The organism is Methylobacterium gossipiicola, assembly GCF_900113485.1.
GTDB lineage: Bacteria > Pseudomonadota > Alphaproteobacteria > Rhizobiales > Beijerinckiaceae > Methylobacterium > Methylobacterium gossipiicola.
This window is the reverse complement of the sequence record NZ_FOPM01000001.1, coordinates 286,106-340,730: the sequence shown is the minus strand read 5'-3', so window position 1 is coordinate 340,730 and position 54,625 is coordinate 286,106. Positions and strand designations below refer to the sequence as shown.

Annotated in this window: 57 protein-coding genes and 3 tRNA genes (2 of these 60 cut by a window edge); 23 read left to right on the top strand and 37 right to left on the bottom strand. The window is 67.8% G+C overall.

Features of this window, described 5'->3' with window-relative positions; genetic code table 11:
• A protein-coding gene (gene clpB / locus BM249_RS01495; RefSeq protein WP_091968235.1) for an ATP-dependent chaperone ClpB crosses the window boundary here: on the bottom strand, positions 1–1,076 show its beginning. Its footprint begins 1,552 nt before the window's first position; the window shows 1,076 of its 2,628 coding nt (coding positions 1–1,076); its start codon is at positions 1,074–1,076; its stop codon lies off the left edge, out of view.
• Positions 1,077–1,328: 252 nt separating this feature from the next.
• Between clpB and BM249_RS01490 the strand changes: the two genes are divergently transcribed.
• Complete coding sequence (locus BM249_RS01490) at positions 1,329–2,111, top strand: MOSC domain-containing protein (RefSeq protein WP_091968298.1); 783 nt, start codon at positions 1,329–1,331, stop codon at positions 2,109–2,111.
• 52 nt (positions 2,112–2,163) lie between these two features.
• On the opposite strand, the gene BM249_RS01485 is transcribed toward BM249_RS01490, so the two are convergent.
• Complete coding sequence (locus tag BM249_RS01485; RefSeq protein WP_091968232.1) at positions 2,164–2,439, bottom strand: hypothetical protein; 276 nt, start codon at positions 2,437–2,439, stop codon at positions 2,164–2,166.
• Between the two features lie 184 nt (positions 2,440–2,623).
• The gene (locus BM249_RS01480; protein WP_091968230.1) at positions 2,624–2,833 is read right to left on the bottom strand and encodes a hypothetical protein; all 210 of its coding nucleotides are present in this window, start codon (positions 2,831–2,833) and stop codon (positions 2,624–2,626) included.
• A 239-nt stretch (positions 2,834–3,072) separates the two neighbouring features.
• On the opposite strand from BM249_RS01480, the gene BM249_RS01475 reads away from it, so the two are divergent.
• From BM249_RS01475 to BM249_RS01460, 4 genes are all read left to right on the top strand, one after another.
• Positions 3,073–3,642 (top strand): Clp protease/crotonase-like domain-containing protein, encoded by a 570-nt coding sequence (locus tag BM249_RS01475; RefSeq protein WP_091968296.1) that lies wholly within the window; start codon positions 3,073–3,075, stop codon positions 3,640–3,642.
• A 145-nt stretch (positions 3,643–3,787) separates the two neighbouring features.
• Complete coding sequence (argB, locus tag BM249_RS01470) at positions 3,788–4,684, top strand: acetylglutamate kinase (protein ID WP_091968227.1); 897 nt, start codon at positions 3,788–3,790, stop codon at positions 4,682–4,684.
• A gap of 138 nt (positions 4,685–4,822) precedes the next feature.
• Positions 4,823–5,542 (top strand): pyrimidine 5'-nucleotidase, encoded by a 720-nt coding sequence (locus BM249_RS01465; RefSeq protein WP_091968225.1) that lies wholly within the window; start codon positions 4,823–4,825, stop codon positions 5,540–5,542.
• Positions 5,539–5,949 (top strand): metallopeptidase family protein, encoded by a 411-nt coding sequence (locus BM249_RS01460; protein ID WP_091968222.1) that lies wholly within the window; start codon positions 5,539–5,541, stop codon positions 5,947–5,949. The genes BM249_RS01465 and BM249_RS01460 overlap by 4 nt, the downstream gene beginning before the upstream one ends.
• A 16-nt stretch (positions 5,950–5,965) precedes the next feature.
• Here the strand turns inward: BM249_RS01460 and BM249_RS01455 are convergent, their stop codons facing one another.
• Positions 5,966–7,195, bottom strand: a complete 1,230-nt coding sequence (locus BM249_RS01455) for a peptide ABC transporter permease (protein WP_091968218.1) — start codon at positions 7,193–7,195, stop codon at positions 5,966–5,968.
• A 253-nt stretch (positions 7,196–7,448) separates the two neighbouring features.
• Here BM249_RS01455 and BM249_RS01450 point away from each other — a divergent pair.
• From BM249_RS01450 to BM249_RS01435, 4 genes are all read left to right on the top strand, one after another.
• Positions 7,449–7,525 (top strand) — tRNA-Asp (locus tag BM249_RS01450).
• 75 nt (positions 7,526–7,600) lie between these two features.
• Positions 7,601–7,677 (top strand) — tRNA-Asp (locus tag BM249_RS01445).
• 178 nt (positions 7,678–7,855) lie between these two features.
• On the top strand, positions 7,856–8,071 hold the full coding sequence (locus BM249_RS01440) for a hypothetical protein (RefSeq protein WP_091968215.1): 216 nt from the start codon (positions 7,856–7,858) through the stop codon (positions 8,069–8,071).
• Between the two features lie 119 nt (positions 8,072–8,190).
• The gene (locus BM249_RS01435) at positions 8,191–8,691 is read left to right on the top strand and encodes a CAP domain-containing protein (RefSeq protein WP_091968211.1); all 501 of its coding nucleotides are present in this window, start codon (positions 8,191–8,193) and stop codon (positions 8,689–8,691) included.
• A 109-nt stretch (positions 8,692–8,800) separates the two neighbouring features.
• Here BM249_RS01435 and BM249_RS01430 read toward each other — a convergent pair whose 3' ends face one another.
• The 7 genes from BM249_RS01430 to BM249_RS01400 all read right to left on the bottom strand — a co-directional run bounded on the left by BM249_RS01430 (position 8,801) and on the right by BM249_RS01400 (position 15,597).
• Positions 8,801–9,058, bottom strand: coding sequence for a hypothetical protein (locus tag BM249_RS01430; protein WP_091968207.1), 258 nt, complete (start codon positions 9,056–9,058; stop codon positions 8,801–8,803).
• A gap of 92 nt (positions 9,059–9,150) precedes the next feature.
• Complete coding sequence (locus BM249_RS01425) at positions 9,151–10,512, bottom strand: LLM class flavin-dependent oxidoreductase (RefSeq protein WP_091968204.1); 1,362 nt, start codon at positions 10,510–10,512, stop codon at positions 9,151–9,153.
• Between the two features lie 17 nt (positions 10,513–10,529).
• The gene (locus tag BM249_RS01420) at positions 10,530–11,768 is read right to left on the bottom strand and encodes an SfnB family sulfur acquisition oxidoreductase (protein WP_091968200.1); all 1,239 of its coding nucleotides are present in this window, start codon (positions 11,766–11,768) and stop codon (positions 10,530–10,532) included.
• A gap of 2 nt (positions 11,769–11,770) precedes the next feature.
• Entirely contained in the window at positions 11,771–13,003 is a 1,233-nt protein-coding gene (locus BM249_RS01415; RefSeq protein ID WP_091968197.1) for an SfnB family sulfur acquisition oxidoreductase, read from the bottom strand.
• 32 nt (positions 13,004–13,035) lie between these two features.
• Complete coding sequence (locus tag BM249_RS01410; protein ID WP_091968194.1) at positions 13,036–13,689, bottom strand: methionine ABC transporter permease; 654 nt, start codon at positions 13,687–13,689, stop codon at positions 13,036–13,038.
• On the bottom strand, positions 13,670–14,809 hold the full coding sequence (locus BM249_RS01405) for a methionine ABC transporter ATP-binding protein (RefSeq protein ID WP_091968191.1): 1,140 nt from the start codon (positions 14,807–14,809) through the stop codon (positions 13,670–13,672). The genes BM249_RS01410 and BM249_RS01405 overlap by 20 nt, the downstream gene beginning before the upstream one ends.
• On the bottom strand, positions 14,797–15,597 hold the full coding sequence (locus tag BM249_RS01400) for a MetQ/NlpA family ABC transporter substrate-binding protein (RefSeq protein ID WP_091968188.1): 801 nt from the start codon (positions 15,595–15,597) through the stop codon (positions 14,797–14,799). The genes BM249_RS01405 and BM249_RS01400 overlap by 13 nt, the downstream gene beginning before the upstream one ends.
• A gap of 365 nt (positions 15,598–15,962) precedes the next feature.
• On the opposite strand from BM249_RS01400, the gene BM249_RS01395 reads away from it, so the two are divergent.
• Positions 15,963–16,637 carry an HAD family hydrolase gene (locus BM249_RS01395; protein ID WP_091968186.1) on the top strand — a complete coding sequence of 225 codons (675 nt, stop codon included), beginning with the start codon at positions 15,963–15,965 and terminating at the stop codon, positions 16,635–16,637.
• Positions 16,638–16,841: 204 nt separating this feature from the next.
• Here BM249_RS01395 and BM249_RS01390 read toward each other — a convergent pair whose 3' ends face one another.
• The 5 genes from BM249_RS01390 to BM249_RS01375 form a co-directional block, all read right to left on the bottom strand.
• Positions 16,842–18,287, bottom strand: a complete 1,446-nt coding sequence (locus tag BM249_RS01390; protein ID WP_091968183.1) for a TadE/TadG family type IV pilus assembly protein — start codon at positions 18,285–18,287, stop codon at positions 16,842–16,844.
• Between the two features lie 12 nt (positions 18,288–18,299).
• Positions 18,300–18,989 (bottom strand): TadE/TadG family type IV pilus assembly protein, encoded by a 690-nt coding sequence (locus BM249_RS01385; RefSeq protein WP_091968180.1) that lies wholly within the window; start codon positions 18,987–18,989, stop codon positions 18,300–18,302.
• Between the two features lie 2 nt (positions 18,990–18,991).
• The gene (locus tag BM249_RS21885) at positions 18,992–19,288 is read right to left on the bottom strand and encodes a hypothetical protein (RefSeq protein WP_244528523.1); all 297 of its coding nucleotides are present in this window, start codon (positions 19,286–19,288) and stop codon (positions 18,992–18,994) included.
• A complete protein-coding gene (locus BM249_RS21880) occupies positions 19,285–19,536 on the bottom strand; it encodes a TadE/TadG family type IV pilus assembly protein (protein ID WP_244528522.1) in 252 nt (83 codons plus the stop codon). The genes BM249_RS21885 and BM249_RS21880 overlap by 4 nt, the downstream gene beginning before the upstream one ends.
• A gap of 272 nt (positions 19,537–19,808) precedes the next feature.
• On the bottom strand, positions 19,809–20,876 hold the full coding sequence (locus BM249_RS01375) for a DUF808 domain-containing protein (RefSeq protein ID WP_091968177.1): 1,068 nt from the start codon (positions 20,874–20,876) through the stop codon (positions 19,809–19,811).
• Between the two features lie 223 nt (positions 20,877–21,099).
• Here BM249_RS01375 and BM249_RS01370 point away from each other — a divergent pair, with 223 nt between their 5' ends.
• The 3 genes from BM249_RS01370 to moxG all read left to right on the top strand — a co-directional run bounded on the left by BM249_RS01370 (position 21,100) and on the right by moxG (position 23,494).
• Positions 21,100–21,528: a hypothetical protein gene (locus BM249_RS01370; RefSeq protein ID WP_091968174.1), complete on the top strand. Its 429-nt coding sequence runs from the start codon at positions 21,100–21,102 to the stop codon at positions 21,526–21,528.
• Positions 21,529–21,718: 190 nt separating this feature from the next.
• Positions 21,719–22,753: a cysteine synthase A gene (locus BM249_RS01365; protein ID WP_091968171.1), complete on the top strand. Its 1,035-nt coding sequence runs from the start codon at positions 21,719–21,721 to the stop codon at positions 22,751–22,753.
• Between the two features lie 150 nt (positions 22,754–22,903).
• Positions 22,904–23,494, top strand: coding sequence for a cytochrome c(L), periplasmic (gene moxG, locus BM249_RS01360; protein WP_091968168.1), 591 nt, complete (start codon positions 22,904–22,906; stop codon positions 23,492–23,494).
• 18 nt (positions 23,495–23,512) lie between these two features.
• Here the strand turns inward: moxG and BM249_RS01355 are convergent, their stop codons facing one another.
• The 7 genes from BM249_RS01355 to BM249_RS01325 form a co-directional block, all read right to left on the bottom strand.
• Complete coding sequence (locus BM249_RS01355) at positions 23,513–23,938, bottom strand: EamA family transporter (RefSeq protein WP_091968165.1); 426 nt, start codon at positions 23,936–23,938, stop codon at positions 23,513–23,515.
• A 256-nt stretch (positions 23,939–24,194) separates the two neighbouring features.
• Positions 24,195–27,284 carry an efflux RND transporter permease subunit gene (locus BM249_RS01350; protein WP_091968164.1) on the bottom strand — a complete coding sequence of 1,030 codons (3,090 nt, stop codon included), beginning with the start codon at positions 27,282–27,284 and terminating at the stop codon, positions 24,195–24,197.
• 152 nt (positions 27,285–27,436) lie between these two features.
• Positions 27,437–28,633: an efflux RND transporter periplasmic adaptor subunit gene (locus BM249_RS01345; RefSeq protein ID WP_091968162.1), complete on the bottom strand. Its 1,197-nt coding sequence runs from the start codon at positions 28,631–28,633 to the stop codon at positions 27,437–27,439.
• Complete coding sequence (locus BM249_RS01340; RefSeq protein WP_091968159.1) at positions 28,630–29,268, bottom strand: TetR/AcrR family transcriptional regulator; 639 nt, start codon at positions 29,266–29,268, stop codon at positions 28,630–28,632. Before BM249_RS01340 ends, BM249_RS01345 begins: the two co-directional genes overlap by 4 nt.
• Positions 29,265–29,528: a hypothetical protein gene (locus BM249_RS01335; RefSeq protein WP_244528521.1), complete on the bottom strand. Its 264-nt coding sequence runs from the start codon at positions 29,526–29,528 to the stop codon at positions 29,265–29,267. Before BM249_RS01335 ends, BM249_RS01340 begins: the two co-directional genes overlap by 4 nt.
• Positions 29,529–29,653: 125 nt before the next feature.
• Entirely contained in the window at positions 29,654–30,217 is a 564-nt protein-coding gene (locus BM249_RS01330) for a DUF2380 domain-containing protein (RefSeq protein WP_091968156.1), read from the bottom strand.
• Between the two features lie 13 nt (positions 30,218–30,230).
• A complete protein-coding gene (locus BM249_RS01325) occupies positions 30,231–30,674 on the bottom strand; it encodes a cupin domain-containing protein (protein ID WP_091968153.1) in 444 nt (147 codons plus the stop codon).
• A 161-nt stretch (positions 30,675–30,835) separates the two neighbouring features.
• Here BM249_RS01325 and BM249_RS01320 point away from each other — a divergent pair, with 161 nt between their 5' ends.
• Complete coding sequence (locus BM249_RS01320) at positions 30,836–31,858, top strand: AraC family transcriptional regulator (RefSeq protein WP_244528520.1); 1,023 nt, start codon at positions 30,836–30,838, stop codon at positions 31,856–31,858.
• A gap of 62 nt (positions 31,859–31,920) precedes the next feature.
• Here the strand turns inward: BM249_RS01320 and BM249_RS01315 are convergent, their stop codons facing one another.
• Positions 31,921–32,268, bottom strand: coding sequence for a DUF3140 domain-containing protein (locus tag BM249_RS01315; protein ID WP_244528519.1), 348 nt, complete (start codon positions 32,266–32,268; stop codon positions 31,921–31,923).
• 209 nt (positions 32,269–32,477) lie between these two features.
• Here BM249_RS01315 and BM249_RS01310 point away from each other — a divergent pair, with 209 nt between their 5' ends.
• The 3 genes from BM249_RS01310 (at position 32,478) to BM249_RS01300 (ending at position 35,620) form a co-directional block, all read left to right on the top strand.
• Positions 32,478–33,758 carry an O-acetylhomoserine aminocarboxypropyltransferase gene (locus tag BM249_RS01310; RefSeq protein WP_091968146.1) on the top strand — a complete coding sequence of 427 codons (1,281 nt, stop codon included), beginning with the start codon at positions 32,478–32,480 and terminating at the stop codon, positions 33,756–33,758.
• 162 nt (positions 33,759–33,920) lie between these two features.
• Complete coding sequence (locus BM249_RS01305; RefSeq protein WP_091968144.1) at positions 33,921–34,304, top strand: response regulator; 384 nt, start codon at positions 33,921–33,923, stop codon at positions 34,302–34,304.
• Between the two features lie 20 nt (positions 34,305–34,324).
• Positions 34,325–35,620, top strand: coding sequence for an O-acetylhomoserine aminocarboxypropyltransferase/cysteine synthase family protein (locus BM249_RS01300; protein WP_091968142.1), 1,296 nt, complete (start codon positions 34,325–34,327; stop codon positions 35,618–35,620).
• A 140-nt stretch (positions 35,621–35,760) separates the two neighbouring features.
• Here BM249_RS01300 and BM249_RS01295 read toward each other — a convergent pair whose 3' ends face one another.
• The 3 genes from BM249_RS01295 to BM249_RS01285 are packed head-to-tail and all read right to left on the bottom strand — an operon-like array spanning position 35,761 to position 39,408.
• Positions 35,761–38,076 carry a putative bifunctional diguanylate cyclase/phosphodiesterase gene (locus tag BM249_RS01295; protein WP_091968140.1) on the bottom strand — a complete coding sequence of 772 codons (2,316 nt, stop codon included), beginning with the start codon at positions 38,074–38,076 and terminating at the stop codon, positions 35,761–35,763.
• Positions 38,077–38,113: 37 nt separating this feature from the next.
• Positions 38,114–38,854: an RNA methyltransferase gene (locus BM249_RS01290; RefSeq protein WP_091968138.1), complete on the bottom strand. Its 741-nt coding sequence runs from the start codon at positions 38,852–38,854 to the stop codon at positions 38,114–38,116.
• A 5-nt stretch (positions 38,855–38,859) separates the two neighbouring features.
• A complete protein-coding gene (locus BM249_RS01285) occupies positions 38,860–39,408 on the bottom strand; it encodes a formaldehyde-activating enzyme (protein WP_091968136.1) in 549 nt (182 codons plus the stop codon).
• 221 nt (positions 39,409–39,629) lie between these two features.
• Between BM249_RS01285 and BM249_RS01280 the strand changes: the two genes are divergently transcribed.
• Complete coding sequence (locus BM249_RS01280; RefSeq protein WP_091968133.1) at positions 39,630–40,841, top strand: NADP-dependent isocitrate dehydrogenase; 1,212 nt, start codon at positions 39,630–39,632, stop codon at positions 40,839–40,841.
• 31 nt (positions 40,842–40,872) lie between these two features.
• Here BM249_RS01280 and BM249_RS01275 read toward each other — a convergent pair whose 3' ends face one another.
• Together BM249_RS01275 and glgX are read right to left on the bottom strand one after the other, a co-directional pair.
• Positions 40,873–41,184 carry a plasmid stabilization protein gene (locus tag BM249_RS01275; RefSeq protein WP_091968131.1) on the bottom strand — a complete coding sequence of 104 codons (312 nt, stop codon included), beginning with the start codon at positions 41,182–41,184 and terminating at the stop codon, positions 40,873–40,875.
• Between the two features lie 135 nt (positions 41,185–41,319).
• Positions 41,320–43,599 (bottom strand): glycogen debranching protein GlgX, encoded by a 2,280-nt coding sequence (gene glgX / locus BM249_RS01270; RefSeq protein ID WP_091968127.1) that lies wholly within the window; start codon positions 43,597–43,599, stop codon positions 41,320–41,322.
• A gap of 209 nt (positions 43,600–43,808) precedes the next feature.
• On the opposite strand from glgX, the gene BM249_RS01265 reads away from it, so the two are divergent.
• From BM249_RS01265 to BM249_RS01255, 3 genes are all read left to right on the top strand, one after another.
• Entirely contained in the window at positions 43,809–44,552 is a 744-nt protein-coding gene (locus tag BM249_RS01265) for an SHOCT domain-containing protein (protein ID WP_091968124.1), read from the top strand.
• 75 nt (positions 44,553–44,627) lie between these two features.
• Entirely contained in the window at positions 44,628–45,695 is a 1,068-nt protein-coding gene (locus BM249_RS01260; protein WP_091968121.1) for a spore photoproduct lyase family protein, read from the top strand.
• Between the two features lie 20 nt (positions 45,696–45,715).
• On the top strand, positions 45,716–46,180 hold the full coding sequence (locus BM249_RS01255; RefSeq protein WP_244528518.1) for a nucleoside deaminase: 465 nt from the start codon (positions 45,716–45,718) through the stop codon (positions 46,178–46,180).
• A gap of 165 nt (positions 46,181–46,345) precedes the next feature.
• On the opposite strand, the gene BM249_RS01250 is transcribed toward BM249_RS01255, so the two are convergent.
• From BM249_RS01250 to BM249_RS01235, 4 genes are all read right to left on the bottom strand, one after another.
• Entirely contained in the window at positions 46,346–46,657 is a 312-nt protein-coding gene (locus tag BM249_RS01250; RefSeq protein ID WP_091968116.1) for an ETC complex I subunit, read from the bottom strand.
• A gap of 39 nt (positions 46,658–46,696) precedes the next feature.
• Positions 46,697–46,773 (bottom strand) — tRNA-Pro (locus tag BM249_RS01245).
• Between the two features lie 97 nt (positions 46,774–46,870).
• The gene (locus BM249_RS01240; protein ID WP_091968113.1) at positions 46,871–50,026 is read right to left on the bottom strand and encodes an efflux RND transporter permease subunit; all 3,156 of its coding nucleotides are present in this window, start codon (positions 50,024–50,026) and stop codon (positions 46,871–46,873) included.
• Between the two features lie 2 nt (positions 50,027–50,028).
• A complete protein-coding gene (locus tag BM249_RS01235; protein WP_091968109.1) occupies positions 50,029–51,162 on the bottom strand; it encodes an efflux RND transporter periplasmic adaptor subunit in 1,134 nt (377 codons plus the stop codon).
• Positions 51,163–51,393: 231 nt separating this feature from the next.
• On the opposite strand from BM249_RS01235, the gene BM249_RS01230 reads away from it, so the two are divergent.
• Positions 51,394–51,624, top strand: coding sequence for a hypothetical protein (locus tag BM249_RS01230; RefSeq protein WP_091968106.1), 231 nt, complete (start codon positions 51,394–51,396; stop codon positions 51,622–51,624).
• Between the two features lie 200 nt (positions 51,625–51,824).
• On the opposite strand, the gene BM249_RS21095 is transcribed toward BM249_RS01230, so the two are convergent.
• The 4 genes from BM249_RS21095 to BM249_RS01220 all read right to left on the bottom strand — a co-directional run bounded on the left by BM249_RS21095 (position 51,825) and on the right by BM249_RS01220 (position 53,282).
• Entirely contained in the window at positions 51,825–52,124 is a 300-nt protein-coding gene (locus tag BM249_RS21095) for a PilZ domain-containing protein (protein WP_143103661.1), read from the bottom strand.
• 152 nt (positions 52,125–52,276) lie between these two features.
• Complete coding sequence (locus BM249_RS22080; protein WP_280142634.1) at positions 52,277–52,405, bottom strand: hypothetical protein; 129 nt, start codon at positions 52,403–52,405, stop codon at positions 52,277–52,279.
• The gene (locus tag BM249_RS01225; protein WP_091968103.1) at positions 52,399–52,656 is read right to left on the bottom strand and encodes a hypothetical protein; all 258 of its coding nucleotides are present in this window, start codon (positions 52,654–52,656) and stop codon (positions 52,399–52,401) included. The genes BM249_RS22080 and BM249_RS01225 overlap by 7 nt, the downstream gene beginning before the upstream one ends.
• 290 nt (positions 52,657–52,946) lie before the next feature.
• Positions 52,947–53,282, bottom strand: coding sequence for a phasin family protein (locus tag BM249_RS01220; RefSeq protein WP_244528517.1), 336 nt, complete (start codon positions 53,280–53,282; stop codon positions 52,947–52,949).
• 339 nt (positions 53,283–53,621) lie between these two features.
• Between BM249_RS01220 and BM249_RS01215 the strand changes: the two genes are divergently transcribed.
• Positions 53,622–54,625 carry the 5' portion of a D-alanyl-D-alanine carboxypeptidase gene (locus tag BM249_RS01215; RefSeq protein WP_091968294.1) on the top strand. It continues 433 nt past the right edge of the window, so the window shows 1,004 of its 1,437 coding nt (coding positions 1–1,004); the start codon lies at positions 53,622–53,624; the stop codon falls past the right edge of the window.

Genomic DNA, 54,625 nt, shown 5'->3' with positions numbered 1-54,625 from the left:
TCGTACTTCTCCTTGATGCCGCGCAGGATCGACACCGTGTCCTCGACGGTGGGCTCCGACACGAAGACCGGCTGGAAGCGACGGGCCAGGGCCGCGTCCTTCTCGACGTGCTTGCGGTACTCGTCCAGCGTGGTCGCGCCGACGCAGTGCAGCTCGCCGCGCGCGAGGGCGGGCTTCAGGAGGTTGGAGGCATCCATGGCCCCATCCGCCTTGCCCGCACCCACGAGGGTGTGCATCTCGTCGATGAACAGGATGATGCCGCCCTCGGCCGCCGTGACCTCGGAGAGCACGCCCTTCAGGCGCTCCTCGAATTCACCGCGGTATTTCGCGCCCGCGATGAGGGCGCCCATGTCGAGGGCGAGGAGCGACTTCTCCTTCAGGCTTTCCGGCACGTCGCCGTCGACGATGCGCAGGGCCAGCCCCTCGATGATCGCGGTCTTGCCCACACCCGGTTCGCCGATGAGGACGGGATTGTTCTTGGTCCGCCGCGACAGAACCTGGATCGTGCGCCGAATCTCTTCGTCGCGGCCGATCACCGGATCGAGCTTGCCCTCGCGGGCCGCCTCCGTCAGGTCGCGGGCGTATTTCTTCAGGGCGTCATAGGCGTTCTCCGCCGTGGCGTTGTCGGCGGTGCGGCCCTTGCGGAGGGCATTGATGGCCGCGTTGAGGGAAGCCGGAGTCACACCGGCGGCGGCGAGCGCCTTTCCGGCCTCCGTGTCCTTCTCCACGGCGAGGGCCAGCAGCAGGCGCTCCACGGTGACGTAGGAATCGCCCGCCTTCTCGGCGGCCTTCTCGGCGGTGTCGAACAAGCGCACGAGTTCGCGCGTCGCCTGAGGCTGAGAAGAATTGCCCGACACCTTCGGCTGCTTGCCGAGCCAGGTTTCGACCTGCGCCAACGCTACGCGCGATTGCCCGCCGGCCCGGTCGATGAGACCGGCGCACAGGCCCTCGGGGTCGTCGAGCAGCACCTTGAGGAGGTGTCCGGGCTGCAATTGCGGGTGGCCTTCGCGCATGGCCAGGGTCTGGGCCGACTGGACGAAGCCACGGGCGCGTTCGGTATAGATCTCGAAATTCATCGTTGTCCCACCTTTCCGGTCCGGCGCGGTCCCGCCCGCACAATGCAGCACGGCCTCGCCGAAACGTCGTTCCCCGGTTCAAGTTTCTCGAACTCCGCCGCGGGAACCCCGGCACCACGATGGTCGCCGGTGAACCGGATGTGGTGTTGCAATTTCGCACCACAAGGCCCCGGAGGGATGTGATCGCGGATGTTTGGGGAGGGGTGAAGGGATGTCTTGCACGGCGCCCGGTCCGGGGGTCATGCTGTCGTGATGACGACCGCTCTGCACCTCGCCGCCCTGCATCGTTATCCCGTAAAAGGGCTTTCTCCGGAACGGCTCGACGACGCGATCCTTGAGACCGGCGGGTATTTTCCGGGCGATCGCCTGTTCGCCGTCGAGAACGGCCCATCGGGCTTCGACCCGGCGGCGCCCGTGCATCAGCCCAAGATCAAGTTTCTCATGCTCATGCGCCACGAGGCCCTCGCCCGCCTCGACGTGCGCTACACGCCCGACGACCACACCCTCACGATCCGGCACGAGGGGCAGGTCGCGGCGCGGGGCGATCTGCGTACGCCGGATGGGCGGGCCGCCATCGAAACGTTCCTCGCCGGCTATCTGCCCGAGGCCCTGCGCGGGCCGCCCAAGGTTCTGGCCGCCCCGGACGGCTTTCGTTTCACCGACTCGCCGCGTGGCTACGTCTCGCTCCTCAATCTCGCGAGCGTCTCGGCCCTCGAGACCATGACGGGGGCCGCCGTCGATCCCTTGCGGTTTCGCGCCAACCTGCACGTGACGGGCCTCGCGCCCTGGGCCGAACTCGATCTCGTCGGACGAACCCTGACGACGCCGGACGGTGTGACCCTGCGGGTCCTCAAGCGCACGGAGCGCTGCGCCGCGACCAACGTGGACCCCGTCACGGGCCAGCGCGACCTCGCGATTCCCCGCACCCTGTCCCACCACCTCGGCCACACGGATTGCGGCGTCTATGCCGAGGTGATGCGCGGCGGCGTTCTCCGGGTCGGCGAATCCGTGAGCTTCGAAGAAACATCCCCTTGAGAGGGAGGCATCCCGGCAAGGACGGTTCGGCGATCGCAGGGGCCGTGGACCGTCAGATCGCGTCGCGCGGCACGAGCACCACGGCCGCCGCGTAACCCGCCCGCCGCAACCGGCGCAGGTCGGCATGGCGGCGCTCGCAGGTGATCTTGAGATAACGGCTGTCCCCCTCCAGCAGGTTGGTAGAGGCGGCGACCACCTGGCCCCGGACCAGGCACTCCATCGGCGTGCGGACGGGTGAGACGATGACGTCGAGGGCGGTCGTTCGCGTGCAATCCTGGGCGGACAGCAGGGACGCGCAGACGAGGGAAACGGACAGCAAATCGGACATGACGGACCCCTTGTTCGAAATGGCGAAGAAGGTCCGCGGCGTGGCTCGGGCGTACGAGCGACCGCGTGATTGTTGTCTCGAGCGTTCCCCGAAGGACGATTTCTTGAAAAGTCTTTTGGACTTCGATGACCCGCACGCATACGGCGTGCCAGGTTGCTTGCCCGATGGGCGATCCGCCCCGGGTTCAGTCGCGGCTCGGCCGCCAGGCCGGATCGGGTTCGGCCCGTGGCAGCAGGGCCGCCACGGCGTCGAGGTCGACGATGTAGTTCTCGGTCAACTGCTGCCAAAGATCCGCCGTGGACGAGGCTTCGGCTCCGAAACGGTAGAGTGCGACGAGAAGCGGGCCGGGACTGGTGAGAGTCGGGCGCGTAACGGTGAGATCGGCGTCAAACATCGGCCTAAACCCCTGGGGGACAAGACTTAGGATTACAGATGACGGTAAACGATTCCGTAAACACGTAACCCGACACCTGACATTTCGAATCTTTCCAATGGTCGGCGGTGACCGAAGCCGGGCGATTTCGCGCTGTCGCGAGATGATCTCGCGTTCGCGGCCTGATGTGGAACCCGGACGCCGGCCGAACGTCTCTTGGCCGGGGCCCGTCGCTGGGGCCGAACCTCACCGGGATGACGATGCACCCTCAACCCCTGCCCGCTTCGGCCTTCACCGCGCCCGCCATCCTGCTCTCCGGCCCCGTCGACCAGGGCATGTACAAGGATTTCCGCCGGCAGTTCGACGCGGCGGCGGGCGAGGATTTCGTCGTGGTCGAGGTCTCGACGTTGGGCGGCGATCCGGAGGTGGCCCGGATGATGGGCGAGGACATCCGTTTCGCCGGTGCCGTCGCACCCCATCGCCGGTTCGTCTTCCTCGGCAAGGCGGTGATCTACTCGGCGGGCACCACCTTCATGAGTTTCTTCGCGCGGGCCAACCGATACCTCACGCCCGGCACGCGCCTGATGATCCACGAGCGCAAGATCTCGAAGACCCTGACCCTCGAGGGGCCGTTGACCACCTGCATCGCCACCGCGACGGCCGCGCTGCACGAGTTGGAATGCTCCATCGAGATCCAGAACGAGGGCTTCGCCAATCTCATCGCCGGGTCCAGCGTGGCCCTGGACGAGGTGATCGCCCGGGCACCGTCGAACTGGTACATCGAGGCCGAGGAGGCGCGCCGCCTCGGGTTGATCGAAGCCGTGATCTGACGGTCCCGGCCGGGAGCGGGCGTGGCGGTTAAAAATCGTCGCGCGCTGCTTCGCAGAGTCACATGCCTGCGCTAGAAGCCCGGCTGCCCGACAAGCCAGGCGCCGCGCGAGACCGCCCGGCACGCATCGAGGAACGAGCCCCACGATGAAAGACCCGTTGCCGAACGTTCACGTACGCGCCGAGGTTCTGGTTCAGGCGCTGCCGCACATGCAGCGCTACGACCAGGAAATCGTCGTCATCAAGTATGGCGGACACGCCATGGGCGACCGGGCGGCGGCGGAGGATTTCGCCGAGGACATCGTGCTCCTGGAGCAATCGGGCCTCAAGCCCATCGTGGTTCATGGCGGCGGACCGCAGATCGGCCGGATGCTCGGGCGACTCGGGATCGAATCCGAGTTCAAGGGCGGTCTGCGCGTCACAGACGAAGCCACCGTCGAGGTGGTCGAGATGGTGCTGGCCGGCTCCATCAACAAGCAGATCGTCGGCTGGATCTCCGCCGAGGGCGGCCGGGCCATCGGCCTGTGCGGCAAGGACGGCAACATGGTGCGGGCCAAGAAGGCCCTGCGCACCGTCGTCGATCCCGACAGCAAGGCCGAGACGGAGGTCGATCTCGGCCTCGTGGGCGAGCCCGACCATGTCGAGCGCGGCGTCCTCGACGCGGTGCTGAAGGCCGAGCTGATTCCCGTCCTCGCCCCCGTGGCCTTCGGCGCCGACGGCCAGACCTACAACGTCAACGCCGACACCTTCGCGGGGGCCATCGCGGGGGCGCTGCGGGCCAAGCGCCTGCTGCTCCTCACCGACGTGCCGGGCGTCCTCGACAAGGACAAGAAGCTCATTCCAGAGCTCACCCTCGACGATTGCCGCCGCCTCATCGCCGACGGCACCATCACGGGCGGCATGATCCCGAAGGTCGAGACCTGCATCTACGCCCTGGAGCAGGGCGTGGAAGCGGTGGTCATCCTCGACGGCAAGGTCAGCCACGCCGTGCTGCTCGAATTGTTCACCGATTACGGCGCCGGCACCCTGATCCGCCGAAGCTGAGAATCCGGGTCCGGCTCGCCATCGGGTGGAGCCGGACCTCCAGCCCTCGGACGAACGGTGGCGCTTCCCTTTTCGGGTCGAGGCCCCATCTTAGCCGTCCCGGCCGGCTCATCCGGCCCGCACGCATATCGGATCGCCTTGTTCCTTCCCGGCGAAAGCCACTTCACCTCCGCCGCGTCCCGAGGCTTCGACCAGGTCGATACCTGGGTATTCGACCTCGACAACACGCTCTACCCGAGCGACGCCCGGGTGTGGCCGCAGGTGGACGAGCGCATCACCCTCTACGTGATGCGCCTTTACGGGCTCGACGGCCTCTCCGCCCGCGCCCTGCAGAAATACTTTTACCATCGCTACGGCACCACCCTGAAGGCGCTGATGACCGAGGCGGGCGTCGACCCGCACGACTTCCTCGACTTCGCCCACGACATCGACCACTCGACCATCGCGCTCGATCCGACCCTCGGCTCGGCCATCGCGGCGCTTCCCGGGCGCAAGCTGATCCTCACCAACGGATCGCGGCGGCACGCGGAGAGCGTGGCGCGCAAGCTCGGCATCCTCGACCATTTCGAGGACGTGTTCGACATCGCCGACGCGGATTTCGTGCCCAAGCCCGAGCGTTCCACCTATGAACGCTTCCTCCTGCGCCACGGCGTCGATCCCCGCCGGGCCGCCCTGTTCGAGGACATCGCCCGCAACCTCGTGGTCCCGCACGAGATCGGCATGGCCACCGTGCTGGTGGTGCCCCGGACGCTCGACCCGTTCCGGGAAGCCTTCGAGCAGGAAGCGGTTCGGGAGGCGCATATCGACCACATCACCAGCGATCTCGCGGGCTTCCTCGCCGAGCGGGTGCTGCCTTGAGCACGGACTGGGCGAAGCGGCAGGCCCCCTCCCTCGCGGAGATCGAGGCCCTGGCCCATGCGGCCTTCGCGGATTTGCCCCGGGAGTTCCGGACCCTGTGCCCGGGGGTGATCGTCCACGTCGAGGATTTTCCCGACGACGAGACCCTCACGGAGATGGATTGCGCCAGTGAATTCGACCTCCTCGGCCTGTTCCGGGGCATCGGGTTGGCCCAGGCCGGCGAGGTCTCAACGGGGCAGATGCCGAATCAGATCTGGCTCTATCGACGGCCGCTGCTCGATTATTGGGCCGAACACGAGGAAACCCTCGGCCACCTCGTGACGCATGTGCTCGTCCACGAGATCGGGCACCATTTCGGCCTGTCGGATCGCGACATGGCGGGCATCGAGGCGCGCGCCGACGATTGACCGGGGCCGAACGCCGTCAGGGCGCTTCGTGCTGAACGAGCTGGCTCGCCTTGGGGCGCCGCGTGCGGAACTGGCCGCGCGCCACCGCCACGAAGGTCAGGATCGCCACCGTCAGGGTGGTCAGCCACCACATCACCGTGAGCCCCACGCCGATGCACGCGATGGCGAAGGCCGCCGCGAAGGCCGCCATGGTGCCGGGCACGAGCACCGGGGTGCCGCGCCCGCCCCGCCGGATCGCGGCATGGAGGGCGAACGCCGCGGCGAAAGCCCCGACGATGCCGAGTTCGTACCACAACTCGAACAGCAGGGTGGTGGGTGCGTTGGCGGGCAGGAGATGGAAGATGCGTCCGCGCAGCGCCGTCTCGAAGCCGTGCCCGGTGACGAGACGCAGGGGCTCGGAGGTGACGACCTTCTGCCAGACCTTGAGCGACAGGGCGCCGGGCGAAAGCGGGCCGAACAGGGCCGACGCCACGGGGCGCGCGAGGAAGGGCAGCAACGGCGCCGCCACGAGGAGCCCCATCGCGCCGAGGCTCACGAGGGAGACGCCGAGGGCCGGCCGCAGGGTCGTGAGGGCGAATGCGACGGCCCCCACCGCGAGGGCGGCGAGGGGCGGTGCGTTCGGAGAGACGACGAGGGCCGCCGCCACCAGCAGCGCGAGGCCGAGGGCTTCGATGTCACGGCCACGCGAGCGCAACCAGGCCACAGCCGGCCAGATCAGGAGGGCGAGGAGCGTCATTCCCCGGTCGAGGGTGCCGTCGGCCTCTCCGGGCACCCCGAGGAGGCGATGCTCGAACAGGCCGAGGAGGATCGCCACGATCGCCGCCGCCGCCGTCCCGACGGGCACGAGGTAGAGGTTGGCCGAGCGCATCCGCTCCGGCAGGGCGAGGTAGCCCGCGAAGGTGAGCAGGATGGTGGCGATGAGATTGAGCAGGCGCTCCGTCGCCAACTCCGGGAACGGCGTCCAGACCAGGGAGAGGGCCGCCCACAGGACGAGGAGAAGACCGGCGAGCCAGGCGGGCCGGCGCAGGAGGCGCAGGGCGACGCTCCGCCAGGGACCGGACTTGCCGTCGATGATGCTGGCGAGGACGAGGAGCACCACGGCGATGGGCGCCAGGATCACGGCCGCGCGGCGCCCCATCTGCGCCGTCACCGGCACAATGACGAACAGACCGAAGAACCCGACACGCCGCAGGAGGGCGGCGGCGTCGAGGGCCGGATCGACGGGAGGATTGGACGTACGCGCCATGATTGCGACTGTCAGCCGTGAACCGGCGCCACGAATTCGCCCGGCGCTACGCCGCCATTCGTAGTGCAGCCGCATCCGCCGGGCTGTAGAGCCCGCGCAACACCTGTACCCCAACGGACACGCACGCGGCGGCGGCGGCACGGGATCGCGTCCCCCCGGGAGAACCGGAGGAATGCCATCGAAGCCGGCTTGACAGTCCCGGCGGTCGAACCTAAACCCCCGACACCGCAGCGGAGACGCAGCGGGACGCCACGCGGGCGTAGCTCAGTTGGTTAGAGTGCCGGCCTGTCACGCCGGAGGTCGCGGGTTCGAGCCCCGTCGCCCGCGCCACTACACACAATCGTTTCGAAGATCCGGTTCCTCGTTTTGGAATCGCCCGTCCTGAGCGGACGATCTTCACGCCACGCGGGCGTAGCTCAGTTGGTTAGAGTGCCGGCCTGTCACGCCGGAGGTCGCGGGTTCGAGCCCCGTCGCCCGCGCCATTTTTCTCCATTTTGAATCTTCGTATCGTCTCATGGGCTTGCGGCCCATTCGAACCTGTGTTCGAGCGATGGTGACATTGCGCCGGCTCGCTTTCGCCCGCCCGAATCCTAGAACTCCACCGGCGCATCCGGCCGAAGGACGCTCGTGTCCAACGCTCGCGGTTGCGGAGGGTGGACGATGCCGGGTTTCTTCTTCCTCTATTTCACCGCTTGCATGACCCATGCGCCCGATACCTGCGAAGCGCGACGCCTCGCCCTGGATGTCGCCGACGCACGGGCCTGCCAACACGTGGCCCAACCGCAACTGGCGCAATGGATCGGATCGCATCCGACCTATCGCATCACCGGCTGGCGCTGCGGCGCGCCCCTGCGCGACCCCTGCACCCGCATCTGACCGGCGTTCCCCAAACAGCACAGGGTGAACCCCAAAGGGTCGGCCGGCGGCGGGTGCCGCGTTTTCGCCGCACGGAGCGAGGAAGGGCGGAGGCCCCCCGCCCATGCCCCATCGAGCCGATGTCCCCGATCCCGTTCCGCTTCGCCGCCCTGGGTTGTACCGCCCTCCTCATGCTGGCCCTCGCCGGCTGTGGCGCGCCGACCCTGCTCACACCCGACGGCCCCGTGAGCGTCGTGATCCTCGACGAACAAGCGGCGGCGACGGCGATCTCGCGCTACCGGGCGCAGCACGGCCTCGGCGCGGTGGTGATCGACCCGAGCCTGATCCGGGCGGCATCGTATCAGGCGGCTTCGAACGCCAAGATCGGACGGCTGAGCCACGAGAGCGGCGGAACGTTCGAGGCCCGCATGGCGCAAGCCGGATTCGGGCGCGCCTACGCGGCGGAAAACCTCAGCGCGGGCGCGAACACCTTCGATGAGGTGCTGGCCCGCTGGAAGGCGTCGCCGGAGCACAACAAGAACATGCTGATCCCGCAGTTGAAGCGCGTCGGCATCGCCCGCGTCGATGCGCCGGGGACACGCTACAAGCGGTTCTGGGCCCTGGTCCTCGCCGGCGGCTAGTGCTGTGACGCAATCACTTCGTTCATGCGCCAGAGCACAAGGCTTTTGTTTTTGCATCAAGTTTCCCAGACACGGCTGAAGCCTCCGTCTGGATCGATGCACGAGGCACTCACGCGTCCGACGCGTCGGCCTCGGCCAAGCCGTCCTGCAGGGTGCGGATGATGGTCCGCATTTCGGGAATCATCGCCACCGCCTTGGCGATGCGCTGGGCCTCGTCGCGGGTCATCAGGCCCGTGGCCGCCCGAGCTTTCGCGTCGTCCGAGAAGTAGGTCCAGGCGACGGCGGCGCCCGACGCATCCTCGATACAGAAGCTCTCCGCCTTCTCGACGACGAGCCACGGGGTGGGAAAGCCGCGCGGCTCGGTCATATCGCTGATCCCGTCTCACGCCGCGGGGGGCGGCGCCCGGACAGACCGGTACCCTCAAGGAGGGGCGGGCCGCAACCATCGGAGATTCGTCCTCAGGCCGCTCCGCGAAAGCGAAACGCGTGGGCGGCGTGCCAGTCCGGCAGGCGGTCACCTTCGGCGAAGAGCTTGCGACGCAGCGAGCCCTCCGCATAGGCGGTCTTGTAAAGCCCGCGATCCTGCAACTCCGGGATCACGAGATCGACGAAATCCGCAAAGCTGTCCGGAACCACGATGCGGCTGAGATTGAAGCCATCGACCTCGCCCTCTTCGACCCAGGCCTGGAGTTCGTCGGCGACCGTGACGGCATCACCCGTGAGGACGGCGTAACGGCCACCGAGTCCGAGTTCGGCGAGGAGATCGCGTTTCGTCAAGCCGCGCCGGGCGGCGGCGGCGTTCGCCGACTGGATGGCGTTGCCCCGGCCATAGACAATCGGATCGTCGAGGCCGTAGGAGGCAAAGTCGATGCCCGTGGAGGCGGAGAAATGGGCGAGTCCGGCCTCGGGGCTGGCGAAGCGCAGATACTCGGCCCGCTTCTCCTCGGCCTCGGCCTTCGTGCGGCCCGGGATGACCGCGAGGCCGACGAAGATCTTCACGTCATCGGGCCGGCGACCGGCGGCGACCACCTCCGCCCGGATCGCCCGCACGGCCTCGCGGGCGCTCGGCCGGTCGCGGGCCGAGATGAACACGCATTCGGCATGGCGCCCGGCAAAGGCCCGGCCCCGCCCCGAGGCGCCTGCCTGATACAGGACGGGCGTGCGCTGGGGAGACGGTTCCGACAGGTGATAGCCCGAGACATCGAAGAATTCGCCCCGATGCGACACCGAACGGATCCGCGCCGGATCGGCGAAGACCCGGCCCGCCCGGTCGCGCCGGGCCGCCGCGTCGTCCCAGCTGCCTTCCCAGAGCTTGTAGAGCACGTCCATGTACTCGTCGGCGTAATCGTAGCGCCGGTCGTGCGCCGGCAGGGCGCCGCTGCCCTGGCCGCGATGGGCGCTGTCGAGGTAGCCGGTGACGATATTCCAGCCGATCCGCCCCCCCGTGAGGTGGTCGAGGGTCGAGAGGCGCCGGGCGAAGGTGTAGGGCGCCTCGTTGTGGACGTTGACCGTGACGCCGAAGCCGAGATGGCGCGTCACCGCCGCCATGGCCGAGACGAGCACCGTCGGCTCGTTGACGGGCAGTTGCACGGCCTCCCGGGCGGTGACGTCGATGCCGCCGCCATAGATGTCGTAGACTCCGATGATGTCGGCGATGAACAGGCCATCGAACAGCCCGCGCTCCAAGAGCTTCGCCTGCTCGGTCCAGTAGCTCAGCGTGTTGTAGTCGGCGGAGCGGTCGTTGGGGTGGGTCCAGAGGCCGTGATTGATGTGGCCGACGCAGTTCATGTTGAACGCGTTGAGGAGGATCTGCTTCGTCATGGAACCTTGAGCCGCCGTCACAGGGCGCCGTATCGGGGCGGATGCCGGCCGTTGAGGTGATAGGCGCCGATCCAGTGGTGCTTCCAGCGCACGGGATCGTGCAGCGTATGGGTGCGGACGTTGCGCCAGTAGCGATCGAGGGCCTCGGCACGGTCGGTGGCCGAGGTGCCGCCGAGTTCGAGGAGTTTGTTGGCGGCGAGAAGCCCCGCCCGATGGCTGGCCGAGCGGGCTTCGGCCACGGCGACTGAGGCCGCCGCGACGGTCTCGGCGTCAGGGGCTTCCCGGGCCCGGTCGACGAAGCGCCCCGCCCATTCGAGCAGGGCGTCGGCTGCGTTGAGACGCACCCTGACCTCGCCGATGGCCTGGAGCGTCAGGGGATCGTCGCCGGCCCGGGCGACGCCGGCATCGATCCAGGGCCGGGCGCGGTCGCGCACGAAGGGCAGGGTTTCGGCGAACGCCCCCCGGCCAATGCCGAGGTCGATGGCTGCGTGCAAGATCTGCGCGAAGGGGCCGATGGCGGTGGGGCGCTCCATGGAGGCGCTGTAGGGCACGACCCAGTCGGGCTCGACGGGCACGCGGTCGAACACGACGGAGCCCGAACCCGTGAGGCGCTGGCCGAAGCCGTCCCAATCGTCCACCAGGGTCACGCCCGGCGCGTCGCGGGGCACGAAGACCAGATGGGTGACCGCGCGCCCCTCCTCCTCGGCCTCCACCAGGGTCGGGATACGGTGGGCGAACAGGGAGCCGGTGCAGTAATACTTGCGGCCCTCCACGAACCAGCCGTCGCCGTCGCGCGCGAGGCGGGTGCGGCGGACGTGGTCGCGTTGGCCGATCTCGGCAAGCGCGTTGCCGAAGCGCTCGCCGGCCAGCACGCGGGCGTAGAGCGCGCGTTTCTGCCCTTCGCTGCCGCCGTTGCGCAGCACTTCGAGGGCATGAAAGTGGTTCTGCGGAATTTGACCCAGCGAGCCGTCCGCCGCCGACACGATGGCGATGACCTGCGCCACCGTGGCACTGCTCACGCCGGTGCCGCCATACGCCTTCGGCACCGTGATGGCCCAGAGGCCGGATCGCGTGAAGCGTTCGACCTCTTCGAACGGAAGCTCCCGGTCGAGGTCGCGCGCGGCGGCGGACGCGATGAAGGTCTCCGCCAGGGTGCGGGCGACGGCGAGCGCGCTCGCGTCGTCGGGGATCACCGGCACCGGGCGGGGCGGAGGCGGTGCGCGCGTGAAGGCGGTCTCGTGGGGCTGAAGCGGCATGGTCAATTCCACTGATGCCGGGCCGGCAGCGCGCCGTTGAGGGTGTAGTTGCCGACGAGATGGTATTTCCAGCGCACGGGATCGTGCAGGGTGTGCACCCGCGCGTCGCGCCAGAAGCGCCCGAGATTCGGCCCCGCCCGCGTCGCCGAGGTGCCGGCGAGTTCGAGAAGGCGCTCCGAGGCGTCGAGGGCGAGTTCGGTGGTGAGGATCTTGGCCTCCGCGACGGCGACGGAGGCTTGCGCCGCGCCCTGCGCCGTTATGGCGGCGGCGGCGACGCCGTCGAGGGTCCGGGCGGCGCGGGCGAGCACCTCCTCGGCGGCGTGGAGGTCGATTGCCAAGCGGCCGATCTCGCCGAGGATGTAGGGGTCTTCCCGGGCGTCCTCCACGGTGAAGGGGCCGGCCCGCGTCTTCGTCCGGACGAAATCGAGGGCCGCCGCCACGGAACCCCGACCGATGCCCGCATCGATGGCGGCATGGATGAGTTGCGACGTGGCGCCGAACAAGCCCGGACGGTCGGCCAGATCCGTAAGATCCAGGGTGAGGCGGTCCTCCACGGGGGCCTCGGTGAACACGACCGTTCCGCTCGCGGTGGTGCGCTGGCCGAAGCCCTGCCAATCGTCCACGACCCGCACGCCCGGGGCATCCCGCCGAACCCAGACCAGAAGCGAACGCCCGGCCTCGTCCACGGCACGGGCGGGAATCCAGTGGGCGAACAGGGCGCCCGTCGAATAGAATCGTTCGCCCGAAAGACGGGCGCCCTCGGGGCCGGCGATCAGGCGGGTTCCGACCTGCGTGATGGCGCGACCGTCGCGGGCGGGACCGGCATTGCCGATCCGGTACCCCGCCAGGACATCGGAGAAGATGTGCTCGGCCTGTGCCGGGCTGGCGGCGGCCCGCACCAGGGCGAGCACGCCGAAATGGTTCTGCTGGATCTGGGCGGCCGAGGCATCGCCGGCGGCCAGGATCGCGAACATCTCCGCGAGGGTGGCATAAGAGACGTCCGCCCCGCCCTGGGCGCGGGGAACCGTGATGCCGCCGAGGCCGCTCGCCGTGAAGGCCTCCACCGCGTTCCAGGGCAGGCGCCGGTCGCGGTCACGCTCCGCCGCGCCCTCGGCGAACACCCGGGCGACGGCGTGCGCGGCCTCAAGGGCTTCGGCGTCGGACCGAATGCGATGCGGGCGTGTGGGGGGCGACGGATGACGATCCACGGCGTCCGGGTCGAGGCGTGCTGTCATGCTTGATAGATCCGGTAGCCTTGGCAAATTCGTCAGCGGGCCGTGAGCCGGCGCACGACGGTATCGCCGACGAGCTGGACGAGGCACACGATGGCGACGAGGATCGCGATCACGGCGGCCATCACCGTGGTGTCGAAGCGCTGGTAGCCGTAGCGGATCGCCACATCGCCGAGGCCGCCGGCCCCGACGGCTCCCGCCATGGCGGAAGCACCGATCATCGACACCACCGTGATGGTGAAGCCGCCGACGATGCCCGGCAGGGCCTCGGGCAGCAGCACATGGATGAGGATGTGTCGCCTGCGGCAGCCGATGGACTGAGCCGCCTCGACGAGGCCGGCATCGACCTCGCGCAACGACACCTCGGCGATCCGGGCGAAGAACGGCGTGGCGCTGACGGCCAGCGGCACGATGGCCGCCCACACGCCGATGGTGGTGCCGGTCACCAGACGGGTGAACGGGATCAGGGCGACGAGCAGCACGATGAAGGGTACGGCGCGAAAGCCGTTGACGAGGGTGCCCACCATCCGGTTCGTACGCGGCGCGGGAAAGATGCCGCCGGGGCCGGAGGTGACGAGGAACAGGGCCAGGGGGAGCCCGCCCAGAACCGCGATCCCGGCGGAGGCCCCGACCATCACAAGGGTGTCGAGGCCGGCCTGCCAGAGGCGGTCAATCATCTGCGGCGACATAGCCGATCCTCTCGATCTCAGCGCCCAGCGCCCGTAGACGCGCTTCGACCTCGGGATCCGGGTCCGCGACGGCGACGATCATCCGGCCCACGGCACGGCCCTGGAGGCGGTCGAGGCCGGCTTGGATCAGGCGCACGGATGGGGCCGCCGCCCCCAGGGCCGCGAGATCGGGCGCTTCGCCCGCGCAGGTGATCCGCAGCACCAGGGCGGCGCCGGGCGTGCGATGCGGTTGCAGGCGGGCGGCGAGATCCTCCGGCAGGGCACGGGTGAGGGGTTCGAGGAGGGCGCGCGTCGCGGAATGCGTCGGCCGTCCGAACACGCGCCAGACCGGCCCTGTCTCGGCGACCCGTCCGCGCTCGAGAACCACCACGTCGCTGCAGACCTCGCGGATGACGCTCATTTCATGGGTGATGAGAACGACGGTGATCCCGAGGCGCCGATTGATGTCGCGCAGGAGCTCCAGGATCGATAGCGTCGTCTCCGGGTCGAGGGCCGAAGTGGCCTCGTCGCACAGGAGGATCTCGGGCCGGGTGACGAGGGCGCGGGCGATGCCGACCCGCTGCTTCTGCCCGCCCGACAGCCGCGAGGGATAGACATCGGCCTTGTCCTCCAGGCCGACGAGGCGCAGCACCTCGTCCACCCGCGGGCCGATCTCGGCCTTGGCCACGCCGGCGACGGCGAGGGGCAGCGCCACGTTCTGCCGCACGGTCTTGGCCGAAAGCAGGTTGAAGTGCTGGAAGATCATGCCGATGCGCCGGCGCAGGGCCACGAGCCCATCGGCATCGAGCGTGCCGACCGCTTCGCCATCCACCAGGACGCGGCCGGAGCTCGGCTCTTCCAGCCGGTTGATGGTGCGCAACAGGCTCGACTTTCCGGCGCCCGAGCGGCCGATGATGCCGAAGATCGCCCCGGCGGGAATCGTCAGTTCGATGGCCTCCAGCGCCCGGACCGTGCCGGTGACGGTGCGATAGCTCTTGGACACCGCCTCGAACCGGACGCTGCCGGCGGTCCGCGGGGCGGTCGTGGCGCGCGCGACGGGCACGACGCGGGCACCGGTGGCGATCCGACCGCCGGGATCGCGCAGCCGCTCGAAGGCGAGGCTTCCCGTCACTTCAGCCATGCCAGCACGTAGAGCTTGTCGCTGCCGGCGAACGAGGCGTGGATTTGCGCCTTCACGGCCGCCGAGGCCTGAAACAGATCCACGAACTGTCGGATCGTCGGATCGTCCTTGCGCACCGCCTTGGTGACGAAGCCGACCGCGAAGAGTTTGTCCTCGATGCCCGAATAGACGAGGCCACCTGCCGGATCGAAGGCGCCCGAGGCCACGATGAAGTGCGGATAGCCCTGCGCGAGGTCGACATCGCCGGTGATCCGGGCGAGCTGCGGCCCCTCTACCTCGGTGAACTTCAGTTTCCTCGGGTTCTCGGTGATGTCGTCGAGGGTGCCGAGGAAGCCGACGCCGTCGCGCAGTTTGATGAGCCCCGCTTTCTGCAGCAGCAGCAGGCCGCGCCCCTGGTTGACCGGATCGTTGGCGATGGCGACGCGGCCCCCCGCCGGTATGGCTTCGAGACTCCTGTGCTTCAGGGAGTACAGCCCGAGATTTTGCAGGACACCGAGGCCGACGAGCGCGAAATCGTAGCCCTTCTGCTTTTCCGCATTCTCCATGAAGGGGCGGTGCTGGAAGAAGTTCACGTCGATGTCGCCCGCGTCGAGGGCGACGTTCGGCGTCGTCCAATCGCTGAATTCCACCACGGTGACGTCGATGCCCCGTGCTTTCGCTTCGGGCAGGACGGCATTGACCGCGTCCGCATAGACACCCGGCACCACGCCGATCTTCAGGCTCGCGGCTTGCGCCGTCATCGCCCCCAAGCTGAAGGCGGCAACGGCGAACAGTCTCAAGATGTGCATCGATACCAAACTCGAACGGAAAGGTCTGCCGAAGCCAAATCGGATGGCGGCGGTGCGCGCGCAGGCCTTGCGCATGACCGATACAAGTGATCGGCCCATCCTCGCCAACGTGAGAAAGGTTAGGCCAAATCCACCCCGGCGCACATTCCAAAGATCGGCCTGGAAAGGCCCAAACAATCTCCCGAGCTCAGTGGGTTCGAGAAACCTTTTCTTCGCCGCCGATCCCGTGGCGTCCGGCCGAACCGCCCGCATGCCTTCCGGGCGGAAAACATCTGCGCGCTCAGGGCTTCGCTTCGACTCCGGCGCGCCGCTCCGGAACAGGACGGGCGATCCGCCGCTTTCCCCCAACACGGAGACGGTTGGTGATGGTCAAAGCAGTGATTTTCGATGTCGATGGAACGTTGATCGACTCCGTGTCCCAGCATGCGAAGGCGTGGCAGGATGCATTCCGCGACTTCGGCCACGACTTTCCCCTGGAAGACATTCGGCGTCAGATCGGCAAAGGCGGCGACCATTTGCTCCCGGTGTTCCTGTCCGAGGCCGAAATCGAGGAACGCGGCGAAGCCCTGGAGGCGCACCGGGCCGAGATCCTGAAGACGCGATACCTTCCGACGATCGAGGGCTTGCCGGGTGTCCGGGATCTCGTGCGGCGCCTGCGGGCCGATGGCCGGAGGCTGGCCCTGGCATCCTCGGCCAAGGCCGACGAACTCCAGACCTACAAGACGATCGCCGGAATCGCGGATCTGATCGGCACGGAAACGTCGTCCGACGATGCCGAGGCGAGCAAGCCCGATCCCGACATCTTCGAGGCCGCCTTGGAGCGGCTCGACGGGATCGCGCCCCAGGACGCCATCGTCATCGGCGACACGCCGTACGACGCCGAGGCGGCGCGCAAGGCGGGCCTGCGCACCATCGGGCTCCTCAGCGGCGGCTGGACGGCGGACGAGCTGCTTCGGGCCGGCTGCATCGCCACCTACCGCGACCCGGCCGACCTTCTGGCCGCCTACGACACCTCACCCCTGCACCCGACGAAGCCCTGATGCGATCTGTCTCAGGGGGCGCCGCGGCGGCATTCGCCTCGCGGCCCGGACCAGGGCGACGAAGTTCGTATGCGGCGGCTCTTCAACGGTCGTGTCCCCGGAGCCCAAACCGGCTCTCCCACCCTCGCGCAACCCTTCGCAAACGTCCGGTGCCCCCATCGTGCCGAGGGATCGAGGCGAATGCCGACTGCCGGCGCGGTGAGGTCACTTGGTTATACGAGCCACTTGCAAGGCTTTGTCGAACATGGCGTTGAGTGACGCTGTGATGTCGTCGGACGTGTTCGCGCTGAAGAAGAACCCTGGTGAGGCGCAACTCTTCAATGGCGTCGCGAGCGTCGGGCTGAAGCCGTTGACGCGATTATTCTCCCAGGCCGTATCGCCACCTCGGTCGACGAATCGGATAATATTATACGGAATGTAGAGAACCGACATCGTTGCCCCGGCCCTTTTGACGGCATCGCAATTGGAGGGGTCGATCGGCATCGGTTCCGAGCCGTTGTCGCTCCACCAAGCATCGAAGAATCCCGGAAAGATCGATGGATATCCAGGGTAGTTTTGCTTGTTGTTCTGGAACGTCGAGTAATACTGATAGTTTTGCATCCCGTCCGTAATCAAAAACACAAATGGCTTCGATTTGTTCATCGACGAGCCGTCACCGAACGATGTGATTTCCGACTTTATCTGCGGAAGGACGTTTTCGAAATGAGTGCCACCGCTTCCAGTCCCCGTGCTCGGGTCATTGAGCGTTGCGAGCTGCGTCGAGCCCGTATCGAGCAGGTTCGTGAGGGCGAGCTGACCATTTGGCCAGTCGGAGCCACACTGGGCCGTCGTGTTGAGGTTTGCGACATTGCTCGTGATCTTTGCGAGTGTCCCCATCCGACTGACGAACGGGTAGAGGCCGACGCGATACTGATTGGGGACGGCGGGATTCGAGGCTCGCTTGATGAGGGAGCAGACGGCCTTGTTGACCGCATCGGACCGCAGCTGAATCTGTCTAACGGCTAGCCCCCAGCCGGTCTGACCAGGGAAATGGCAGGCAAACTGGCAGCCCTGCTTGTAGTCGTCATAGTTATCTTTGTTGACCGCTGCCAGTCGCGCCATCCCCTCTTCGGAAGTCGGTAGTCCCATGGAACCCGAGACGTCGAGCAGGAGGTAGAAGTCGAGATAACTCGCGATGTCGGTCGTGGCCGTGGCGGTGTTCGTGAGCGTCGTCGTCGGCGATCCGAACAGGGGCCCGAAGGTGTTTCGCACGGCGGCGGAATAGCTGACGACGGCCGTCAGCGTCTGGCCGTTTCGGCTCAGCTGCGGCGTCGGCAGGTCTATCTGCGCCAGGGCGACGGTGCCCACGTTGGCGCGAAATGCGTTCGTCGCCTTGGCGATGCCGGCTGCGATCGCCTTCGTGGTCGCGTCGGCTTGGCCGGCATTGTCGGCGAGATAGGTTTTGGCCGTGACGACGGCGGCGATGGCGGCGGCATCGGCGGCCGTGTCGAGCTTCGTTTTGTTGCTCGCCGCGACCCCATAATCGATTCCGAGGCCGATCAGGCCCACGAGGGGGAGGAGGCTGAGGGCGAAGAGGATCGGAATGCTGCCCCGGCGCGACGTCCGGAAAGCGGCCGCACGCGTGGAGAGCATCGTCGTCAGGCGGCGCATTTTGCGGCGATCCTATCGTCGTTCGTCGTTCGTCGTATCGTAATCGACCCGGGACGCGTAACGCGGTTGCAGGAACACCGACCGGGCGATGCGGATCGGATCGATGAAGCCGCCACCGACGGCCGGCGCGAACGGGAACACGACGTCGACGGCGATCACCGAGCCCGGCCCGAAGACGGAGCGGGGTAGGGTCTGGGGCGTCGGTGCGGCGTCATCCGCCGCCGGAAGCTGGGGGACGCCGCAGGGCCGTTGATTGTTGCCCGCCGTGCCCGTGGTCGTCCAGATCACCTTAGCGGTGTAGCAGTCGCTCGGATCGCCGTTGCCCGCGCAGGTCGCGTTCTTCGGGGTGAACGTGATGCTGGAAAAATCGATGGTGATGTTCTCGTACCATGGGCGGTTGCGCCGGTAGGAATCCGCGAGCATGTAGGGAAACAAGACCATCGACGCGTCGAAGTTGAAGTGCAGGTCGGCACTGCTGACCGTCGCGACGGTGGAGTTCTGCGGCGGCATCGTTTGCGATAGGATCTCGCTGATCGAATTCGCGATCAGATCGACCTTTCGAATCGCCATGAGATAGGCGGTCAGTTGCAGACCGGCGGCCATGAGCACGAGGAAGAACGGCACGATCAGGGCGAACTCGACGGCCGAAACGGCACGGCGATCACCGAGGAATTGTCGAGCTGAAGGTCGGACGCGCGGCATCGTCAGAACTGTTCGTTCCGGAAGGCCGCCGTGGAGATGGCGAGGTAGGCCGGCGTGCCGTTGTAGGTCCTACCGCCGCTCAACCACATCATGATCGCCGCCCCCGGGAAGGTGATCGGATAGATCACCTGAAGATACTGATAATCACCCCGGCCGCCGAGGTTGAATTGGGACGAGCCGCTGGTGATGTCGGGTATCAGCAAACCGGATCGGTCGGCGTTCACGAATTTGTAGAATCCGCTCGGCTGAACTTCCTTGGGAACCACGTACAGGTTGATGATGAGGTTGTCGCAAGTCATCGTTCTTGGGAGAAGACCACAGAGATTCGCTCGAAATCGGTAGCGCTGAGAGCAATCGATTGGGCGGAACCGGTTCTGATCTGTCGCGAAGCCTGCGCCGTTGCGTGATCGAGGGTCTGGTTCAGATAAAGCGTAAGACCGGCACTCATGATGAACAGAATCACCAGCACCGCGATCAAGGCTACGAGCGCGAATTCTACGGCCACAGAGCCGCGACGGTCCGGCAGATATGACTTGAACGTCAACATGCTGCCTTATTGACTGATTTATGTGAAAAACCTGTAAAACGCTTCGCCGCCACAGCCCCTCCTTCCCGTGCCGCTCTCGTAGTTGAAGCGAGGCACCGGGGGAGTCAGCATGACGCGACGCGGACAGCGAACCGGCCGACGCGAGGCTATAGGGGCCGAGGAATATTGGATACCATCGGGCGAGGGCGAAACAAAAGTGCGAACGGCACTTCGGTTGGTCTTGCCAGCATACGACCAGTCTTCCCGTCGCCCGGCTCCCTGGGCCGCTGGCGTCAGGGCGCGGCGGGTGTCGAAGCGCCGCCTCCGACCAGGGCGCGAACGCGCCGCGCCGCCGGCGCCAGGACGAACTGGACCACCGGGATCACGAGGCCGCCGACCACGAGACCGCCGAGACCCGACAGGGTCGCGGTGACGAGCCATTCGGCGATCCCGGCTAAACTCGGAAGGACGGCGGCCGCGGCCGAGGCAGCCTCGTGTACCCAATGCGCCGGGGCGGTGACGCCGAAATGCTCCAGGCCGTGCAGGAGGATGCCGCCGCCGACCCACAGCATGGCGGCGGTGCCGAGGATCGCGAGACCGCTGAGGAAATACGGCATCCCGACCACGAGGGCGCGCCCCAGCCCCTTGGTCGCCGGCCGCAGGGCGCGGTCGGCCCCCGACGCCTCGGCCCCCGGTGTCACGGTGCGCAGGCCGAGAAGCGTCGAGGCCGGGCGGTCGTTGGCGGCCAGCGCCACGCCGGCATCGTCGGCTTTCACGATGAGGGCGACGACGCCGTAGACGAGGAGGGTGACACCGATACCCACGATGGCGAGGATCGCGGCCCGCGTCACGGTGGAGTCCGTGGTCAGCGAGGCTAGCGTGAGGGCCATGACTTCGGCCGAGAGGATGAAGTCCGTCTGGATCGCGCCGCGCACGCGCTGATCCTCCTGGGCCTTGGCGTCCTGCGGCGCCACCACGGTTTCGGCTTCCTCGTGCGCGGCGCCCGGCGCGACGGCGTGAAGGATCTTCTCCGCACCCTCGTAGCAGAGGTAGAGCCCGCCGAGCATGAGCAGGGGCGTGATCACCCAGGGGACGAAGTAGCTGAGGATCAGGGCGCCGGGCAGGAGGAACAGGAGCTTGTTCTTCAGGGAGCCCACGGCGATGCGCCAGACGATGGGCAATTCGCGGGCGGCGGCGAAGCCCACCACGTAGCGCGGGGTGACGGCGGCGTCGTCGATGACGATGCCGAGTGCCTTGGTGCCGGCCTTGCCGGCCTGGGCCGCGACATCGTCGAGGGAGGCGGCGGCCACGCGGGCAAGCGCCGCGACATCGTCGAGGAGGGCGAGAAGTCCGAGGCTCACGGGGCTGGTCTCCGGTCGGGGGCGGTCCCGTGGGCGCGCGCGTCGGAATCGCAGATGGGGCCGCGCAAGCCGTTCGCAAGGGATCGGCCACGCTTGCGCCCGGCATCATCCGACCGGTGCGGTTGAACCGGGGCTGAACCGCCCGGTTCAGCCCCGGTCGCAGGTGCTTCCGTAGAACCGCCACACCCCGAGGGGGCAACCCACGCATCACAGGATCCATCCCATGAGCCACCACCACGAGGCCACCGGCACCATCTGGGCCGTGTTCGGTCACCGCTTCGCCCTGGAGGGACCGGGGGGGCGAATCCTCGCCGATCTCGGCCCCGAGGGCGCCGCCGGCCTCACCCTGACGCCCGGTGACACCGTGACGGTGGCGGGCGAGCGCAAGCCCACGGAGATCAAGGTCCACCGCCTCACCCTCGGCGACGGCTCGGTCCACACCGTCGCGCGGCCGGCCAAGGCCGAGTCCACTCCGGCGGACCCGCAAGCCGCCCTCGGCGTCGCCCGCGTGGCGGGATATGCTCCGAGCGGTGAGCCCAAGCGCAAGCCGAAGCATTTCGAGGTTCCGGCGACGCGGGACGGCGCGGCCTTCACCCTGCACGTCACCCTCGACGGGCATCTGCGCAAGGCCGAACCCGCCCGCGCCGCGTGAGGATCGGGCAACGGGATCGGATGGTTCTTCCAGCCCTCCGGGGGTGGAGAGAACGGCCATCTCCCATCGAGCCATGCGGCGGATGCCGCATCCAAACTCGTCACCGGGGCTGGCAATCGTCGCGTGAAAAGTCGAGACCGGGCCGTCGATTCGACACCCGGCCTCACTTCCTTTTCCGAGTTCTGGTTCCATGGCACCGCATGACACCATCCTGTCGGCCATCGGCGGCACGCCGCTGATCCGCCTGGCCCGCGCCTCCGAGGAGACAGGCTGCACGATTCTCGGCAAGGCCGAGTTCCTCAATCCCGGCCTCTCGGTGAAGGACCGGGCCGCCCTGTCGATCGTGCGCGACGCCGAGGCGCGGGGGCTGATCCGGCCCGGCGGCACCATCGTGGAGGGCACCGCCGGCAACACCGGCATCGGCCTCGCCCTGGTCGCCGCCGTGCGCGGATACCGCACGGTGATCGTGATCCCCGAGACGCAATCGGACGAGAAGAAGCAGACCCTGCGGCTCGCCGGCGCTCGCCTCGTCGAAGTGCCGGCGGTGCCGTTCTCCAACCCCAACAACTATGTCCACGCCGCCCGCCGCCTCGCCGAGGCCCTGGCCGCCACGGAGCCGGCCGGCGCCTTCTTCGCCGACCAGTTCGACAACGTCGCCAACCGGCAGGCCCATATCGAGACCACGGGGCCGGAGATCTTCACGGCCACGGGGGGCACCGTCGATGGCTTCGTCTGCGCCGCCGGCACCGGCGGCACGCTCGCCGGCACCGCCCAGGCCCTGCGCGCCCTCAAGCCCGGCGTGCGGATCGCCCTGTCCGATCCCGAAGGCTCGGCGCTCCACGCCTACTATACGGACGGCGCCCTCAAGGCCGAGGGCTCGTCCATCACGGAAGGCATCGGCCAGGGCCGGGTGACCCGCAACCTCGAGGGCTTCCGGCCGGACCATTCCTACCGCATCCCCGACCGGGAAGCCCTGGAGCACGTGTTCGGGCTGATGCGCGACGAGGGCCTGAGTCTCGGCGGCTCGTCGGGGGTCAACGTCGCGGGCGCGGTCCGCCTCGCGCGGGAACTCGGACCGGGACACACCATCGTGACGATCCTCTGCGACGGTGCCGCCCGCTACGCCTCGAAGCTGTTCAACCCGGCCTTCCTGCGCGAGCGCGACCTGCCGGTGCCGTCCTGGCTGGAGGGGGCGGCGGAGGCGCTTCCGGACTGGCGGGCCTGACGCGCCACGGCCTGCGATATTCAACAGTCAAAGCCGGGCACTTTTGGCAAAACTTCCAGCACGTTTCACCGATGAATCTAATCCATCACACGTCTATAAATCAGCCGGAAGGGTAATCATAAGACTATCCTAAGCAAGATCGGCAAACGAATGAAGACTCTCATCAAGACGTGTGTGGTGGCTCTCGGCCTCGCGACCCTCGGGTCCAACGTCGCTCCGGCGCAGTCGCCGGGCGACGCGCAGGGCGACGTGGTGCTGCGCAACACCATCACGGGCGAGGCCATGACCCTCAAGGACGGCAAGCCCGGCGGTCGGGACACGCAGGCGGTCAAGACGTTCCTGAAGACCGGCCAGAACATCTACATCGATGACCGCTCCTGCCTGCGCAACGGCGAGAGTCTCTTCCTCACCTCCTGCTCGGGCTGTCACGGTCACCTGGCCGAGGGTAAGGTCGGGCCGGGCCTGAACGACAATTATTGGACCTACCCGCTCAACACGAGCGATGTCGGGCTGTTCTCCACCATTTGGGGCGGGGCCAACGGCATGATGGGGCCGCACAACGAGGACGTGAACCCGGACGAGATCCTGCAGATCATCGCCTGGGTGCGCCACCTCTACACCGGTCCCGTCAAAGATGCCGCGTGGCTCAACGACGCCCAGAAGAAGAACTACCATCCTTTCAAGGAAGGCGAGACCTTCGCGAAGAACGAGCCGGGGCAGTGCAAGCCCCTCGAAAACTGAGGCTCGGTACGCCCGGCCTCATCCCCGATAGGCGACCAGCACGGCGCCGGCCGCGATGAGGCCGACGCCGAGCCAGTTCGGCGCGGACAACCGCTCGCCGAGGAAGGCCACGCCGAACATCGCCACCAGCACGACGCTGAGCTTGTCGACGGGGGCGACGCGGGCGGCGTCGCCGAGCTTCAGGGCCCGGAAATAGCAGAGCCACGACGCCCCGGTGGCAAGGCCGGACAGCCCGAGGAAGAGATAGGTCCGACGCGGAATCGAACCGAGGGGTTGCCACTGGCCGGTGCCGAGGAGGATCGCCCCGAGGACGCAGAGAACCACCGCCGTGCGTAGGAAGGTGGCGAGGTCGGATGAAATCGCCTCGACCCCGACCTTGGCGAACACCGCCGTCAGCGCGGCGAAGCCCGCCGAGAGGAGGGCCCAGAACACCCAGGACGTCATAAGCGGCTCCGGCGGCAGGTGAGGACGCGAGCAGCTGTGACGGATCATGCTTCGCTGACCCCGGGCTTAGTGTCTCTCACAAAACTCCCGCCGCACCGTCGTCTTCCGGGCGAGAACCGTCCCGAGGCGGGAGTTTTGTGAGGCACTCTTATCACGCCGGCGACCGATCGGTGCGCTTCCCCTCGCTCCGTTTGCGAGGCGAGGGGCGCGCGACCATTCTGGGGGCCTCGCGGTCCAGCGAATGCGGGGATGAGCTTCACGCCCCGTGGGACATCGCTCCCTCCGGCGCCTCGTCCCGCGCGCCAACGAGGCGGCCGAGCCAGCGGCCGAGGGTGCGCTCCAGGCTGTCCACGAGGAGGAACACCGCCGGCACGAACACCAGGGACAGCAGGGTCGACACGATGAGGCCGGCGATCACCGCCACGGCCATGGGGGCCCGGAACTCGCCGCCGACGCCGAGCGCCAGGGCCGAGGGCACCATGCCGGCCGCCATGGCCAGGGTCGTCATCACGATGGGCCGCGCGCGCTTTCGCCCCGCATCGACGATGGCGGTGACACGGTCGACGCCCCGCGCCATTTCCTCGACGGCGAAATCCACCAGCATGATGGCGTTCTTGGTCACCAACCCCATGAGCATGAGGATGCCGATCACCACCGGCATCGAGATCGGCATGTTGAGGACGAGCAGGCCGAGGATGGCGCCGCCGATGGACAGCGGCAGGGAGAACAGGATGGTGAGGGGCTGCAGGAACGAGCCGAACAGCAGCACCAGCACGGCGTAGACCATCATGATTCCGGCCCCCATGGCCATGAGGAAGCCGGAAAACACCTCGCCCATGATCTCGGCGTCGCCCGTCTGCCGGATGGTGACGCCGGGCGGCAGGCTCTTTGCGGTCGGGGTGTCGAGGGCCTGGGCGATGAGGGAGCCCAGGGCGTCCGAGCCCTCCATGTTGGCCTCGACGGCGACGCGGACCACGCGGTCGTAACGGTCGATGGCGCCCGGCCCCTGGCCGAGTTCGATGTCGGCCACGGCCGCGAGCGGCACGGCGGTGTTGTTCTTGGCCGGCACCTTGAGGGTTTCAAGACGCGCGACGGTGCCGCGCGCGCTCTCCGGGAGCTGCACCCGGATCGGCACCTGCCGGTCGGCGGCGTTGAACTTCGCCAGATTCAGGCCGATGTCCCCGATGGTGCCGACTCGCACCGTCTCGGCGATGGCGTCCGTCGAGACGCCGAGATCGGCCGCCGCGCCCTCCTTCGGGCGGATGCGGACCTCCGTGCGGTTGAGGGGCGCCGTCGACATCACCGAGACGAGGTGGGGAATCGCCGCCATGTCGCGCTGGAGGCGGGCGGCGATCTCCGTGACGACCTCGGTGTCGGGGCCGCCGACCACGAGGGCGAGATCCCGCTGGCCGGAATCGCGCAGGGTCCAGGCGCGGATATCCGGCTCCTCGGCGAGAAGCGCGGAAATCTCCGTCTCCAGGGCGGCCTGCTTCTTCGTGCGGGTGTTCTTCGGGGTCAGATTGACCGTGAGGGTGGCGAGCCGGGTCTCCTTCTTGCCGCCCACCTGCCGGCCGCCATCGACGAACACGGAGGTCACCTCCGGCAATGCCCGGATGCGTTCCGCCACCCGGTCGGTGGTGGCGATGGTGTCGGCGAGCCGCGCCCCGGGGGCGAGTTCGACCATGAACAGGGTCCGGGCCATGTCCTGCTTCGGCAGGAAGCCCGAGGGCAGCAGACCCGTCGAGGCGAGGGAGGCGGCGAACAGGGCGAGCCCCGCGATGAGCGTGATGACGCGGTGGCGCACGGACCAGCCGACGAGGCGCCCGTAGGCGCGCATCACCCAGCCGTCGCGGGCTTCCGCGTGGCCGTGCTCGCGCAGGAAGTAGGCGGCGAGCATCGGGGTGATGAGGCGGGCCACCAGCAGCGACATGAACACCGACACCGCGATGGTGAGGCCGAACTGCATGAAGTAGCGCCCGGCGATACCGCCCATGAACGAGACGGGAGCGAACACCGCGATGAGGGTGGCGGTGATGGCGATGACCGCCAGGCCGATCTCGTCGGCACCCTCGAGGGCCGCGCGGTAGGCCGACTTCCCCATCCGCATGTGCCGGACGATGTTCTCGATCTCCACGATGGCGTCGTCGACGAGGATGCCCGTCACCAGGGTGATGGCCAGCAGGGAGATGCCGTTGAGGGTGAACCCCATGGCGTCCATGGCCCAGAAGGTCGGGAACACCGACAGCGGCAGGGCGACGGCCGCGATCACCGTCGCGCGCCAGTCGCGCAGGAACAGCAGCACCACGATGACGGCGAGCACCGCGCCCTCGATGAGGGTGTGCATGGCCGAATCGTAGGACCCGAGGGTGGCCGAGACCGAGGAATCGATCAGTTCGAACCGTAGATCGGGATAGGTGGTGCCGAACGTGGCGATGGTCTTCTCCACGGCCGCCGCCACCTCGGCGTCGCTGGCCCCGGCCCCGCGCGACACCGTGAAGGCCACCACGGGGGCGCCGTTGAAGCGCGCGAAGGTGCGGGGCTCCTCGATGGAATCCTCGATCGCCGCAAGGTCGTCGAGGCGGACCTTGCGGCCCCCCGGCAGGACGATGGAGGTGGCCTTGAGGTCGTGCACGGAGCGCGAGGCGGCGAGCGTGCGGATCGACTGCTCGCGCCCGCCGACCTCGCCGCGCCCGCCCGCCATGTCGGCGGAGGTGACGCGCAGCTGCCGGTTCACATCGGCGGCCGTGATGCCGAGCGCCAGCAGCCGGTCGGGCTGGAGCACCACCCGCAACTCGCGGGCGACGCCGCCGACGCGCTCGACGCCGCCCACCCCCTTCACCCCCTGGAGGGTGCGGGCGATCTTGTCCTCCACGAGCCAGGACAATTCGGCCGGCGTCATGGCCGGCGCGGTGACGCCGTAGACGAGGATCGGCAGGCCGGCGATCTCGACCCGGCTGATCACCGGCTCGTCGATGGTGCGGGGCAGGTTGATGCGGATCTTCGAGACGGCGTCCTTCACGTCGTTCACGGCCCGGTCGGTGTTCACCTCCAGGCGGAACTCGACGGTGGTGACGGACGACCCCTCGGTGATGGCCGAGGTGACGTGCTTGACCCCGCGCACCCCGGCGATGGAATCCTCCACCCACTTCGTCACCTGGGTCTGCAATTCCGACGGCGCCGCCCCCGCTTGCGTGATCGCCACCGACACGATGGGCACGTCGATGTTCGGCATCCGCGTCACCGCGAGTCCGCGAAAGCTCACGAGCCCCAGCACGATGAGCACGAGGAACAGGACCAGCGGCCCCATGGGCTTGCGGATGGCGTAAGCCGAAACGTTCAGGCGCATCGGTGCGGATCCGTGTTCGCTTCGCGAAGGGTCGGGTTCGAAGGGCTCAGCCCTTCGCGGGTCCAGGCGGGAATCCTGAGAAACTGGCCCTGGGGCGATGTCGGGCTCTGGCCGGCACCCGCCAAAGGGATGATCCCTTTGGATACCCGGATTCAGGGTGCGCCGGCTTCGGCGGTGGCGAGGGGCGCCATGGGGGTCGGCGGCGTGAGCGTCACCGGCCGCACCCGGTCGCCGTCGCGCAGGAACGAGCCGGCGCGGGCCACCACACGCTCGCCGGCCTCCAAGCCCTGGCGGATCTCGATATCGTCGTCGTCGGACAGACCGGTTTTGACGGTGCGGGCCTCGACCCGGTCGCCCGAAACCACCAGGACGGTGCTGCGCCGGTCGGCCCCGTAGAGCACGGAAGCCTGGGGCACGGTGACATCGCGGGTGCGGGCGAGTTCGATGCCGCCGCGCGCGAAGGTGCCGATGCGCAGGCGCGGATCGGGATCGAGGCGCACCCGGACCTTGCCGAGGCGGCTCGTCCTGTCGACCTCCGGGTAGATGGCCCGAACCTGGCCCATGATCCGCGCGCCATCGCCGAGTACGATCCAGGCAGGCTTGCCCTCGCGCAGGCGCGGCAGCTTCGTCTCGATGACTTCGCCCTCGAGTTCGATCTCGCCCCGGGCGATGAGGCGGAACAGGGGTTCGGCGGCCCCAGAGGCCGCCATGCCGACACGGGCCGTGCGACGACTGACGATGCCCGCCTCCGGCGCGCGGATCTCCGTGCGGGCGAGGCGCAGGTCGAGTTCGTCACGCACGGCCTTGGCCTGGGCGAGTTCGGCCTTGGCGATGTCGAGGCCGTTGCGGGCGAAGGCGAGTTTGCCCTCCGCCTGTCGCAGCATCGAGGTGCGGTTCTCGAGGATCGCCGCCGTGGCGTTGCCGGTCTGGAGCAATTGCCGCGAGCGATCGTAGGCGAGGCGCGCCTCCGTCTCGGCGGCGGCGGCCTGCTCGATGCTGCTCTCGGCCTGCGGTACCACCGCGGCCGCCTTCGCCACGATGGCCGTCTGCTGCGCGATCTGCCGGTCGATGAGGTCGCGCGACAGGCGGGCCAGGATCTGCCCGCGTTCGACCCGCATGCCCTCCTCGACGAGCACCTCGGTGATGCGGGTGCCGTCGATCTCGGGCGTCACCAGGATCTCGTCGCGGGGCACCAGGGTGCCGGTCACCGTCACGGTCTCGACGATCTCGCGGCGCTGCGCCTCCACCACGGAGACGGCGGGCAGGCGGGGGGAGACCACGGGCGGCGCCTCGGCCAGGGCCGGGGCGGACAGAGCCACGAGCAGGGCGCCGAGGCGGAGCGGGATCATCGGGTTGGCTCCACGGTCGGGAGGCGGCCGGCGAGACCGGCCTCAATGGCGGCGCGGAGGGTCGCGACGGCGGCCGGCGTGTCGAAATCCGCCACGAGGGCACGGCCGACGAGGAGGCCCTTCATCAGGGGATCGAGGACGGCGTAGACCGCCGCCGGGTCGCAAGCCGGGTCGGTGGAGAGGGCCGCGATGGTGTCGACGATCCACGCCTTCGCTTCGGCCTCCGTGCGCTCGGTCATGGCCGCGATGGCGGGGTTGCGGGTCGCCTCCGACCAGATGTCGAGGCGCAACACCGCCGCCTCGCGGGTGATGGCGGTGAAATACTGGGTGATGACCCCGAGGAAGGCCGCGCGCCGGTCGCCCTGGCGCTCCAGGCTCTCGACCAGCAGGGCGCCGCGTCCGCGCTCGCGCTCGGCCCAGCCGAGGATGAGCGCCTCCTTCGATTCGAAGTAGCGGTAGAAATTGCCCGGGCTCATGGCCGCTTCACGGGCCAGATCCTGCATGGTGGTGCGGTGGAAGCCGTTGCGCACGAAGCAGGCTTCCGCCGCGTCGAGGATGTGCTCCCGCCGTGCCGCCTGACCGGCGCGGGCGTCGACGACGGTGCCGAGGGCCGTGCTCGCGGACGCCGCGCTCACGAGGCGTCGCCGGCCGACGGAATGACCGCGCAGGCGCGCGGTTGCAGCTCGAGGTCGGCACAGACCCGCGCCTGCCAGCTGTCCGGTCCGGCCCCGGTCCAGCCGACGAGGGCGAGCCATCCGAAGGCGAGAACCCCGAGGGCCGCGAGATTGGCCGGCGTGCAGAGCGCCCGGAACGTCGCCGTCAGACGCCGCGCGAGCTGGGGCTCGGGCGAGGTCCCGTCGAAGTCTGCCCAGTGGTTCCGATGGGGGAGGACCATCACACGCTCCTGCTCGTCCCTCCCGCATAATGAACGTTCATTCTCACGTCAATGAACGTTCATTCTCAAGCTGTGGAGCGCATCGGCGCGGCACCGTCGAAGTCCGGCGGCCCCCCTGCCCCGCGTCAGCGATCCTCAAGCCCGCCATCGCGGATCTGGGACAGGAGAAAGGCCGCGGCGCGGTGCCAAGCCTCGTCCGTATCGCCGCGAAAATTGAGATCGCGGGAGAACAGGTCGCGCCCGGTGCGGGCATCCACGACACGGGCCCAGAGTTGCAGGATCAGGGTACTGCTCTTGTGCACGACTCCGATGAAGATCACGTCGGCTCCCCGAGCCCGAGCGGCCTTCAGCAGGCAGGCGCCGTCTTCCGAGGGGCACGCCCGCCGAAGCAGATCGGCCGGGAGGCGTGTCGCCCGATACAGTCCCGCCCGGGTCAGGTCGGTCGCGAGGCCATCGGCCAGGCGAACCAGACGCTCGGCATGCTGCGCGGCCTGATCGGTCGGTTCGCCGGACGTATCGAGAAGCTTGATCGGTAGGACGACGAGGGCCTCCACCGCGTGGGCGGGTGCGACGCCGAGCGTCGCGAAGAGAAGCGCAGTCGCTCCGAGTCCGGCGAGGCGGTTGCGAACCTTGCTTCGGGTCGTGGGCTTGCCCAACGCCCGCGCGCGGAGCAGATTCGAGACGCGCATCGAGAGGCCTCCGTCAGGCAGCCATGGCGGCTTGCGCCGCGAAAATCGCCTTGAATTCGGGGATGCCGAAGGTTGCGACGATCGCGTGGTCCGCGTCCAAGAGTTCGTAGACCGGTCCGTCGATGTCGCGGTTCGTGAAATACACGATCACGTCCTGGTCGCCGCCGCCCTCGGTGTGGGGTTCGCCCCCCGCTTCTCCCGCGACGTAGCTGCCGACGGGGCGGATCTCCCGCAAGGTCCCGTCGGGGCGATAGATCCTCAGTTCGCCTTGCAGGACGAGGGTGCGATAGGCTGCGCCGTGCCGGTGTAGGGCGATCCGTTCGTTCGCGGCGAACTTGAACAGCAGATCGACGATCCGCGCCGTCTCATCGACCTCGAGGATGAAATAGGCGGCATGATCGAAGCCATCGATGGTTTGCCATGCGATGGTCCGGTCGTCGAAGGCGAGCGTTGCCATGGTGTGCTCCAGCGAGTTCGGCCGATTTCGGACAAGGGCGCCTGCTGCGCCTCGCCTCCGCGGGACGTCAGGCCCATCGGCATCACCAGAGCTATCCGGCCTCGGCGATCGATTCTTGCCATTTGGTGCCAGGGCTTCGATCCTCCCGGCGGGGGATGCCGATGCCGCGATACGGTCTGACCAAAGCCCGCACGATGGGGGCGATCGCCGAGGCGATCAGGAGCGCCGGCGGTTCGTCGAAGCGGGTGTTCGGCCGCGCCGGGATACCGCTCACGCTCCTCGATACGCCCGATCGTTTGATCCTGCTGCGGGATCAGGTCGGGCTGGTCCAGGCGGCCATTCGCGAAATCGGTGATCCGGCGCTGCCGGCGCGGCTCTCGACGGGGTTCGGGATTGCCGGTCTCGGCCCCATCGGCCTCCAGGTCCGGAGTGCCGGCACGCTCGGCGAAGCGTTGTCCAGGGTCGAGGCCGTCACCCCGATCCTGCTGCAGACGGCGACCTGGACAGGCCTGCGTCGGCAGGGCGCGAAAGTCCTCTACGGATACGGCATCGTCGAGCGGATCGAGGTCGGTCGTCAGGCGAACGAGATCCTGGCGCTGGGCTATCTTCTCGGCACCGTACGCCACTTCCTCGGCCCGGCATGGCGGCCGGACCACGCCATCGTGACGGGCGCGACCCTGGCGGGCCGATCCGATATCGAACGTCTGCTCGGCGCAGAGATCGCCTTCGGCCCGCAGGCCGGCTTGGTCTTCTCACCGGGCCTGCTCGGTGCGTCCAATCCGAACCGGTATAACCCGGGCGATCCAGGCGTCGGAGTGAACGAACCCATCGACGACGATCTGACGACTTGCGTCGCTCATCTTATCGATCTCGGCCTCGACGAGAAGCGCCCCACCCTCGATGGCATCGCCCACCGCCTCGGCCTCTCCCGCCGGACCTTGCAGCGTCGCCTCGACGAAGCCGGAACCCGCTATGCCGACATTCAGCAGCGTGTCATGGCCGGGCGGGCCCAGTCCCTGCTGTCCGGAAGCCTCTCCATCGGCCGGATCGCCCAAGACCTCGGCTACGCCGATGCCTCGCACTTCACGCGGGCATTCCTGGAATGGACCGGCGTGACGCCGAGCCAATGGCGTCGGAAGGTCGAGCCTCAGGACAGCGACGGGAGGTTGCCGTCAGATCGATGACCCGACCGACGGTGAAGATGCGAAACGCCGGCGGCCGATTGGTGCGAGCATCGCCGAGGGCGTCAATCCTTCAAGGGATCGTGCCCCCAGTTCATCAGGGAATAGCGCCACGGTGAGTCCTTCACGGCGTCCTTGTCGTCGGGGCCACCCTGTTTGAGGTGGCGCTTCACGTAAGACACCACCTTGCGCATGTGGGCGTAGTCGTCCTCGGTCAGATCCGCCTTCTTGGTGTGGAGCAGTTCGACGATGCGGCGCCCGGACGCATGGCCCGTGGATTCGCCCTTTCCGCCGGATTTCTGGCCCACCTCCTGACTCTCGTCCGTGTCGAGGAACTTCTCCAGGGCGGAGGCGGTCATGTTGACGGCGTCCTTGAACGCCTTCCACGTCGCTTCGTCGTCGTGCTCGGCCACCGTGTCGCTCCCACTCGAATCTTCGCTGCCGGGGTCAAGCGAGGGCGCCGCGCGCGGTTCCACGCCGTCCATCTGCCTTGACTCGGTTGCGGCGTTCTCCATAAAGAACGCGTGTTCGTTTAAGCGGAACCATTGGGCTCCCCCCTTCCGCCGGCCTGGGGCTCGGCGTTAGACGGATCGGGTGCGGCCCCCGGCCCGAGGAGGATTCCATGACCGACCGCCTGCCCGGCTTCAACACCCTGGCGATCCATGCGGGCGCCGCCCCCGATGCGGCGACGGGCGCACGGGCGACGCCGATCTACCAGACGGCCTCGTTCGTGTTCGACGATGTCGATCACGCCGCTTCGCTGTTCGGGCTCCAAGCCTTCGGCAACATCTATTCACGGATCACGAACCCGACCAACGCCGTGCTGGAGGAGCGCATCGCGGCCCTCGAAGGCGGGACAGCGGCGGTGGCCGTGGCCTCGGGGCACGCCGCCGAGTTCCTGACCATGAACGCCCTGCTGCAGCCGGGCGACGAGTTCGTCGCGGCGAACAAGCTCTACGGCGGCTCGATCAACCAATTCAACCACGCCTACAAGAATTTCGGCTGGAACGTCGTCTGGGCCGACACCGATGATCCGGCCTCGTTCGAGCGGGCCATCACCCCGCGCACCCGGGCGATCTTCTGCGAATCCATCGCCAATCCCGGCGGCGTCGTCACCGACATCGCCGCGCTCTCGGCCATCGCCAAGCGGCACAACATCCCGCTGGTCGTCGACAACACCATGGCGACGCCGTACCTCATCCGGCCCTTCGAGCACGGCGCCGACATCGTGGTGCATTCCGCGACGAAGTTCCTCGGGGGCCACGGAAATTCCATCGGCGGCCTCGTGGTCGATGGCGGCACCTTCACTTGGGCCGGCGACGACCGTTATCCGGCCCTGTCGAAGCCCCGGCCGGAATATGCCGGGATGGTGCTATCCGAGACCTTCGGGAATTTTGCCTTCGCCATCGCCATCCGGGTGCTGGGGCTGCGCGACCTCGGCCCGGCCTTGGCGCCATTCAACGCCTTCCTCATCCTCAACGGCATCGAGACCCTGCCGCTGCGGATGCAGCGCCACTGCGACAACGCGCTGGCCATCGCCACCCACCTGTCGACGCATCCGGCCGTCGCCTGGGTCAGCTATCCGGGCCTGGAGAGCGACCGCTACCATGCCCTCGCCCGGCGCTACTCGCCGAACGGAGCCGGCGCCGTATTCACGGTCGGCCTCAAGGGTGGCTACGACGCCGGCGTCAAACTGGTGTCGAATCTGCAGCTGTTCTCGCATCTGGCCAATATCGGCGACACCCGCTCCCTCGTGATCCACCCGGCCTCGACCACCCATCGTCAGCTCACCGATCCGCAGAAGATCACCGCCGGGGCCGGCCCCGAAGTGGTGCGCCTTTCCATCGGCCTCGAGGATCCGGCCGACCTCATCGAAGACCTCGACGCGGCCCTGTCGGCATGATCGTGGCGGGCCGGAGCGTTCCCCGTCCCAGGCGCCCGTGCGCCGGCGCGGAGGGTCATCCCCGCGCCGGTGAAACGATCCCGGTCCGGCGCCCGTTGTTGACGGCGCGGAGGACGGGGAATAGGCCCCGGCCTTTCCTCGCGTGAGATCGTCCGGTTGCCGATGACGCACTCCCCAGACCTCCCCGTCGTGCTGCTCGTGGAAGACGACGGCCTGCTCCTGATGGAGGCGGCCGACACCCTGGCGGATGCGGGCTTCACGGTCCTGGAAGCGCCACATGCCGACAAGGCCCTGACGGTGCTGGAGAATCGCGACGACGTAGGCGTCCTGATGACCGATGTCGACATGCCGCGCGGCTCCATGGACGGGTTCGCCCTGGCCCGTCTCGTCGCCCATCGCTGGCCCGCGATCCCCGTCCTCGTCGTCTCCGGAATGGGCACCCCCGGCCCGAACGACATGCCGGAGGGCGCCCGCTTCATCCCCAAGCCCTACGAACCCTCGACCCTCGTGCGGACCCTGCGCGCCTTCGTGCACCGCGCCGCCTGACCCCCAGCCGAGAAGGCCCCATGGCCACCGAGACCAGACCCCAGCGCTTCGCCACCGCCGCCATCCATGCCGGCGCCGCCCCCGATCCCGCCACCGGCGCGCGAGCGCAGCCGATCTATTTCACCAACGGCTTCGTCTTCGAATCGACGGAGCAGGCGGCCGACATCTTCGCCATGCGGCGCACGGGCTTCTCGTACTCGCGCGGCTCGAACCCGACGGTGGCCGCCCTCGAGCGCCGCGTCGCCGCCCTCGAAGGCGCGGCCTCCGCCGTGGCGGTCTCGTCCGGGCAGTCCGCCCTCCTCCTCATTCTCATGACGCTGATGAAGAGCGGCGACGCCTACGTCGTGTCACCGCGCCTGTTCGGTGGTTCGCTCGGCCTCATCAACCGCCTCGACGGCCGCTACGACATGAAGGCACAATTCGCCAAGGGCCTCGACCCGGCGGATTTCGAAGCGGCGATCACGCCCCGGACGAAGGCCATCGTCTGCGAATCCATCGTCAACCCCTGCGCCACCGTCATGGACATCGCGGGCATCGCCGAGGTGGCGCGGCGCCACAAGCTGCCGCTCATCGTCGACAACACCCTCGCGTCCCCGGCGTTGATCCGGCCCATCGAGCACGGCGCCGATATCGTCATGCACTCGACGTCGAAGTTTCTCGGCGGCTCCGGCCAGACCATCGGCGGGGTGATCTGCGACGCCGGCCGGTTCGACTGGGCGGCGCAGCCCGACCGCTATAACCTCGTCGCTGAACCGTGGGAGGATTACGACGGCCTCGTCGTCACCGAGCGGTTCCCGGACTTCAGCTTCGCCGTGGCCTGTCGCCTGTTCGGCCTGCGTGAGCTCGGCCCCGGCCTCTCACCCATGAACGCCTTCCTGACGCTCACGGGAATCGAGACGCTGCCCCTGCGCATGGCGCGCCACTGCGCCAACGCCAAGGCGGTGGCCGGCTTCCTGCGGGATCATCCGGCCGTCGAATGGGTCAGCTATCCCGCCCTGCCCGGCCAAGCGGGAGAGGCCCTGGCCACGCGATACGTGCCGGAGGGACCGGGTTCGATCTTCACCTTCGCGCTCAAGGGCGGCGAGGCGGCGGCGAAGCGCTTCATCATGAGCCTCAAGCTCATCTCGCATCTGGTCAATATCGGCGAGATCAAGTCCCTGGCGATCCATCCGGCGACGACGACGCACCGGCAACTGCTTCCGCACGAGAAGGCCGCCGCCCTCGTCGGCCCCGAGACCGTGCGACTCTCCATTGGGCTGGAGAACGCCGAGGATCTCATCGCCGATATCGAACAGGCTCTCGCACAGGCGGAATGATCCGGCGTCCGCTCGAACGAAGCGGTCGCTCAATCGACAAGCTCGCGCGGCCCTTTCGAACAACCGCGCGCTGCCATTCTGAAGGCGCCGACCGGCGTTCGCATCATGCCCGCCTCCACGGAGGCTCCTGATGCGAAGGCTCACCCGAACGCCAGGACGTCTCCGGCTTCGAAGCGCTCGAGAAGGTGCGGGACGCATTCGCCCCGCACCGGCTTGCCGTAGAGGTAGCCCTGGGCGAGACCGCACCCCTTCATCAGTAGAAAACGAGCCTGTGCCTCTGTCTCGACCCCCTCGGCGGTGACATCGAGGCCCAGGCTTTGCCCGAGTTGCAGGACTGCGGCAACGATGGCCGCGTCGTCGGGATCGCGTTCGAGATCCTGCACGAAGCTGCGGTCGATCTTGATCTCGTCCACGGGGAATTGCTTCAGGTGAGTGAGGGAGGCGTAACCCGTTCCGAAATCGTCGAGGGCGATACGGATGCCCGCCGCGTGAAGGGCGTCGAGGATCGGTCCGACCCGATTGCCATTCCCAGCAAGCAGCACGGTCTCGGTTACCTCAATCCCGATGCGATCGCATGTGAGCCCGACGAACGCGATGTCCGCCAGCAGCACGCTGGCGAGGTCGTTTTGCGCGAACTGCGCCGAGGATAGATTCAGGAACACCCGCCCCGGATGAAGGTCAAGCTCGATCCAACGGGCGACATCCGCGAAGATTTGCCGGCGGAGCGTCTGCCCCACTTCGATGCCGATCTCGGGATCGTCGAACACGGTGGCGAAGTCGGAAGGCATCAGGAGGCCCCGGCTCGGATGCTGCCAACGCGCCAGGGCCTCAAAGCCCATGATCTGCCCCGTCGCAAGGTCGACCTTCGGCTGGTAATGGGGAAAAAGTTCACCGGTCTGAAGGGCCGATCGCATCTCCCGCGTGACGGTGACCCGATCCTCGATGACGGCGCGCAGCCCCGGCTCAAAAACGTTCGCCCGGTTCCGGCCCGCGGCCTTGGCGGCGTAAAGGGCGAGATCCGCATTGGTGAACAGATCGGCCGCATTGTCGGCATGTGCGGGATAGGCGGCGATGCCAAGGCTGCCGCGCGGCGCGACGATGCGGCCCCGAATTGCGATGGGTGGGCGCAGGGTGGCGAGAATCCGTTCGCTCAGGGCGACGAGGTCGCGGTCTTTGCCCTCTGGGCCTGACGGGCTCCGGGCGATGACGACGAACTCGTCGCCCCCCAGCCGTGCGACGAGGTCATCCGGTTCGATCACCTCGCTGAGGCGGCGTCCGACTTCCTTGAGGAGGATGTCACCGGCATCGTGCCCCAGAGTGTCGTTGACCTCCTTGAAGGCGTCGAGGTCGATGAGGATCAGCCCGACCGCATCGCCATCGCGCGCCTGCGCCAGGGCCTCGTCGAGACTCGCCTGGAACAGGGCCCTGTTGGCGAGGCCCGTGAGAACATCGTGGTTCGCCGCGATCCGGATGCGCTCCTCCATCGCTTTCCGGCTGGTGATATCCACCAGGCTGGAAACGGTGCAGGGCACCCCATCGGCCTGCACCGCCTCGATGGACAGCAGGATGTCGCGACGGGAGCCATCCTGAACCGTGATGGCGATTTCCTGATCACGGGCCGAGCCGTGCGTGTCCAGAATCCCCTGAAGGCGACGCCGCTCGGCCAACGGAACCATCTCACGGGTGTTGTACCGCGCGATACTGCCACCGTCCGGGATCCGGAAAAACTTCATTCCGGCGTCGTTGATGCTCACGAACTGCCCGTCCGATTGCCGCGACACCACGATCGGTACGGGCACGGCCCGGAACATGGTCTCGTACAGCTTCCGGCTCTCGGCGAGTTCGGCGTTGGCGCGCCCCGCTGCCCGGGCCGCAGTCCATTCGAGACGCCGCAACCGGTTCCAGCGCATCACGAACAGAAGGATCGGCGCGTTCGACATGCAGGTCGACATCACGACCCCGAGGGCCGTGTCGGGAATCGGCGTCGGTAGGAGGTACCCGCAGAGCAGAGCGAAGGTGCAGAAGGCCCCCGAGAGTACCGTCCAGCGGAAGCTCGTTGGGACGGCGAGCATGTAGAGCGCCGGCAGCATCAGGAGCACGAACAGGGCGATGTTCGAGCGCGTGGTGCACAGATATCCCACCCCGATGGCGCTGATGGCCTGCCAGATCACCATCACCCGCTGGAGCGACGGGAAGTTTTTGCGTGTGCGAATGGCCCAGACGGCCACGAACGAGGCGACGATCACCATGAGCCGCGCGCCGATGGCCGGCAGGAAATGGGAGGTGCCGTAGAACCGGGCATCGCTGAACAGAAATAGACTGTTCATGATGACCGAGAAGATCAGGATCAGCCGGACATGCCGGATTGTTTCCGGCAGGCGATCCGCCTGGAAGAGGGCTTCCTGATCCCGGTCGACGAATTCGCCGCCGATCGGGTGTAGACGGTTGCTCGACATCGTCCTCACACCCTCGCATTGAAACGTGGCTGAGAGCTTAAGGCCGTGGCGAGGCGACGCGGGAGCGGCGCCCGTGGAGAGCTTTCAAGGCGCCGCGCAGGGTTCGCACGTCTTGTTCCGTCATCGCCATGCGATGCAACATGTCGCGCATGTTGCGGGCGATGATTTCGCGTTTCTCCGGTGGATAGAACCCGGCTTCCGCCAAGCTCTCCTCGAGGGTCCCCACGAGGGAAGCCATGGCCTCGCGGGTCGCGGGCGGAGACAGCATCTCTCCGGAGAAGGGCAACTGCGCCAGACCCGCCGCCCGGCGCCACTCGTAGCCGACGAGCAGCACCCCCTGTGCGAGGTTGAGGGACGGAAAGTCCGGCGAGACCGGGAACGTCACGATGGCATCGGCCAGCGACACCTCATCGTTGCTGAGGCCCGCTCGCTCGCGCCCGAACAGAATGCCGACCCGCTGCCCCGTCCGGGTGGCGACGTCGCGCATGGCCTCGTCGGGGCCGGTCACACGCTTCATCTGCCCGCGCTCGCGCGCCGTCGTCGCCAGGACGTAGTTGAGATCTGCGATGGCTTGCCCGACGGTCGCGTACACGACCGCGCCGTCGAGGACATGGGTGGCGCCCGACGCCGCCTCGCGCACGCCTTTCTTCGGCCAGCCATTCTTCGGGGCGACGAGGCGAAGCTCGGACAGCCCGAAATTGGCCATGGCGCGAGCAACCATGCCGATGTTCTCGGCCAGCTGCGGCTCGACGAGGATGACGACGGGCGCGGACGACATCGGCGTTAGATCTTCCCGTCGAGGCCCATCTGATAGTATTTGTGCATGATCTTGTCTTGATTCTCCAGGAGCCAGTCGATGGACGGCTCGTTGGTCATCGCCTTGCGGATGGCCTCGGTCATGCCCCTGCGCTGGATGTCGAAGAGGGCCTTGTGGTCCACCGTATCGGCCTCGATCACGCCGGGGCTGAGCCAGACCGAGCAGATGATGCCGAGATCGTTGGCCTTCTCCTTGGGAATGTATCCGGCCCGCACGGCGTCGAGGACGCCGTTGGCGATGGCGAACTGCACCGTGCCCATGAGGATCGAGGTATACTTCGATTCGGTGACGCTGACCTTGGACACGCACAGGGTCACGGGGCGGACCATGATGTCGGTGTTCAGGAGCGCGAAGACCCGGCTGTGACCGACCACCTGATCGCCCGTGAGGGTGGCGAGCGCCGTGCCGACGGGACCGTCGAGTTCGCCGATGATCACCTCGGGCTCAGACGCGGTGTTGGGCGGGCCGCCCGCCACCAGGGCTTCGCCGGCCCGAAGAATGATGCGCTCGCTCATGGGGGTTCTCCGTCTTCATCCTGAGAGATGACGGCAGCGGAATCCCTCCTCGCGCCGCGAATGTCCAGCCCCGGAGCGCGTCTGACAGATCCCCTCCCCTGTCACGGCACCAGGGGCGTCCGCCGTCTTTCGTCGTCGGAACGCTCGCGCTATGACCCTGCCCGCGGCCGCACGGCATTTGCATGGGGCCCCCCGGATTCTTGAGGAAGGCCTTAGACGCGATGGATAAGATCAAGGTAGCCAAGCCCGTCGTCGAACTCGACGGCGACGAGATGACCCGGATCATCTGGAGCGAGATCAAGACCAAGCTCATCCACCCCTACCTCGACATCGACCTCGACTATTATGACCTCGGCGTCGAGCATCGCGATGCCACGAATGATCAGGTCACCGTCGCGGCGGCCGAGGCGATCAGGCGCCACGGCGTCGGCGTGAAATGCGCCACCATCACCCCCGACGAACAGCGGGTGAAGGAATTCAACCTCAAGGAGATGTGGAAGTCGCCCAACGGCACGATCCGCAACATCCTCGGCGGCGTGATCTTCCGCGAGCCTATCATCTGCAAGAACGTGCCCCGCCTCGTGCCGGGCTGGACCCAGCCCATCGTGGTCGGCCGCCACGCCTACGGTGACCAGTACAAGGCCACGGACTTCAAGGTGCCGGGTAAGGGCCGCCTGACCATCAAGTTCGAGGGCGACGACGGCACGGTCATCGAGAAGGAAGTCTTCAAGTTCCCGGACGCCGGCGTCGCCCAGGCGATGTACAATCTCGACGAATCGATCCGCGACTTCGCCCGCGCATCGATGAATTACGGCCTGAACCGCAAGTACCCTGTCTACCTCTCGACCAAGAACACCATTCTGAAAGCCTATGACGGCCGGTTCAAGGACCTGTTCGAGGAGGTCTTCCAGAACGAGTTCAAGGCGAAGTTCGATGCCGCCGGCATCACGTACGAGCACCGCCTCATCGACGACATGGTGGCCTCGGCCCTCAAATGGTCGGGCGGTTACGTCTGGGCGTGCAAGAACTATGACGGCGACGTGCAGTCGGACACCGTGGCACAGGGCTTCGGGTCGCTCGGCCTCATGACCTCTGTGCTCCTCACCCCCGACGGCCAGACCGTCGAGGCCGAGGCCGCCCATGGTACGGTGACCCGCCATTATCGCGAGCACCAGAAGGGCAAGGAAACCTCCACGAACTCCATCGCGTCGATCTTTGCCTGGAGCCGCGGCCTCGCCCACCGGGCCAAGCTCGACGACAACGCCGCCTTGGCGAAGTTCGCCTCGACGCTCGAGACCGTGTGCATCGACACCGTTGAGGCCGGCTTCATGACCAAGGATCTGGCGCTCCTCGTCGGCCCGGACCAGCGCTGGCTCTCGACCACCGGCTTCCTCGACAAGGTCGATCAGAACCTCAAGGCCGCCATGGCCTGAGAAACGGCGCGCGGTGCGAGAGCGCCGCGCCTTACGCCTTCGCGGCGTTGCGCTTGCGGGTCTCGGCGGCCTTCTTCGCCGAGGCCGAACGCTGTTCCGGCGTGCGGGCGGCGGCGGCCTTGCCCCCGGCCGCGCCGCCTTTGTGGGCCGCCGGATGGCCGGTGGAGCGGCCGCGTCCCGAGCCGCCGGGCTTCTTACCGCCGCCGTCATCCTTGTTGACCGTGGCCCAGGCCCGCGCCTCGGCGTCCTTTTCGGGGACACCGCGCGCTTCGTAGGATTCAGCGATGTGCTCGGCCTTGCGCACCTGCTTGTCGGTGTAGCGCGACTTGTCACCCTGCGGCACGGTCGATCTCCCTGCTGACGGCCGCTTCGTCCAAGGCGACGCGGCCGGCGCGAGAGTCGAACGCGCTCCTCCGGCATCGGTTCGTTGCAGGCCCGTCGAAGCCGGGACGGCGCCCTTCGGCGCCGCCCCGTGTGCCTATTCCTTGCGCGTTCCGAAGCGGACGCTGTCGATGTTGGCGCGTTCGAACGCCTGCATCACGTGCTGGTAGGACCGTTCGACCTCGGTGATGGCACCGTTCTCGACCTCTTCGGGCTTCAGCACGAACATCAGCATCGAGCGGCCAGTGACGTCGTAGCGCTCGCCCACGGGCACGGTCACGACGTCCTGGCTATCGGGCAGGTTGGTGTCGAGGAGCCGGGTCCAGGCCGTGGCCCCGACCGTGGCCGGCAGGGTGAACGACACGAGGTCGTGATAGGCGTTGTAAAGGAGCAGCAAGGTGGCGTCGCCGCCGCGCTTCTGAATGCCGGAGACCTGCGCCCGGCCATCGAGAACCACGGCCAGCGACCGCGCATCGCCCTGGGCCCAGTTCTCCGGGGTCATCTCGGTGCCCAACGGCGTGAGCCAGGTCACGTCGCGGACGCCCAGTTCCTCGTCGAACTCGCCCGTGAGGAAGCGTCCGCGTGTGAGGATCGGCAGCGACTCGCGCAGAATGATCAGGCGCTGCGTGAACTCCGTGAGGTCCCGCTCCTCCGGTCCGATGGCGCCCCAGTCGAGCCAGGAAATCTCGTTGTCCTGGCAATAGGCGTTGTTGTTGCCGTTCTGGGTCCGGGCGAACTCGTCGCCCGCGAGCAGCATCGGCGTGCCGCGCGACAGGAACAGGGTCGCCAGCATGTTGCGCATCTGGCGCAGGCGCACGGCGCGGATCTCGGGATCGTCCGTCGGTCCCTCGACGCCGTAATTGTTCGACAGATTGTGTGAGTGGCCGTCCCGGTTGTTCTCGCCGTTGGCCATGTTGTGCTTGTCGTTGTACGACACGGTATCGTTCAGCGTGAAGCCGTCATGGGCGGTGAGGAAGTTTACGGACGCCCAGGGCTTGCGCCCGCGCTTGTTGAACTTGTCGGCCGAGCCCGTGAGGCGTGACGCAAGGGACGGGAGCAGCCCCTGGTCGCCGCGCCAGAAGCCGCGCACGTCGTCGCGGTAGCGATCGTTCCACTCCGCCCAGCCGGGTGGGAAGCCGCCGACCTGATAGCCGCCCGGGCCGCAATCCCACGGCTCGGCGATGAGCTTGACGGAATTGAGCACCGGGTCCTGCCGGCAGGTGTCTAGGAAGCCGCCGCCCTCGTCGAAGCCGTAGGGCTCGCGGCCGAGGATCGTCGCGAGGTCGAACCGGAAACCGTCGACCCGCATTTCCGTCGCCCAGTAGCGCAGCGAATCGGTCACGAGCTGGAGCACGCGCGGGTGCGACAGGTTGAAGGTGTTCCCGGTGCCGGTATCGTTGATGTAGTAGCGCGGCTCTTTGGGCATCAGGCGGTAATACGAGGCGTTGTCGACGCCCTTGAATGACAGGGTCGGCCCCTTCTCGTTGCCTTCGGCCGTGTGATTGTAGACCACGTCGAGGATCACCTCGAGACCGGCGCCGTGCATCCGCGCCACCATCTCCTTGAACTCGGAGAAGGCGAAATCCGGCACCGCCGCGTAGCGCCGGGCGGGGGTGAAGAAGGAAATCGTATTGTAGCCCCAGTAATTCACCAAGTCCTTTTCCTGCAGGTAATCGTCCTGCACGAAGGCGTGGACCGGCAGGAGTTCGACGGAGGTGACACCTAGACTCTTGATGTAGTCGAGGACCGCCGGAGTCCCGAGACCGGCATAGGTGCCGCGCAGCTTCTCCGGCACGGCCGGATGCAGCTTGGTGAAGCCCTTCACGTGGGTCTCGTAGAAGATGGTCTTCTCCCACGGCACATGGGGCTTGCGGTCCCGCCCCCAGGTGAAGGCCGGATCGATGACGCGGCTGCGGCGGGTGAACGGCGCGGAATCGCGCTCGTCGAAGGTGAGGTCGTCGCCCGTCTCCATCTGATAGCCGAACAGGGCCGGATTCCAGGTGATGGAGCCGACGAGTCCCTTGGCGTAGGGGTCGATGAGCAGCTTGTTCGGGTTGAAGCGGTGGCCGGCCTTCGGCTCGTAGGGGCCGTGCACGCGGTAGCCGTAGATGGTGCCCGGTCGCGCGTCCGGCAAGTAGCCATGCCAGATCTCGTCCGTGTATTCGGGAAGCTCGATGCGCTCGATCTCTTGCTCGCCCGCGTCGTCGAACAAGCAGAGTTCGACTTTTGTCGCGTGAGCGGAGAACAGGGCGAAATTCACCCCGAGCCCGTCCCAGGTCGCGCCCAAGGGATAGGGAGCGCCTTCCTTGATCCGCGATCGGGTCGCGGACGCCTTAACCGGGGACGCTTTGCCTGCTCGTGAAAAATCGTCGGCCATAACTGCTCCAGGGACGACGCCCGGTCCCGTGCGGCGCTCTCACGGGGCACTCGGGACGCCAAAACCGTAGCGGGAACGCTCACGCTTCCCCCGAAGGTCCGCCCGGCGGAAAACTTTTTGCGTTGCGAACCCCGTTAGCCCGGCACATGCTCGGGCGGCAAAGGTTCCTCCGCTGCGGCCACCTTCACCGCCTATGAGAGGTGTTCCCGATGACCGATCACCCGAACGGCCTTCAAACCATCGCCGACCGCCACAACGTCAGCCTCGACGCCGTGCGCCACCTCGTCCGCGCCCTGGAGGCCGGCCACGGCACCATGGCACAGTTCGATCACCCCGAACTCGGGGGCTTCGGCCAATGGTCGTCGGGGGGCATGACGATGATCGGCACCATGTTCGATACGGGCCTCAAGGCCCGCGTCGCCGCCCTGTGCTCCGATCTCGTCCACGCGCTGCCACCGGGTGGCTTCACGGAGGCCGGTACGACGCCCGGCGCCTGGTGGCCGGGGGACCTCGGACGGCCCGCGACCTCGGGCGCGCAGAACGGAGTCCGGTATGCCTACTTCCCGGAGACCGGGCGCCTCGCCGTGGAGACGGACGGGCGCGTCGCACTCTACGCAACCGAGGGGTACGCCATCACGGGCGTCTCGCAGCAGCAGGGCGGTTCGAGCAGCCTTCGCTTCTCAGGCCCGGGCGGCTACGTCGATCTTGCCGACCTGCGCCGCCTCGATGGGGACGCATCGGATCGGTCTGCGCAAACGCAGCAAGACATAGCCCCGCGAGTACCCGTCACCGATGAGGCCATCCCTCGTCCCGAGGCGAGCCCGCCCCGTGCGCCCTCCCCGGCCAACGACATCCTCGCGACCCTGGAGCGGCTCGCCGAACTCCAGCGGAAGGGCGTGCTGACAGACGCGGAATTCGCGGCGAAGAAGGCCGAGTTGCTGGCGCGCCTCTGACGCACCGGCGCCCTGCGCCGACCTGTCCACAGCGCGGAGGCTCGCCGCCGTCCGGAAAAGTCCCATGTCGCCGCCATGGGCCTCTCGCGCGACCTCATCGACATCCGGACGATCTACCACGAACCGGCAGTGACCGAGTTTCCGCGCGGTCGCGAGATCCTCGACCGGTTCCCCGACGCCCGGCGCATCGAAGTGCCGTCCCACTGGAACATCCCCGCGCTGCACGGCAATGCCGGCTCGGTGGAGGATTGGGTGCGGATCAAGCGCTCCACCCTGGTGCTGGGCGTGAAGAAGGGGCTGGCGATGCGGCCCAACGGGCGCAGTGCGCATTTCATCGCGCCCTCCACCTCCAACGGCTGCGCCATGGCCTGCGCCTATTGCTACGTGCCGCGCCGCAAGGGCTTCGCCAATCCGATTTCGCTGTTCGTCAATGTCGAGGCCGTCTGTGCCGCCATCCGCCGGCATGCCGAGCGCCAGGGGCCCCTGCCCGAGCCGGACAGCGTCGATCCAGCCCTGTGGGTCTACGATCTCGGCGAGAACGGCGACCTCTCCGTCGATGCGGCGATCTCCGACACCGTGCGGGACCTTGTCAGCCTGTTCCGCACCCTACCCAACGCCAAGGCGTCCTTCGCCACCAAGGCGGTGAACCGCGACCTGCTGGCCTACGATCCGCAGGGCAAGACCCGCATCCGCTTCTCGCTCATGCCCGAGCGCATCGCCCGCGTCGTCGACGTGCGAACGAGCCCGATGCAGGAGCGCATCGCCGCCATCGACGACTTCGTGGCCGCCGGCTACGAGGTGCACCTGAATTTCTCGCCCGTGATCCTCTACGAAGGCTGGGAGGCGGACTGGGCCGAGTTGTTCGCGGCCATCGACGATGGCCTCGGCGCGGCGGCCAAAGCGCAGGTCAAGGCCGAGATCATCATGCTGACCCACAATGCCGACCTGCACGCGGTCAACCTCGGCTGGCACCCCAAGGCGGAGGAGCTGCTGTGGCGGCCAGAGATCCAGGAAGCCAAGGTCTCGCAGGGTGGGGGTGCGAATCTTCGCTACCGCACCGGCTGGAAGGGCCGCTGGCTCGCCCGCTTCACCGCCCTGCTCGCCGAGCGCCTACCCTACTGCAGCGTCCGTTACGCCTTCTGACGAATTTGGGAGATCCGCCCGTGACCCACGAAACCCATCTGCGCGACGCCGTCGCCCTCGCGCACGACAACGTTCTCGCCGGAGGACGGCCCTACGGCGCCGTCATCGTCCGCGACGGCACGGTGCTGGTGCGGGCCGTCAACCGGACGGCGGACACCCACGACGCCACGGATCACGCCGAGATGGTGGCGATCCGCGAGGCGAGCCGCCTGCTCGGATCGGCCAAGCTCGACGGTTGCATCGTCTACGCGAGCGGGCGACCGTGCCCCATGTGCCACGCCGCCATGCGACTCTCCGGCATCCGCGAGGCCTACTTCGCCTACACCGCCGAGGAGGCCGAAGCCCACGGCCTTCTCAGCGCCGGGATCTATGCCGAGTTGTGCCGCCCCCTCGCGGAGCAGCCGATGCGCGTGGCGCATCTGCCCGTGTCGGCCGAGGCCCATCCCTACGAGGCGTGGCGCGACCGGGAGTCCCCAGCCGATTGAGCGATTGGCTCTCGCGCGATCCGGCGCTAGCCTCGGACCATGACTCAGAACGACCTTCGCGAATCCCGCGCCGCCCTGCTGCTCCTGGCCGTGGCCGTCGCCTCGGTCCTGATCTTCGGCGCGGTCACGATCCTGATCCAGCTGTGAGGGGATCGTTCCCGGCTGTCAGTGGGTCCAGGGCGCCGTGCGGTTGAACTTGAAATTGTCCGAGTAGGACAAGCCCTTGCGCGGAACGGGCTTTTGCGGCTCCTCGACCCGGTACGACAGGCCGGCGCGGGACGCATACGCGATGGCCTCGTCACGGGTCTCGAACTCGAGACGCACCTGCTGCAGCATGTCCGAAGAGCCGGTCCAGCCCATGAGCGGATCGATCTCGCGCGGGCTGCTCTGGTCGAATTCCAGAACCCAGCCCTTGTTGCGGGCGGGACCCGACTGCGACGCGTCCTTGGCGGGCTGATAGATTCGAGCGCTCGACATCGGACGATTCCCAGGGGCACGGAGTCTGCGGGCGAGAGATGGTCGGGGCGATAGGATTCGAACCTACGACCCTCTGGTCCCAAACCAGATGCGCTACCAGACTGCGCTACACCCCGACGCCTCTCAGGCCCTTGGCCATCTAGCTTTTTCCCCCCCTGCGCGCAAGCCGATGCAAGGTCCGATCCCGCTCCCGGACGCTCAAATCGGCGACGGTCAGACCACACTGTTCGGGGGGCGGAACCGGGCGAAACGGCGGGCCAGCATGGGCAGGACGGCGAGGTTCAGTACCGTCGAAGTGACGAGCCCGCCGAGGATCACTTGCGCCATGGGACCTTCGATCTCGCGACCCGGTTCGCCCGCGCCGAGGGCCAGGGGCAGGAGCCCGAGTCCCGTCACGAGGGACGTCATCAGAATCGGCACGAGGCGGTCGGCCGCGCCCTCGGCGACCACGGCGGCATCCCAGGTGCGACCCTCCACGAGCACGAGGTGCTCGTAATGGGCGATCATCATGATGGTGTTGCGCAACGAGATGCCGAACAGGGTCACGAAGCCCACGATGGAGCCGAGGGAGACCAACGCCCCGGTGGCCGCCACCGCGATGACTCCGCCGATGAAGGCGAACGGCACGTTGACGAGGATGAGGGCGAGGTTGGTGAGCGAGCCCGTCACCACGAGGAGCAGCAGGACGATCCCGAGCCCGGCGAGCCCGGCATAGAGCAGCAGGGTGCGGCGCGCGCCCGCCTGGGCCTCCGCCGCCCCGGCGACGCCGATGTCGATCCCGGAGGGCGGCGTCACCTCCCGCTCGATCTTGCGCTTCACGGCTTCGGTGAACGACGCGACGTCGCGGTCCCGCACGTTCGCGGTCACCACCCGCACCCGCCGGGCACCGGCATGCGCCACGGCGTAGCGCCCGGAGGTCTCATAGACGTCGGCCACGTGGGCGAGGCGGATATAGGTGCCGCCAGGCGTGCGGAGCGGCAGGTTGCCGAGGGTGGCGAGCCGCGTGCGCGTCGCGGGATCGAGCACGACCACGACGTTGAAGACGGCGTTGCCCTCATAGGCCTGACCGACGACGTCGCCCTGGTAAGCCGTCCGGACGCTGTCGAGGACCTCGATGGCGTCGAGGCCCCAATGGCGCAGGTCGTTCGGGCGCAGGCTGACATTGACCTGCGGCAGACCGGGCGGGGATTTCAGCTGCACGTCGACGGCGCCGCGCACCTCGGCGAGTTCGCGCGCCACCGCCCGGGCCGTCGCCTCGATGGCGTCGAGGTCCGTGCCGGACACGCTCACCACCACCGGGGCGGTGAACCCTGAGACTACCTCCTCGATGCGCTCGGCGAGGAAGGTCTTCAGGGAGAAACCCGCACCGGGGGTCTCGCGCATCAGGGCCCGGATGCCGGCCTCGGCCCGCGCCTGGGCGGCCCCGTCGAGGCCCGGATCGAGGTCGATGTGGATCTCGCTGTCGTGGGTCCCGCCCAGATCGTAGCCGGCCTCGGCGCGGCCGACCTGCTGAGCGACGGCCCGCACGCCCGGCACGGCCTTCAGGCCCGCAGTCACGCGCGCGCCGAGGCGCAGCGTCTCGTGGAGCGAGGTCCCCGGCGCCGTCGTCATGTGCAGGATGAGGTGGCCTTCCTTCAGGTCCGGCAGGAAGGTGCCGCCGAGGAACGGCAGCAGGGCGGCGCTCATCAGGGTCAGGCCGAGGCAGGCGGCGAGTACACCGTAGGGATGCCGATCGGTCCGCCGGAGCAGGCGGAGATAGGCCCCCCGCACGAGGCGTGTCACCGGCGGCTCGGCGGCCGGCAGGGTCTTGCGTCCGGCAAGCAGCAGGCAGGCCAGGGCCGGGGTGACCGTCAGGGCAACGGCGAGCGACGCCAGCACGGCGAGGATGTAGGCGATCGCCAGGGGGCCGAACAGGCGGCCGGGCACGCCGGTCAGCGCCAGCACCGGCAGGAAGACCAGAAGGACCGCGAAGGTCGCGTAGGCGACGGAGACGCGCACCTCTAGGATCGCGTCGCGCACCACGCGGGCCGCCGCCACGGGCGAGCCGGCGCGGCGGTTCTCCGCCAGGCGGCGCACGGCGTTCTCGACGCCGATCACAGCGTCATCCACCACCTCGCCGATGGCGATGGCGAGGCCCCCCAGCGTCATGATGTTGAGGCTCAGGCCGAACGCCCCGAGCACCAGCACGGCGCCGATGAGGGAGAGCGGGATCGCCGTGACGCTGATGAGGGCCGTGCGCCAGTCGAACAGGAAGACGAACAACACGAGCGACACGAGGATGCCGCCCAGAGCCAGGGCCCTGACCACGTGCCCGGTCGCCTGGGTGACGAAATTCGCCGGCCGGAACAGATCGGTGCGGAGCCCGATGCCGTCGCGTTCGAGGCCGGGGCGCAGCTCCGCCAGGGCGGCGTCCACCCGGGCGGTGACGTCGAGGGTGTTGGCGCCGACCTGCGCGCCGACCATGAGCAGCACCCCCGGGGTGCCGTCGACGAGGGCGGCGCTGATCGCCGGCTCCGGCGCGCTCGCCACGTCGGCGACGTCGCCCAGCACGACGCTGGCCCCGCCCTCATTCACGAGGACGGTGCGGGCGATGGCCTCCGGGGTCAGGGACTGCCCCTCGGTCTGCAGGGTGATGCGCTGGTTGAGCGTGTCGACGAAGCCCGCCCCGCGCACGCCCGTCGCCTTGCGCCCGGCGGCCAGCACGTCGTTGAGGCCGACGCGGAAGCGGACGAGGTCGTGCGGTCGGACCTGGATGCGGATGGAGCGGACGTCGCCGCCGTAGATCAGGACTTCCCCGACCCCGGGGGCGGCGAGGAGGCGGAGGCGCAGGCGCCAATCGGCGGCATTGCGCAGGTCCATGAGCGTGCGGGTCGGCGAGGTGAGCCCGATGAGCATCACCGAACTCGTGGAGGAGGTCAGCGCCGTCATGGCGGGCGAGAGCACCCCCTGCGGCAGCCGCCCATTGAGGGAGGCCAAGCGCTCGTTCACGAGCTGGCGCACCCGGTAGATGTCGCTGCCCGACCCGAAGGTGGCGGTGACCACCGACAGGCCCTGGATCGAGTTGGAGCGCACGGTGGCGAGCCCCGGCAGCCCCGCGATGGCGACCTCCACGGCCTGGGTCACCAGCACCTCGACCTGCTCCGGGTTGAGGCCGGGCGCCTCGGTCTGCACCGTCACCGCCGGGGGCGCGAATTCCGGAAAGACGTCGTATTTGGCCTCGCGGATGGCGAAGAACCCGTACAGCGCCAACGCGAAGGCGATGGTGAGGACGAGGCCGGGGCGCCGCACCGCGAAGGTGACGAGGCGGCCCTGCAGGCCGGCGGACGCGCGGACCGGCGACGGGCCGGGCGCGGGGCGATCATCGGACATGCTCAATCGTCGTCCGTGTCGCCGCCGGCCTGGATCTGACCGCGCAGCTCCTCCGAGAGGATCGCCTGCGGTCCGGTGACCACGATCTCGGCCTCGGGGCCGAGATCGTCGACGATGTAGGTGTCGGACGAGATCGGGGCGTCGGCCCCGAGGGGATGGCGTACGAAGGCGTCGTCGCCAGCCACCCGGTAGAACCACGCCCCGCCCTGCCAGTGCACCACGGCACTCTCCGGGATGCTCAGGCCCGTGGTCTCGCGGTCGGAGGCCAGGAAGGCGAGCGTACTCATACCCGGCAGGAGGCCGCTGTCGCCCGCCACCGTGTAGAAGAAGCTGACGCCCTGGATGCGCTGGTCGGTCCGCGTCGCCGGCGAGACGTAGCGCAGGGGAACGCGGGCGCTCTGCGGCGGCACTTCGGCGAAGGCGGTGGCTGGCGGGCCCTTCATCGTCTCTCCGGGCGGCAGGGTCACCTGCACCAGGAAGTCGATCCGCTCGATGAGACGCGTCACCACGGGAGAACGCTCGACGATGGCCTTGCCGATCACCGGTCCCCATTCCTGCTGGGCCGTCGCCGCGAGGGTGCGCACCTGGGATTCGGCCACCGCCACGGCCGACCGGTCGGTGATGGCGGTGCCCTCGGTGAGTTCGATCTGGGCCGCCGTCACCACCCCGGCGCTGAGGCTCTTCGCCCGGCGCGCGGCGCTGCCGGACACTTCGGCCCGGGCTTTGGCGGCCTGGAGCGCCGCCACGGCGCCCGCGTAGCTGTTCGTGAGATCCGTGACGCGGGCGAGATCGATGACCGTGCCGTAGGCCTGGATCTCGACAGCATGGGGCTGGCGCGTGCGCCGCGCCGTCTCGATTCCGATGCGCGCCCGGGCCGCGTCGCTCAAGCGAACCACGGACCGACCGCCCTCGCCATCCGGAGGCATCGCCGCGCGGCCCTGAACGGGTCCGGGACCGCGCTCGGCCGCCATGGGGGACGCGAAGAAGCGATGCCTTAATTCGGTCATGGCGGGTCCGACGCCGCCCGACAAGGCCGTGCCGGCCTGCGTCAAAATCAACGCGCAGAGCAGGCCCATGCCGAGCACCGCGCCCACGGCAAGTGCCAGACCGATGGACAGGATCGCCCGCCCCCGCATGGAAAGCCCCTTTCTTTGCGCACAACTCCCGTACCAATTGCCACATTTGCCCGGCCGTTGTGGCGTAGTCCACCCGATCTCGCTAGAATCGCCGTGTCTGTGACGGTTGAAGCACGGGCTTATCGCACTGCCCTGGACCGCGCCCAGAAGGGTCGCCCGGAGCGAGCGCGTAAGGGGCCGCCCCAGAGCCGGCGTGTCAGAGGTGCAGGTGTGGACCGAGAGAAGGGATTGATGACGGATTGGGAGCCGGTCCGCACGGCGCCCAAGGATCGTAAGTTCCTCGGATTCCTCCAGGACCGTACGGGCGCCCGAATCGAAATCTGTGCCTGGAGCGCGAGCGATAAGCTCTTCGTCCCGGCTTCCTACTCATCGAGGGCGCATCTGTGGCGTGCCGAGACGAAGGCATCGGGCGTGAAGATCACGCATTGGATGCCGCTCCCGGCCTGGCACGAGTCCGTCTAGAATCCCGTACCTCGACGGTTTGGAGATCGTGCGTCAGTCCGATGTCCCGGAAGACGGAACTCTGCGGCCCTCCGACCGTCGACGGCGCGCGGTGCCATACAAGCTCCGTTCGATACGCTAGGAATGAGGGAGTTCGGTCCCGTTCACGCGCCGCGCGGTCTCGGTGATACGGTTTTCGGTTTCATCGGGCGGATAGCCAATCAGATCTCAAGTTTTGTGATCTGCTCGACCTTCAGGCCGGAAGATTTTCCTTTGCGCCACGCCAGCCTAACGCGGCAGACAAAGTTCTTTCCGAATTTAAGCAGGAAAGTGTCGGGAAGAAAGTGAACTTCCGAAACCTCGATCCTCGCTCCAGTCTTCGAGACGTTCTTGATCCGACATTCGATCTCTGAGCCATCCGCTGTGCGAATGAAACCAGGCCAATCCGCATCCTTACGCGGGGATCGCTCGATGAATGGATCGATCATCTCTGAGGCGATGGATTCAGCGAAATTGGACATTCTGAGATGCCGAGGCTCGAATATACTCCGAGCGATAAAGCCTGGACGTTAACAAAAGCCGGCATTCCCCCTTGCTTCTCAGTCTCGGCCGGAGCTGAAAAGGAAAAAGGCGGTGGAGCCTTCGCTCCACCGCCTCCTGCCCGAAACGGACGTCAGGGACTGATCATCGCCTGCGACGTCTCGATGAGCGTTACGACGAGGCCGACAAGAAAAGCCCCGGCCATGAGGTAGGACAGCCCCGTCACCGCCAGGGAGACGCCTTGCCTCAGGCCGCTCAGCATCGGTTGCCGCCCGAAGTCTGACCGTACTGCTGCACGGGGAAGTTCTGCTGGTTGGCGTTGCCCTCGGCGGCAGAACTCATCGGACAGCCGAAGGGCGCGGGCGCCTGCGGATCGGTATTGATCGAACCGGTCGCCTCGATTTGCGAACCGAACGAAACGTAGCGGGACGGAGGCTCAGCGGCCATTGCGGACGAGATCGAAGCAACGCCAAGCACGACGGCAGCAGCGGTAGCGGCGATACGGGTCATCATCGTGGTCTCTGAGCTCCTATGCGGCGCCAGAACTGGGATCAGTTCTGTTCTTTTCCGCTTGAACTCAATGTAGGCATGCGGATCCGATTTGGACGTGTCGATCCGCACGCGATGGCCTCTGCCAGATCCTCTGGACATCGGAGAGGGATCAAAAGCGCCTCTCGAAACTCCCGCCCCTGAACGGTTCTCGTCCTGAGCCCGATGGTGCAGCGGGAGTTTTGTGAGAGGCACCAAGGCCGGATCGAGCCCCTACGCGGCTCCGTGATCCGGCCCGAGGCGTCGGCGGCTCCTCAGACGGATGCGCCTCGGGGCTTCGCCATGTCGGAAGCGAGGCCGGCATAGAGGTCCTTCAGAACCTGGGCCTGGGCCATCAGGCGTTCGGTGGCCCTCTTCAGGTAGGCGGTCTGAATCTCGAAGGCGGCCTGGGGCGTGCGGGCGGCCGCAAGCTGCTTCAGCGCCGCCTGTCCTTCGGTAAAGGATTGCCGCGCAAAATCCGCCCATTCGATTCCGGCGGTCTGGTTCGTCTTCGCGACGGCCGAGAAGCCCTTCATCACCGAATCGAAGCCGGTCTTGCCTGTGGGCGCGAACGGAACGACGTTCTTGAAGGCTTGGGTCATGCTGATCATGGTCTGGCCTTGCCCCGGCGGGCACTCCCTCTTGCGATCGGATCGGCACGCGCGACCGACGCGATATCGGACCCGATTGTGCGACGCAATATTCTTAGCGTCCGTGTCGCTGCGCTGCAATATATGCCTTCGAATCCCGCGATTCCCATTAACCCGGCTGTAACTGCATCCGCCTAGCCTGATTGACAGATGTCGCGGGGTTACGGCGAGACCGCCGCCCCCCTTTCCCATGTTGCGGTGCAAGACGGCCTGACCGTCCTTGCCGAATCGGTGAGCGTGATGCGTAGCGTATCCAACCACGTGGTGGCCGACCCCGTGCGCGCGGCGCGCACGGGAACGATGCGTTCCCTGCCCGCCCTGATCGTTTCGGCGGCGGTTCTGACCGCCCTCGCTTCGCCGGCCGAGGCCAAACGCCGGGTCCACCATCGCGGCGGCGGCGGCTACAACCCGCCCTACGCGGCCATGGTCGTGGACGTGAAGACCGGCAAGACCCTGCACGCGGTGAACGAAGATTCCCTGCGGCACCCGGCCTCCATCACCAAGGTGATGACCCTCTACATGCTGTTCGAGCAACTCGAGCGCGGCCGCTACACCCTCGAATCGCCCCTCACCATCTCGGCCTACGCCGCCGCGCAGGCGCCCTCGAAGCTCGGACTGCGTCCGGGCTCGACCATTTCCGTCGAGGACGCCATCAAGGCCATCGTGACGAAGTCGGCCAACGACGTCGCCTGCGCCATCGGCGAGAACATCGCCGGGGGCTCCGAGGCGCGCTTCGCCGAGATGATGACGGCGAAGGCCAAGGCCCTGGGCATGAGCCGCACGAATTACGCCAACGCGTCGGGCCTGCCCGATGCCGACCAGATCACCACGGCGCGCGACCTCACCGTGCTGGCCCGGGCCATCCAGGACCGCTTCCCGCGCTATTATCGCTACTTCCAGACCCGCTCCTTCGCCTTCCGGGGCCGGGTCATCGGCAACCACAACCGGCTGCTGGGCAACGTCCAGGGCGTCGACGGGATCAAGACGGGCTACACCCGCGATTCCGGCTTCAACCTCATGACGGCGGCCCGCCTCGACGACCGCCAGATCGTCGCCATCGTGCTGGGCGGCAAGTCGGGCGCCAGCCGCGACAAGATCATGGCCGACCTCGTGCGGTCGAATCTGCCGCGCGCTTATGCGGGCAATCGCCAGACGCCTCCCACCGTCGAGGTCGCCGAGCGGGCCCGGCCGGCCGTGGTGGCGGACGGCGCCTCGCGCACGCGGACCCAGCTGGCCTCGGCCGACGACGAGGACATCGAGACCACGGCGTCCACGGCGCAGCCCCTCGACATCTCGCCGAACCG

Coding starts and splice junctions, on each gene's coding strand:
- BM249_RS01490 (WP_091968298.1), top strand. CDS start 1,329: ATGACGACCGCTCTGCACCTCGCCGCCCTGCATCGTTATCCCGTAAAA.
- BM249_RS01485 (WP_091968232.1), bottom strand. CDS start 2,439: ATGTCCGATTTGCTGTCCGTTTCCCTCGTCTGCGCGTCCCTGCTGTCC.
- BM249_RS01480 (WP_091968230.1), bottom strand. CDS start 2,833: ATGTTTGACGCCGATCTCACCGTTACGCGCCCGACTCTCACCAGTCCC.
- BM249_RS01475 (WP_091968296.1), top strand. CDS start 3,073: ATGCACCCTCAACCCCTGCCCGCTTCGGCCTTCACCGCGCCCGCCATC.
- argB (WP_091968227.1), top strand. CDS start 3,788: ATGAAAGACCCGTTGCCGAACGTTCACGTACGCGCCGAGGTTCTGGTT.
- BM249_RS01455 (WP_091968218.1), bottom strand. CDS start 7,195: ATGGCGCGTACGTCCAATCCTCCCGTCGATCCGGCCCTCGACGCCGCC.
- BM249_RS01440 (WP_091968215.1), top strand. CDS start 7,856: ATGCCGGGTTTCTTCTTCCTCTATTTCACCGCTTGCATGACCCATGCG.
- BM249_RS01435 (WP_091968211.1), top strand. CDS start 8,191: ATGTCCCCGATCCCGTTCCGCTTCGCCGCCCTGGGTTGTACCGCCCTC.
- BM249_RS01430 (WP_091968207.1), bottom strand. CDS start 9,058: ATGACCGAGCCGCGCGGCTTTCCCACCCCGTGGCTCGTCGTCGAGAAG.
- BM249_RS01425 (WP_091968204.1), bottom strand. CDS start 10,512: ATGACGAAGCAGATCCTCCTCAACGCGTTCAACATGAACTGCGTCGGC.
- BM249_RS01420 (WP_091968200.1), bottom strand. CDS start 11,768: ATGCCGCTTCAGCCCCACGAGACCGCCTTCACGCGCGCACCGCCTCCG.
- BM249_RS01415 (WP_091968197.1), bottom strand. CDS start 13,003: ATGACAGCACGCCTCGACCCGGACGCCGTGGATCGTCATCCGTCGCCC.
- BM249_RS01410 (WP_091968194.1), bottom strand. CDS start 13,689: ATGTCGCCGCAGATGATTGACCGCCTCTGGCAGGCCGGCCTCGACACC.
- BM249_RS01405 (WP_091968191.1), bottom strand. CDS start 14,809: ATGGCTGAAGTGACGGGAAGCCTCGCCTTCGAGCGGCTGCGCGATCCC.
- BM249_RS01400 (WP_091968188.1), bottom strand. CDS start 15,597: ATGCACATCTTGAGACTGTTCGCCGTTGCCGCCTTCAGCTTGGGGGCG.
- BM249_RS01395 (WP_091968186.1), top strand. CDS start 15,963: ATGGTCAAAGCAGTGATTTTCGATGTCGATGGAACGTTGATCGACTCC.
- BM249_RS01390 (WP_091968183.1), bottom strand. CDS start 18,287: ATGCGCCGCCTGACGACGATGCTCTCCACGCGTGCGGCCGCTTTCCGG.
- BM249_RS01385 (WP_091968180.1), bottom strand. CDS start 18,989: ATGCCGCGCGTCCGACCTTCAGCTCGACAATTCCTCGGTGATCGCCGT.
- BM249_RS21885 (WP_244528523.1), bottom strand. CDS start 19,288: ATGACTTGCGACAACCTCATCATCAACCTGTACGTGGTTCCCAAGGAA.
- BM249_RS21880 (WP_244528522.1), bottom strand. CDS start 19,536: ATGTTGACGTTCAAGTCATATCTGCCGGACCGTCGCGGCTCTGTGGCC.
- BM249_RS01370 (WP_091968174.1), top strand. CDS start 21,100: ATGAGCCACCACCACGAGGCCACCGGCACCATCTGGGCCGTGTTCGGT.
- BM249_RS01365 (WP_091968171.1), top strand. CDS start 21,719: ATGGCACCGCATGACACCATCCTGTCGGCCATCGGCGGCACGCCGCTG.
- moxG (WP_091968168.1), top strand. CDS start 22,904: ATGAAGACTCTCATCAAGACGTGTGTGGTGGCTCTCGGCCTCGCGACC.
- BM249_RS01355 (WP_091968165.1), bottom strand. CDS start 23,938: ATGACGTCCTGGGTGTTCTGGGCCCTCCTCTCGGCGGGCTTCGCCGCG.
- BM249_RS01350 (WP_091968164.1), bottom strand. CDS start 27,284: ATGCGCCTGAACGTTTCGGCTTACGCCATCCGCAAGCCCATGGGGCCG.
- BM249_RS01345 (WP_091968162.1), bottom strand. CDS start 28,633: ATGATCCCGCTCCGCCTCGGCGCCCTGCTCGTGGCTCTGTCCGCCCCG.
- BM249_RS01335 (WP_244528521.1), bottom strand. CDS start 29,528: ATGGTCCTCCCCCATCGGAACCACTGGGCAGACTTCGACGGGACCTCG.
- BM249_RS01330 (WP_091968156.1), bottom strand. CDS start 30,217: ATGCGCGTCTCGAATCTGCTCCGCGCGCGGGCGTTGGGCAAGCCCACG.
- BM249_RS01325 (WP_091968153.1), bottom strand. CDS start 30,674: ATGGCAACGCTCGCCTTCGACGACCGGACCATCGCATGGCAAACCATC.
- BM249_RS01320 (WP_244528520.1), top strand. CDS start 30,836: ATGCCGCGATACGGTCTGACCAAAGCCCGCACGATGGGGGCGATCGCC.
- BM249_RS01310 (WP_091968146.1), top strand. CDS start 32,478: ATGACCGACCGCCTGCCCGGCTTCAACACCCTGGCGATCCATGCGGGC.
- BM249_RS01305 (WP_091968144.1), top strand. CDS start 33,921: ATGACGCACTCCCCAGACCTCCCCGTCGTGCTGCTCGTGGAAGACGAC.
- BM249_RS01300 (WP_091968142.1), top strand. CDS start 34,325: ATGGCCACCGAGACCAGACCCCAGCGCTTCGCCACCGCCGCCATCCAT.
- BM249_RS01295 (WP_091968140.1), bottom strand. CDS start 38,076: ATGTCGAGCAACCGTCTACACCCGATCGGCGGCGAATTCGTCGACCGG.
- BM249_RS01290 (WP_091968138.1), bottom strand. CDS start 38,854: ATGTCGTCCGCGCCCGTCGTCATCCTCGTCGAGCCGCAGCTGGCCGAG.
- BM249_RS01285 (WP_091968136.1), bottom strand. CDS start 39,408: ATGAGCGAGCGCATCATTCTTCGGGCCGGCGAAGCCCTGGTGGCGGGC.
- BM249_RS01280 (WP_091968133.1), top strand. CDS start 39,630: ATGGATAAGATCAAGGTAGCCAAGCCCGTCGTCGAACTCGACGGCGAC.
- glgX (WP_091968127.1), bottom strand. CDS start 43,599: ATGGCCGACGATTTTTCACGAGCAGGCAAAGCGTCCCCGGTTAAGGCG.
- BM249_RS01265 (WP_091968124.1), top strand. CDS start 43,809: ATGACCGATCACCCGAACGGCCTTCAAACCATCGCCGACCGCCACAAC.
- BM249_RS01260 (WP_091968121.1), top strand. CDS start 44,628: ATGGGCCTCTCGCGCGACCTCATCGACATCCGGACGATCTACCACGAA.
- BM249_RS01250 (WP_091968116.1), bottom strand. CDS start 46,657: ATGTCGAGCGCTCGAATCTATCAGCCCGCCAAGGACGCGTCGCAGTCG.
- BM249_RS01240 (WP_091968113.1), bottom strand. CDS start 50,026: ATGTCCGATGATCGCCCCGCGCCCGGCCCGTCGCCGGTCCGCGCGTCC.
- BM249_RS01235 (WP_091968109.1), bottom strand. CDS start 51,162: ATGCGGGGGCGGGCGATCCTGTCCATCGGTCTGGCACTTGCCGTGGGC.
- BM249_RS01230 (WP_091968106.1), top strand. CDS start 51,394: ATGACGGATTGGGAGCCGGTCCGCACGGCGCCCAAGGATCGTAAGTTC.
- BM249_RS21095 (WP_143103661.1), bottom strand. CDS start 52,124: ATGTCCAATTTCGCTGAATCCATCGCCTCAGAGATGATCGATCCATTC.
- BM249_RS22080 (WP_280142634.1), bottom strand. CDS start 52,405: ATGCTGAGCGGCCTGAGGCAAGGCGTCTCCCTGGCGGTGACGGGGCTG.
- BM249_RS01225 (WP_091968103.1), bottom strand. CDS start 52,656: ATGATGACCCGTATCGCCGCTACCGCTGCTGCCGTCGTGCTTGGCGTT.
- BM249_RS01220 (WP_244528517.1), bottom strand. CDS start 53,282: ATGATCAGCATGACCCAAGCCTTCAAGAACGTCGTTCCGTTCGCGCCC.